Origin of the sequence: Mycoplana rhizolycopersici (assembly GCF_013378445.1) — a bacterium.
GTDB lineage: Bacteria > Pseudomonadota > Alphaproteobacteria > Rhizobiales > Rhizobiaceae > Mycoplana > Mycoplana rhizolycopersici.
On record NZ_JABXYK010000021.1, the window covers coordinates 1 to 57671 of the forward strand.

The 57671-nt window shown below is 63.5% G+C and carries 50 protein-coding genes and 1 tRNA gene; 40 read left to right on the forward strand and 11 right to left on the reverse strand.

The genetic code is table 11. The features are described from left to right. Positions 1-463 precede the first annotated feature (463 nt). The gene (locus HV823_RS23155; RefSeq protein ID WP_176952043.1) at positions 464-769 is read right to left on the reverse strand and encodes a hypothetical protein; all 306 of its coding nucleotides are present in this window, start codon (positions 767-769) and stop codon (positions 464-466) included. Between the two features lie 165 nt (positions 770-934). Between HV823_RS23155 and HV823_RS23160 the strand changes: the two genes are divergently transcribed. The 10 genes from HV823_RS23160 to HV823_RS23205 all read left to right on the forward strand — a co-directional run bounded on the left by HV823_RS23160 (position 935) and on the right by HV823_RS23205 (position 8757). After that, positions 935-1009 (forward strand) — tRNA-Asn (locus HV823_RS23160). A 175-nt stretch (positions 1010-1184) separates the two neighbouring features. Then, positions 1185-1490, forward strand: a complete 306-nt coding sequence (locus HV823_RS23165; protein WP_176952044.1) for a helix-turn-helix domain-containing protein — start codon at positions 1185-1187, stop codon at positions 1488-1490. Further along, complete coding sequence (locus HV823_RS23170; RefSeq protein WP_246301897.1) at positions 1487-2968, forward strand: cryptochrome/photolyase family protein; 1482 nt, start codon at positions 1487-1489, stop codon at positions 2966-2968. Before HV823_RS23165 ends, HV823_RS23170 begins: the two co-directional genes overlap by 4 nt. Before the next feature lie 130 nt (positions 2969-3098). Further along, positions 3099-4139: a cysteine synthase A gene (locus HV823_RS23175; RefSeq protein ID WP_176952045.1), complete on the forward strand. Its 1041-nt coding sequence runs from the start codon at positions 3099-3101 to the stop codon at positions 4137-4139. 3 nt (positions 4140-4142) lie between these two features. After that, entirely contained in the window at positions 4143-4886 is a 744-nt protein-coding gene (locus HV823_RS23180) for an alanyl-tRNA editing protein (protein WP_176952046.1), read from the forward strand. Positions 4887-4897: 11 nt separating this feature from the next. Beyond that, a complete protein-coding gene (gene sseA / locus HV823_RS23185) occupies positions 4898-5752 on the forward strand; it encodes a 3-mercaptopyruvate sulfurtransferase (protein WP_176952047.1) in 855 nt (284 codons plus the stop codon). 4 nt (positions 5753-5756) lie between these two features. Further along, entirely contained in the window at positions 5757-6323 is a 567-nt protein-coding gene (locus tag HV823_RS23190; RefSeq protein ID WP_176952048.1) for a GNAT family N-acetyltransferase, read from the forward strand. A 112-nt stretch (positions 6324-6435) separates the two neighbouring features. Continuing rightward, the gene (locus tag HV823_RS23195; RefSeq protein ID WP_176952049.1) at positions 6436-6987 is read left to right on the forward strand and encodes an OmpA family protein; all 552 of its coding nucleotides are present in this window, start codon (positions 6436-6438) and stop codon (positions 6985-6987) included. Between the two features lie 183 nt (positions 6988-7170). Continuing rightward, positions 7171-8226: a phosphotransferase gene (locus HV823_RS23200; RefSeq protein WP_176952050.1), complete on the forward strand. Its 1056-nt coding sequence runs from the start codon at positions 7171-7173 to the stop codon at positions 8224-8226. A gap of 63 nt (positions 8227-8289) precedes the next feature. Further along, positions 8290-8757 (forward strand): DUF1203 domain-containing protein, encoded by a 468-nt coding sequence (locus tag HV823_RS23205; RefSeq protein ID WP_176952051.1) that lies wholly within the window; start codon positions 8290-8292, stop codon positions 8755-8757. 123 nt (positions 8758-8880) lie between these two features. Here HV823_RS23205 and HV823_RS23210 read toward each other — a convergent pair whose 3' ends face one another. Further along, complete coding sequence (locus HV823_RS23210; protein ID WP_176952052.1) at positions 8881-9045, reverse strand: hypothetical protein; 165 nt, start codon at positions 9043-9045, stop codon at positions 8881-8883. 236 nt (positions 9046-9281) lie between these two features. Here HV823_RS23210 and HV823_RS27120 point away from each other — a divergent pair, with 236 nt between their 5' ends. After that, the gene (locus HV823_RS27120; RefSeq protein WP_343052015.1) at positions 9282-10154 is read left to right on the forward strand and encodes a calcium-binding protein; all 873 of its coding nucleotides are present in this window, start codon (positions 9282-9284) and stop codon (positions 10152-10154) included. 117 nt (positions 10155-10271) lie between these two features. Here the strand turns inward: HV823_RS27120 and exbD are convergent, their stop codons facing one another. Together exbD and exbB are read right to left on the reverse strand one after the other, a co-directional pair. After that, on the reverse strand, positions 10272-10697 hold the full coding sequence (gene exbD / locus HV823_RS23220; RefSeq protein WP_176952053.1) for a TonB system transport protein ExbD: 426 nt from the start codon (positions 10695-10697) through the stop codon (positions 10272-10274). A gap of 3 nt (positions 10698-10700) precedes the next feature. Continuing rightward, a complete protein-coding gene (gene exbB, locus HV823_RS23225; RefSeq protein ID WP_246301898.1) occupies positions 10701-11762 on the reverse strand; it encodes a tonB-system energizer ExbB in 1062 nt (353 codons plus the stop codon). A 288-nt stretch (positions 11763-12050) separates the two neighbouring features. Here exbB and HV823_RS23230 point away from each other — a divergent pair, with 288 nt between their 5' ends. The 6 genes from HV823_RS23230 to exoR all read left to right on the forward strand — a co-directional run bounded on the left by HV823_RS23230 (position 12051) and on the right by exoR (position 21333). Beyond that, positions 12051-12701, forward strand: coding sequence for a protein-L-isoaspartate O-methyltransferase family protein (locus tag HV823_RS23230; RefSeq protein WP_176952055.1), 651 nt, complete (start codon positions 12051-12053; stop codon positions 12699-12701). Between the two features lie 336 nt (positions 12702-13037). Then, positions 13038-14435, forward strand: a complete 1398-nt coding sequence (locus tag HV823_RS23235; RefSeq protein ID WP_176952056.1) for a TolC family outer membrane protein — start codon at positions 13038-13040, stop codon at positions 14433-14435. A 179-nt stretch (positions 14436-14614) separates the two neighbouring features. Then, positions 14615-15439 carry a PopZ family protein gene (locus HV823_RS23240; protein ID WP_176952057.1) on the forward strand — a complete coding sequence of 275 codons (825 nt, stop codon included), beginning with the start codon at positions 14615-14617 and terminating at the stop codon, positions 15437-15439. Positions 15440-15565: 126 nt separating this feature from the next. Continuing rightward, positions 15566-18406 carry a valine--tRNA ligase gene (locus HV823_RS23245; protein WP_176952058.1) on the forward strand — a complete coding sequence of 947 codons (2841 nt, stop codon included), beginning with the start codon at positions 15566-15568 and terminating at the stop codon, positions 18404-18406. A gap of 360 nt (positions 18407-18766) precedes the next feature. Further along, positions 18767-20083, forward strand: coding sequence for an OmpP1/FadL family transporter (locus HV823_RS23250; RefSeq protein ID WP_176952059.1), 1317 nt, complete (start codon positions 18767-18769; stop codon positions 20081-20083). A gap of 446 nt (positions 20084-20529) precedes the next feature. Then, a complete protein-coding gene (exoR, locus tag HV823_RS23255; protein ID WP_176952060.1) occupies positions 20530-21333 on the forward strand; it encodes an exopolysaccharide production regulator ExoR in 804 nt (267 codons plus the stop codon). Between the two features lie 61 nt (positions 21334-21394). On the opposite strand, the gene xth is transcribed toward exoR, so the two are convergent. Beyond that, positions 21395-22177: an exodeoxyribonuclease III gene (gene xth, locus HV823_RS23260; RefSeq protein WP_176952061.1), complete on the reverse strand. Its 783-nt coding sequence runs from the start codon at positions 22175-22177 to the stop codon at positions 21395-21397. 197 nt (positions 22178-22374) lie between these two features. On the opposite strand from xth, the gene HV823_RS23265 reads away from it, so the two are divergent. Then, positions 22375-23868 (forward strand): nucleobase:cation symporter-2 family protein, encoded by a 1494-nt coding sequence (locus HV823_RS23265; RefSeq protein WP_176952062.1) that lies wholly within the window; start codon positions 22375-22377, stop codon positions 23866-23868. Positions 23869-23929: 61 nt separating this feature from the next. Here the strand turns inward: HV823_RS23265 and HV823_RS23270 are convergent, their stop codons facing one another. Then, on the reverse strand, positions 23930-24265 hold the full coding sequence (locus HV823_RS23270; protein WP_176952063.1) for a HesB/IscA family protein: 336 nt from the start codon (positions 24263-24265) through the stop codon (positions 23930-23932). Between the two features lie 212 nt (positions 24266-24477). On the opposite strand from HV823_RS23270, the gene HV823_RS23275 reads away from it, so the two are divergent. The 15 genes from HV823_RS23275 (at position 24478) to HV823_RS23345 (ending at position 42278) form a co-directional block, all read left to right on the forward strand. After that, a complete protein-coding gene (locus HV823_RS23275) occupies positions 24478-25695 on the forward strand; it encodes a deoxyguanosinetriphosphate triphosphohydrolase (RefSeq protein WP_176952064.1) in 1218 nt (405 codons plus the stop codon). A gap of 67 nt (positions 25696-25762) precedes the next feature. Next, positions 25763-27523 (forward strand): arginine--tRNA ligase, encoded by a 1761-nt coding sequence (argS, locus tag HV823_RS23280; protein WP_176952065.1) that lies wholly within the window; start codon positions 25763-25765, stop codon positions 27521-27523. Between the two features lie 60 nt (positions 27524-27583). Continuing rightward, entirely contained in the window at positions 27584-31045 is a 3462-nt protein-coding gene (locus HV823_RS23285; protein ID WP_176952066.1) for an SPOR domain-containing protein, read from the forward strand. A gap of 122 nt (positions 31046-31167) precedes the next feature. Further along, the gene (gene nagZ / locus HV823_RS23290; RefSeq protein ID WP_176952067.1) at positions 31168-32187 is read left to right on the forward strand and encodes a beta-N-acetylhexosaminidase; all 1020 of its coding nucleotides are present in this window, start codon (positions 31168-31170) and stop codon (positions 32185-32187) included. Positions 32188-32279: 92 nt separating this feature from the next. Continuing rightward, the gene (locus HV823_RS23295; protein ID WP_176952100.1) at positions 32280-33086 is read left to right on the forward strand and encodes a segregation and condensation protein A; all 807 of its coding nucleotides are present in this window, start codon (positions 32280-32282) and stop codon (positions 33084-33086) included. A 1-nt stretch (position 33087) separates the two neighbouring features. Then, a complete protein-coding gene (scpB, locus tag HV823_RS23300) occupies positions 33088-33795 on the forward strand; it encodes an SMC-Scp complex subunit ScpB (protein WP_343052023.1) in 708 nt (235 codons plus the stop codon). A gap of 103 nt (positions 33796-33898) precedes the next feature. Further along, complete coding sequence (locus HV823_RS23305; RefSeq protein WP_176952068.1) at positions 33899-35002, forward strand: ABC transporter ATP-binding protein; 1104 nt, start codon at positions 33899-33901, stop codon at positions 35000-35002. Positions 35003-35045: 43 nt separating this feature from the next. After that, positions 35046-35243 carry a twin-arginine translocase TatA/TatE family subunit gene (locus HV823_RS23310; protein ID WP_097138162.1) on the forward strand — a complete coding sequence of 66 codons (198 nt, stop codon included), beginning with the start codon at positions 35046-35048 and terminating at the stop codon, positions 35241-35243. A gap of 48 nt (positions 35244-35291) precedes the next feature. Next, entirely contained in the window at positions 35292-35999 is a 708-nt protein-coding gene (tatB, locus tag HV823_RS23315; protein ID WP_176952069.1) for a Sec-independent protein translocase protein TatB, read from the forward strand. Further along, positions 35996-36844: a twin-arginine translocase subunit TatC gene (gene tatC / locus HV823_RS23320; RefSeq protein ID WP_176952070.1), complete on the forward strand. Its 849-nt coding sequence runs from the start codon at positions 35996-35998 to the stop codon at positions 36842-36844. Before tatB ends, tatC begins: the two co-directional genes overlap by 4 nt. A 71-nt stretch (positions 36845-36915) precedes the next feature. Further along, a complete protein-coding gene (serS, locus tag HV823_RS23325) occupies positions 36916-38199 on the forward strand; it encodes a serine--tRNA ligase (protein ID WP_176952071.1) in 1284 nt (427 codons plus the stop codon). A gap of 15 nt (positions 38200-38214) precedes the next feature. After that, positions 38215-38970, forward strand: a complete 756-nt coding sequence (gene surE / locus HV823_RS23330; protein ID WP_176952072.1) for a 5'/3'-nucleotidase SurE — start codon at positions 38215-38217, stop codon at positions 38968-38970. 13 nt (positions 38971-38983) lie between these two features. Then, positions 38984-39640 (forward strand): protein-L-isoaspartate(D-aspartate) O-methyltransferase, encoded by a 657-nt coding sequence (locus HV823_RS23335; protein WP_176952073.1) that lies wholly within the window; start codon positions 38984-38986, stop codon positions 39638-39640. A 271-nt stretch (positions 39641-39911) separates the two neighbouring features. Then, the gene (locus HV823_RS23340) at positions 39912-40532 is read left to right on the forward strand and encodes a biotin biosynthesis protein BioC (protein WP_176952074.1); all 621 of its coding nucleotides are present in this window, start codon (positions 39912-39914) and stop codon (positions 40530-40532) included. Positions 40533-40769: 237 nt separating this feature from the next. After that, a complete protein-coding gene (locus HV823_RS23345) occupies positions 40770-42278 on the forward strand; it encodes a peptidoglycan DD-metalloendopeptidase family protein (RefSeq protein ID WP_176952075.1) in 1509 nt (502 codons plus the stop codon). Positions 42279-42399: 121 nt separating this feature from the next. Here HV823_RS23345 and HV823_RS23350 read toward each other — a convergent pair whose 3' ends face one another. After that, positions 42400-43254, reverse strand: coding sequence for an ATP-binding protein (locus HV823_RS23350; protein ID WP_176952101.1), 855 nt, complete (start codon positions 43252-43254; stop codon positions 42400-42402). A gap of 209 nt (positions 43255-43463) precedes the next feature. On the opposite strand from HV823_RS23350, the gene yajC reads away from it, so the two are divergent. The 5 genes from yajC (at position 43464) to HV823_RS23375 (ending at position 48329) form a co-directional block, all read left to right on the forward strand. After that, positions 43464-43799, forward strand: a complete 336-nt coding sequence (gene yajC, locus HV823_RS23355; protein ID WP_176952076.1) for a preprotein translocase subunit YajC — start codon at positions 43464-43466, stop codon at positions 43797-43799. Positions 43800-43888: 89 nt separating this feature from the next. Further along, positions 43889-46390, forward strand: coding sequence for a protein translocase subunit SecD (gene secD / locus HV823_RS23360; protein ID WP_176952077.1), 2502 nt, complete (start codon positions 43889-43891; stop codon positions 46388-46390). A gap of 2 nt (positions 46391-46392) precedes the next feature. Next, positions 46393-46779 carry an Mth938-like domain-containing protein gene (locus tag HV823_RS23365; protein ID WP_176952078.1) on the forward strand — a complete coding sequence of 129 codons (387 nt, stop codon included), beginning with the start codon at positions 46393-46395 and terminating at the stop codon, positions 46777-46779. 33 nt (positions 46780-46812) lie between these two features. Beyond that, on the forward strand, positions 46813-47703 hold the full coding sequence (locus tag HV823_RS23370; protein WP_176952079.1) for a phytoene/squalene synthase family protein: 891 nt from the start codon (positions 46813-46815) through the stop codon (positions 47701-47703). Positions 47704-47870: 167 nt separating this feature from the next. Then, positions 47871-48329, forward strand: coding sequence for a hypothetical protein (locus tag HV823_RS23375; RefSeq protein WP_176952080.1), 459 nt, complete (start codon positions 47871-47873; stop codon positions 48327-48329). Between the two features lie 169 nt (positions 48330-48498). On the opposite strand, the gene HV823_RS23380 is transcribed toward HV823_RS23375, so the two are convergent. Genes HV823_RS23380 through uvrA form a run of 3 tightly spaced genes read right to left on the reverse strand, consistent with a single transcriptional unit; the run spans position 48499 to position 52900 of the window. After that, entirely contained in the window at positions 48499-49311 is an 813-nt protein-coding gene (locus HV823_RS23380) for a DUF72 domain-containing protein (RefSeq protein WP_176952081.1), read from the reverse strand. Positions 49312-49349: 38 nt separating this feature from the next. Continuing rightward, the gene (locus tag HV823_RS23385) at positions 49350-49976 is read right to left on the reverse strand and encodes a glutathione S-transferase family protein (RefSeq protein ID WP_176952082.1); all 627 of its coding nucleotides are present in this window, start codon (positions 49974-49976) and stop codon (positions 49350-49352) included. 5 nt (positions 49977-49981) lie between these two features. Then, a complete protein-coding gene (uvrA, locus tag HV823_RS23390) occupies positions 49982-52900 on the reverse strand; it encodes an excinuclease ABC subunit UvrA (RefSeq protein WP_176952083.1) in 2919 nt (972 codons plus the stop codon). Between the two features lie 307 nt (positions 52901-53207). Between uvrA and HV823_RS23395 the strand changes: the two genes are divergently transcribed. Further along, positions 53208-53732: a single-stranded DNA-binding protein gene (locus HV823_RS23395; protein ID WP_176952084.1), complete on the forward strand. Its 525-nt coding sequence runs from the start codon at positions 53208-53210 to the stop codon at positions 53730-53732. Positions 53733-53974: 242 nt separating this feature from the next. Here the strand turns inward: HV823_RS23395 and HV823_RS23400 are convergent, their stop codons facing one another. Continuing rightward, positions 53975-54604 (reverse strand): MarC family protein, encoded by a 630-nt coding sequence (locus HV823_RS23400; protein WP_176952085.1) that lies wholly within the window; start codon positions 54602-54604, stop codon positions 53975-53977. A gap of 216 nt (positions 54605-54820) precedes the next feature. Between HV823_RS23400 and gyrA the strand changes: the two genes are divergently transcribed. Next, positions 54821-57646 carry a DNA gyrase subunit A gene (gene gyrA, locus HV823_RS23405; RefSeq protein ID WP_176952086.1) on the forward strand — a complete coding sequence of 942 codons (2826 nt, stop codon included), beginning with the start codon at positions 54821-54823 and terminating at the stop codon, positions 57644-57646. Positions 57647-57671 lie beyond the last annotated feature (25 nt).

Sequence of the window (57671 nt, forward strand, 5' to 3'; positions counted from 1 at the left end):
CTTGAGACGATCGCCACAATGAGTGATGATCAGCTCATCAACTTGCCTGCTGCAAGTTGACCCGTTCCCGGCCCTGTCCGGAAAGCTCGAGGATCGCCCGAGCTACACCACTCCCTGGGACATCATCCGCACCGGGCATTGAGGGGGCGAAATGGCTGATAAGCGGCAACGGTCGATTGACCGTATACACAGTGCCTCGATGCCGCACGAGGCCATCGCTAAGCCGCCCCCTTGATGCATCCGATCGAAGATCGTGACCTACGGGCGGTCAAGCAAGTTGGTGTCAAATTCCTGACGGAGCGAGAGATTTGAGGTAGGGAGAGACTTCGCCGCCCCTCGACGGGCCCCGCACTCTCTCTCATCTTTTTTTAGGGGGGGGGCGGCTATTGGGCAGCTACTGCCGGCACTTGACGCGATAGCCATTGCATTAATGTCTTGTCCGAAACACCATCGGCTTGTGCAGCTACCGTCCCGACCCGCGTTTCACGCCGGCGCGGCGCTGCTTGCGTGTCGCCCACCAGATGGCGAGCTTGCGGCGCTGGCGGCGGATGAGCGGCGAATCGTGCGACAGCACCAGAAGGCCAAGCGGGATCATCCAGAAGCCGAGTACGGGCAGAAACCCCAGCATGCCGAAGAAAATCAGCACGAAGCCGATCACCATCCGCAGCGCGCGGGACTGCGGAAGCTTCCAGCGGAACGGCCCGATGACAATCTCATGCGTGCGATGATCGATGCCGAAATGGGTTTTTGACGTGTCTTTTGGTTTCATCCGCTCGCTTCGCAATTCAGGGATGCCGGATTTCCGGGCATTTGCGTGAGACATCTGGTTCCTTCTCCACAGTCAATCAAGGAGGAGGCGAATTTTTCTGAAAAAACCGCTTGGCAAATCGGTTCAGCGTTTGTATTACGCGCTCACTCCGCAGCGAGCGGATGATCCCTGGTAGCTCAGCGGTAGAGCATTCGACTGTTAATCGACAGGTCGCCGGTTCGAATCCGGCCCGGGGAGCCAGTTTCTGAAGGGCTGCGCCACAACGGCGCGGCCCTTTTTCATTTTCGCCCTATCATCGCGTCTGTGGAACTCTGGACGACCCGTGGGTATTTACAGGCCATCCGGGACCGGGGTGATGGCGTGAACACGTTGTACGCGGCCCGACCGTCCACGAAGCATCGACGCGAGGATCGTGATGGCCATTTCCCCCTCCCAATGCCGCGCTGCGCGGGCCCTGATCGAATGGACCGCGGAACGGCTTGCCAAGGCCGCCCGGCTGTCGGACCGCACGATCGTCGACTTCGAGCGTGGCGGCAAGGCGCCCCCGTCCGCCTCGCTGTCGGCGATCGAGAAGGCGCTTCTTGTGGCGGGCGTCGAAATGATCAGTGAAGACAGCGCCGGCCCGGGTGTGCGATTGAGGCAGGGCGGCAACGAGGAGCAGACGGAGGCATCGATGGAGACGGGCGGCAGGTCGAACAGGGCGGGCGAACGGATCAGATGAGGACGGGCAAGGCGTTGATGGGCGATGCGGCCCCCGTGATCATGTGGTTTCGCCGCGACCTCAGGCTGCACGACAACCATGCGCTGGCCGCCGCCGCATCAAGCGGTCGGCCGGTCGTGCCGCTTTTCATACTGGAGGACGGCAATGACGGCGCGATGCCCTATGGTGCGGCGCAGGCATGGTGGCTGCACCGATCTCTCGAAGGTCTTGCGGCACGTCTGGAGGCGATCGGCAGCCGGCTGATTCTGCGGCGGGGCAGCACGGCCGATATTATTTTCGCCATCGCGGCCGAGACCGGTGCCGCCGCCGTCTTCTGGAATCGGCGCCACGACGCCTGCGGGATAGAGATCGACAGTGCGCTGAAGGCGGATTTGCGTGCGCGGGACATAGATGCACAGAGCTTTGCCGGGCAACTCCTGCATGATCCTACGCGCCTGAAGACGAAGACCGGCGGATCCTACAAGGTCTTTACGCCGTTCTGGCGCGCGCTGCAGCAGGGCGGAGAGCCCGATACGCCGATAGACGCGCCGCAGTCGGTTCTCTCGCCGGCACGCTTCCCCGGCAGCGACCGTCTCGACGACTGGTCATTGCTGCCGACCAGGCCTGATTGGGCCAGCCGGTTTGGCGAGGTCTGGACACCGGGAGAAGACGGCGCGCAGGCGCGGCTTTCGGACTTCGTGGGCGATCGGATCGGCGACTATGGCCGTGCCCGCGATTTTCCCGCCATCGACGGAACCTCGCAGCTTTCGCCGCACCTGGCCTTCGGCGAGATATCGCCTGCTGTCCTGTGGCATTCCACCCGCCTCGATGACAGCAGCCGCGGGACGGAGGGTGTGGTCACCTTCCGCAAGGAGCTCGCCTGGCGCGATTTCTCCTATCACCTGCTCTATCATCACCGAAAACTCGACCGCGAAAACATAGACCGCCGTTTCGACGTCTTCGAATGGCGCGAGGATGAGGAGTATTTTGCAGCCTGGACGAAGGGGCTGACGGGGTACCCGATCGTCGATGCCGGCATGCGCCAGCTCTGGAAGCACGGCTACATGCACAACCGCGTGCGCATGATCGCCGCCTCTTTCCTGATCAAGGACCTGCTGATCGACTGGCGGCGGGGCGAACAGTGGTTTCGCGACACGCTTCTGGATGCCGATCCGGCTTCCAATGCGGCGAGCTGGCAATGGGTGGCCGGGTGCGGCGCGGACGCTGCCCCGTTCTTCCGCATCTTCAATCCCGTCCTGCAGGGGGAAAAATTCGATCCCGATGGCGCTTACGTGAAGACCTTCGTGCCGGAACTGGCGGAGATGCCGGCAAAGTACGTTCACCGGCCGTTCGAGGCACCGGCACCGATCCTCAAGCAAGCCGGCGTCGCTCTCGGGACCGACTATCCGCAGCCTCTCGTCGACCATCGCGCCGCGCGCGACCGGGCGATGCAGGCGTTCGCCCGGATCAAGGGGGTGCATGCGGACGAGGGGGACTGAGGTCGGTCGAAAGACGCGAAATTATACCGGCGAAGGGTGGGCACAAGGAACGGAATTTCTTGCAAACCATTGCTTGCGGATCGAAAAGTCGCTCCCTAATCTATTGGAAAAATTGTGAGGCTCGCGAGCGATGGCTATTCTTACCTCGGTACTGGACGCGATTGGCAACACGCCGCTGATCCGGCTGAAAGGTGCGTCGGAGGCGACGGGCTGCACCATTCTCGGCAAGGCGGAGTTCCTCAATCCCGGTCAGTCGGTCAAGGATCGCGCGGCGCTGTCGATCATCCGTGCAGCGGAGAAGGCGGGTCAGCTGCGCCCGGGCGGTGTGATCGTAGAGGGAACGGCCGGCAATACCGGCATCGGCCTGGCGCTGGTCGCCCAGGCGCTCGGCTACCGCACGGTCATCGTCATTCCCGAGACGCAGAGCCAGGAGAAGAAGGACGCGCTTAAGTTGCTTGGTGCCGAGCTCGTCGAAGTTCCGGCGGTGCCCTACAAGAACCCGAACAACTATGTGAAGCTGTCCGGCAGGCTCGCCGAGCAACTCGCCAGAACCGAGCCGAATGGCGCGATCTGGGCCAACCAGTTCGACAATGTCGCAAACCGCGACGCCCATATGGAGACGACGGCACCCGAAATCTGGCGCGATACCGATGGCAAGGTAGACGGGTTCATCTGCGCGGTTGGGTCCGGCGGTACGCTGGCTGGCGTCGCCGCAGGCCTGCGTGCGAAGAATCCCCACATCAAGATCGGCCTTGCCGATCCCGAAGGCGCCGCGCTCTACAATTTCTATGCGCACGGCGAGATGAAGGCGACGGGAAGCTCGATCACCGAGGGGATCGGGCAGGGGCGTATCACGGCCAACCTCGAGGGCTTCACACCGGACTTCTCCTACCAGATCCCCGATTCGGAGGCGGTACCACACGTCTTCGACCTGATCGAGCATGAAGGCCTCTGCGTCGGCGGCTCTTCCGGCATCAACGTGGCCGGCGCCATCCGGCTGGCCAAGGATCTCGGGCCCGGCCATACGATCGTGACGATCCTCTGCGACTATGGTAACCGTTACCAGTCCAAACTCTTCAATCCGGACTTCCTCGCGTCGAAGGGCCTGCCTGCTCCGGCATGGCTGACGAAGACGTCGGGGATCAAGGTCCCCTACCAGGCCGTTGATTGATCGATGACAAAGCTCGTTGCCGCGCTCTTCCGCGACGATTTCTACCTGTCCACGACCGAAGCGGTGGTGACAGCGATCCATGAGGACGGCGGCATCGAGCTCGATCGCACCTGCTTCTATGCGACTTCAGGCGGTCAGCCCGGCGACACGGGCTTCCTCGAGCGTCTTGACGGCAGCAGGATAGCGCTCGGGCCGACGGTTCATGGCGCCGGCAAGGACGTCATCATCCACCGCCCTCTGGAAGCCGGCGTTCTGCCGGTCGTGGGCGAGACGCTGGTCGCCCATATCGACTGGCCGCGGCGCTACCGGCTGATGCGCATGCACACCGCCTGCCACCTTCTCTCCGTCGTCTGCCCGTTCCCGATCACCGGTGCCGCCGTCGGCGAGGACGAGAGCCGGGTCGATTTCGACATGAGCGAGACAATCGACCGGGACGAGGTGACGGCGCAGTTGATGAAGCTCGTCGAAGAAAACCATCCGATCTACGTCCAGTGGATCACCGACGAGGAACTTGCCGCCAATCCGAACATTGTGAAGTCGAAGAACGTTCGCCCGCCGATGGGCCTTGGCCGCGTCAGCCTCGTCTGCATTGGTGAGAATTCGTCCGTCGACAGCCAGCCATGCGGTGGAACGCATGTTTCTGAGACCCAGGAGGTCGGCGCGATCCACATTTCCAAGATCGAGAAGAAGGGCAAGGAGAATAGACGCTTCCGCATCCGCTTCGGAACGCCTTCGTCCGCCCCTTAAGGAGCAGATTTTTGACCGCCGCCAAAAGCAAGTTCGTCGTCAGCCCGGACTGGGTACAAAAGCAGCTGGGTGCACCGGCATTCCGTATTGTCGATGCCTCGTGGTATCTGCCCGCGCAGAACAGGAACGGTGCGGCGGAATATGCCGCCGGTCATCTTCCGGGCGCTGTCTTCTATGACCAGGACGCCATAGCCGACCACTCCACCGGCCTGCCGCATAGCGTTCTCGCACCCGAGGCGTTTGCGCAGGCCATGGAGAAGCTCGGCATCTCCGATACCGATACGATCGTCGTCTATGACGGGCCGGGCATTTTTACCGCGCCGCGCGTTTGGTGGCTGCTGCGCATCATGGGCGCGCGCAACGTCTTCGTCATGGACGGCGGTCTGGACGGCTGGAAGCGAGACGGACGGCCGCTTGAGACCGACCTGCCGGAGCCGGCCGTCGGCCATTTCCGGCCGCAGTTCAACGAAGCAGCGATCACCTCCTACGATCAGATGTTTGCCATCGTATCCCGCGGCGGTCGCCAGATTGCGGATGCGCGTAGCGCCGGTCGCTTTGCCGGAGAGGAGGCCGAGCCTCGTGCGGGGATGCGCTCCGGCCATATGCCCGGAGCCCGAAGCATGCCGTCGGGGTCCTTCTCGGTCGATGGCAGGCTGAAGGATCTGGACGGGTTGAAGGCCACCTTCGAGGCTGCCGGGATCGATCTGGCGGCACCGGTGGTGACGACCTGCGGTTCGGGTATCACGGCGGCGATCATCACGCTGGCGCTGCATTCCCTCGGTCACGAGGACAACACGCTCTACGACGGCTCGTGGTCGGAATGGGGCGCACGCTCGGACACTCCGGTCGTCACCGGGCGGGGTTGAGACGATGCCGTCGAAAAAGACGCCCGATGCGATATTGGCGCATATCACCGAACTGCGCATGACCGCGCCGCCGAAGCAGAGCCTGCCTGTGCCGGTCAACATCCAGACCGCCATCATGCGGGTGCCGGAAATTCCGCTGGCTTACTACCGCTTCCTCTATACCCAGGTCGGCCGACGCTGGCACTGGGTGGAGCGTCTGCGCATGGACGATGCAGCACTCGCGGCCATAGTGCATGACAAGCGCACGACGGTATCGGTCCTCTACGTGGATGGCGCACCGGCCGGATTCTTCGAGCTTTTCCAGGGGGATCCGGATACGACGGAACTCGTGCATTTCGGCCTGTTCGAACGCGCGCTCGGTCTCGGTCTCGGCAAGTGGTTCCTGCTGCAGGCACTCTATGCCGCCTGGGCAACGGCGCCGCAGGCGCTGACCGTCACCACCAACAATCTCGACCATCCCCGCGCCCTGCAGCTCTACCAGATGTTCGGCTTTTCGCCGGTCGGCATGCGCGACGTCGAAGTGCGGCCGCTGTCGGACGCCGAACTGCTGGACCTCGCCCGTCGCAGCTGAATGACCCGTTTTCGTTAAGGAAGATGAACGCCGGCCGAATGGCCGGTTCAGCGATGCTTCAAGCTGCATGCCTATCCTGGGTCGGCAATGAAACAGCTTGAGGAAACGTCCGATGGATCGCCGTTCATTCCTGATCGCCCTTGCCGCTGCAGCGGCAGCACCGACCATCGCCAGTGCGCAGGAGACCCCCTCCGAGGACATGATCCTGCGTCGGCTGGATGCCGCACCGTCACGTCGCATGCGCGGCGAGGAGCGAGTGACCGTGCAGGAGTTCAAGCGCCGCCCGGAACTTCGCCGTGCGGCGCCCTCGATCGACATCCAGTCGATCAACTTCGCCTTCGGCTCGGCAGACATTCCGCGTTCTGAATATGGCAAGGTCAGGCAGATCGCGCGTGCGATGGAAAAGCTTCTTCGCCGCCGCCGCGGTGCACGGTTCCTGATCGAGGGGCATACGGACGCCGTCGGTTCGCCCTATTCAAACCAGATATTATCCGAGCGCCGTGCCGAATCGTTGAAATGGGTGCTTGTGCGTGAGTACGGCATTCCCCAGCGCGTGCTGGAGACGGTTGGCTACGGCGAGCAATACCTGCTTGTGCCGACCGAACGCGAGGAGTGGCGCAACCGGCGCGTGACGCTGCGCCGGATCGACGAGTTCGTGCGCTGATCGTCGCTCCCGCCGCCGGAAAGCTCTTGCAAGCCGGCAGTGCGCATCGAAAGACGGGATGACGCACCGCGGCGGGCTGGAATCCGGCCACGGTTTGCGCCATAACGTGCCGGCTTCAATATCCGATGGCGTCTGCGGCGTTGGCATCGGGGCGCAGGGACGGATCAGGTACATCGGGCACGCATGAAGAGCGCCAATCCCAGCATAGGCGAATTGCTCGCCGGCCATGTTGATGTCGTCCACACGAAATGGCGCTTCAGCCTGCAAAAGCGCATCGTCGAGCTGAACGGGAGCAAATATGTGCTTTATCGTTTCCGCTCGAAGAAAATGATGCACAGGTTCGAGGACGCGCTCGCGCTTCTTTCCGGGGCAGGCGTTCCCGTGCAATCGGTCTGCGCGCGCACGTCCACGCTCGGTGAATATCTCAGGCACGGGCATTGGCTGGCCTTGTCCTATCTGTCCGGACATCCGCTGGGCAGAAGCCCGGGGCGGCTGCTGATGGCCGAGCTTGGCAAGGTCATGGCGAAGGTGAACGGCATATCGGGACCCCAAAGCCGGTCCCTGTTCAGCCGAAGGCGCCCTGAGCTGCCGCACCGCGCCTATCTCGAGATGGCGACAGGGCTGGACGAGAGGCAGCGCGAATGGATAGGCGCGAGCCTCGACAGGCTGCAACGACTGCAGGGCACGCAATTGACGCATGGCGATCTGTTCGTCGACAACATCATCGTGATGCCCGACAAAACGATCGGGCTGATCGACTACGAACTGATGGCCTATGATCATTCAGGCATCGAGCTGGCCGGCACGTTGCTGCGCTCGTTCTGCCGCAAGAACCACACGCGCCGGGCACTGGTCAGAGCCTACATGGCAGCCTGTCCGCCAAGATTGAAGACTGAGTGGAAGCAATATTGCAGGGACTTTGTGTTCGCGGCCGCGGCGCGGCTTGTGCTGGCGCGACAGGATCGGCTCCGGCACATCGCGAGAAAACAGCGTATTCTGGACTTGCGGAGCGCCCTGCCGTTCGGTCCGAAAACCGCCGAAGTTGCACGGCAGCGAAGGGCGTTTCAGGGCATCATCCGTTCGGCGAAGAAGAACGAGGAATACTATCTGCACGTCCTGAGCACGATGATCGACATTTGTATCAAGAATGAGGGAATCGGTGCGGTGGCATTGCTGGACAAATGCGACCGGAGTTATCGGCGGACGATCGCACGCCGTCAGGATGGCGTTAAGAGCTGAAATCGGGTGGCTCGGCTGTCCCGTGCGCGGCATGCTTCTCCAAGCTAAAATTGGAGACGGACCATGACGATCCGCTATCGCCCGATTGCCACGGAAGTTGCCGCTTCGCTATGGAGCGGCGCTTCCGATTCATACGGAATGCAGCCCGAACGACGAATCTCGGACGGTGACGGCGTGCCTTGCCGACATTGCCTTTCAGGCGTCAAGGAGGGTGAGGCCTACCTGATCCTAGCCTATCGGCCATTTCCATCCCTCCAGCCTTATGCGGAGACAGGCCCGATCTTCTTGCATGCGGATCCCTGTCGCGCCTTTGACGGCAACGATCTGCCTCCGATGCTCGACGGCGGCCCCGACTATATCGTCCGAGGCTATTCCAGCGAGGATCGCATCGTCTACGGCACAGGAGCGGTCACGCCACGCGTGGAGATCTCGGCCTATGCAGAGGCTCTGCTTTCGCGGCCCTGCATCGCTTATGTCCACGTCAGGTCAGCCCGCAACAACTGCTACCAGTGCCGCATCGAACGCCGTTGAGGTTTCGCACAGTCGATATCGCCAATGCATCCGGCTGAAGGCCGCAGAAAATGCGTCTGCCGCTGCATCTGTCGCAAGCGCCGCGCGTGTGCGACAGGCCGTCCGCGCGGACGAGGCCGTCGGTCAATACTGCGCGTTCAACGTCCCCGTGCGCATTCCATTGACTTCGGCATCGGGCGAGGGGCCTTGATATTGGGAGTAGGTCGTATTGTTTGCACCGCTTGTCGCGCAGCCCGCCAGCGTCGTGAGCGCCAGGGCGAGTGCGATGAACGAAGAACGAAAGGTCATGGCTTCAATCCTCTCTGCCCGTTGCGCAGAAGGCCAATCTACCGCTCGTTGTCGGCGGGGCGCAAGTGGAGTGGGCGCACGCGAGAGTAAAATTGTCCAAATTACGGCAAAATCCGACCGTTGCTTAACTGCCTGTTATCCCTGGCCCGAAGTGGAGCAATGCTGTGCAGTTTTGAGAATTGTGATACTGACGCATTCCGGGATATCGATAGCGCGACACAATCAGGAGAAACGGCGTGGCGACGTTCACATTCAAGGGATTTACTGCAACCACCGGTATGGATTTCGGCCTGCTGACGAGTGAAAGCCTGCAGACTATCCTGGATTATGATTCAGAGAAGTTCACTTCCACCCGGATCCTGTTCAAGGATGATGCAAAGAACTACATGCAGTTCACGGGAACGGGATTGAAGTACAAATATCAGGGCGGTGAGGTCTTCGGGATGACGGCCGGCAAGTTTACCGGCTTCAAGGTGGTCAGTGACGGCATCACCATCGCATCCGCCTCTGGGCTGTCGGTCACCGGCAAGCTTGTCAGCGATGCGATCGACAGCGGCAAGACGTCGAAGTTCCTCGACGCGCTCTTGTCCGGTAGCGATAGGATCACCGCGACCAAATACGCCGACAATTTTGCAGGCGGCGCCGGCAACGACAAGATCTACGGTCTCGGCGGCGCCGACACGTTGCACGGCAATGCCGGTAACGACCAGCTTTATGGCGATGCCGGTAACGACAAGCTCTACGGTGACGCTGGCAACGACAAGCTTTATGGAGGCAAGGGCAATGACCAGCTCTATGGCGGTGCCGGCAAGGATCTTCTCGACGGCGGTGTCGGCAAGGACACGCTGACCGGCGGCGGCGGCGTGGATACCTTCGTCTTCCGCAAAGGCTATGGCGTCGACACCGTCACCGACTTCAATGCGGTCGGCAAATCGCATGATATCCTCGACCTCACCGGCGTATCCGCGATCACCAGCTTTAAGGACCTCAAGGACAACCACCTCAGTGTTTCCGGCAACAAGGTGATCATCGATGCCACCGGCGGCGACAAGATCATCCTTGAGGGCGTCAAGCTCGCGGACCTCGACAAGGGCGATTTCCTGTTCTGATCGTCTTGGCAGGGCCACGCCGAATAGGCAGCGGCGAACAGGCAGCGGAACATAAGGAAAGCGGCGCGTTGAGCGCCGCTTTCTCGTTCAATCGTTATCGTTCGAAGCTTGCCCGGCTCAACCGGGAGCGCCCTCGAGGCCGACAAGCGCGATCTTCGGATAGCCGGCGGAACGCAGAAGGTTCATTACGTCCATGACGGCGCCGTAGTCGACGGCCTTGTCCGCGCGCAGCAGTATCCGTGTCTCCTTGTTGCCTTCCGTTATGGTGTCGAGCTCGGTTGCGAAGGTGTCGCGCGAGACCGTGCCGCTGCCGAGTGAAAGCGTAAGGTCCTGCTTGAGCGTCACGAAGACCGGCTTGTCCTCGCGGGGCACCGGTTTGGCGACGGAAGAGGGGAGGTCGACGTTGATGTCGACGGTTGCCAGCGGTGCTGCCACCATGAAGATGATCAGCAGCACGAGCATGACGTCGATGAACGGCGTCACGTTGATCTCGCTGTTGTCTTCCAGTTCGTCGCCGCCGCCTTCCTTGATCCTGCCGGCCATGGGTCACCCGATCCTGACGAGAGTGGAATCCTGCCGCGCGCCGCGCTGCGACGCCAGCCGGGCGCGGCGGACGTCGAGGTCGCGGCTGACCAGGCGCTCGATCGCCGCGGACGTGTCCGTCAGCGCCTGGCGGTAGCCGGTGATGGCGCGGGCGAGGAAGTTGTAGAAGACGACCGCCGGAATGGCCGCGACCAGGCCGATCGCCGTTGCCAGCAGCGCCTCGGCGATCCCCGGCGCCACAATGGCAAGGTTGGTCGTCTGCGCCTGCGAGATGCCGATGAACGAGTTCATGATGCCCCAGACCGTGCCGAACAGGCCGACGAACGGTGCCGTGGAGCCGATCGTGGCGAGAAGGCCGGTACCCTTGGCGATCTGCCGGCCCGCCTGCACCTCGGAACGCTGCAGGCGCGAGGCAACTCGTTCTTTCACGCCTCCGTCGGAGACGAAGTCCAGCACGGCGTCGGAATTGTCGACTTCCTGGCGCGCAGCCGCGACCATGCGGGCCGGCACGTTGCGCTTGCCCGAAAAAAGCTCCTCGGCGGCGGCAAGCCCCTTGGCCTCCGTCAGATGGCGGACGGCGCGGCTGGCGGCGCGCTGGGCGGCCCCCAGTTCGAAGATCTTGGCGATCAGCACGGTCCAGGTGGCGACGGAGGCAATTGCGAGACCGATCATCACGCCCTTCACCACCATGTCCGCCGCCATGAACATGCCCCACGGCGAAAGATCGTGCGGCAGGCTCGACTGGCGCTCCTCCAGCGCCTCGGCGAATTCGGTCTCTTCCGCAGGCGCGGTTGCATCGCCGGTCGCGGTCGAGCCTGCGGTCGCATCTGGCGCCGCAGCCGGCGTGTCCGTGGAGGTCGTTGGCGGAGCCTGCTCTGCCGTCGCGGGAGCCGGTGCCTGCGCGTCACCATTCGCAGCGGCATCGGCTTCCGGAGCGGCGACGGGACGCTCCTGCGTCTGCGTCGTCACCGCGGGCGTTGTCACGTCCTGCGCGTGGAGGAGGGAACTGGAGAAGAGAAGGCCAATTGCGGCGCAGGCCGCGGCCAGATGGGGCCGTTTCGACAAGGTCGGATCCTCTGGTAGTGTTGTCGCGGAGATGCGCCGCATGGCCGCGCCGCGCTCCGGTCGCGCTTGATGATGAGCGTCCCATACAACGAATAACTGTATCTGAGCAATGTTATCATGAGTATTTTTATCATGATAATTGGCGTGGATGCACGCTTCCCGACACATTTTTTACCCGGTGGCGGCGGCGATGCGTATGGACACCCGAGCCGAAAGCGCATTAAACAGGCTTGAATTATCCGCCTGCGCGCCGCACCGGCCGCGAGGTTCTGACACAAGGCAGCAATGATGGACTACACTGCAGCGCGCATCAAAATGGTCGACAACCAGATCCGCACGACGGATGTGACTTCGCACTCGGTGCTCGACGCGTTCCTCACCGTGCCGCGCGAGGCATTCGTTCCGGCGCAGCTGAAGCCGCTCGCCTATATCGACAACGATATCGAGGTGGCACCGGGGCGTTACCTGATGGAACCGTCGCCGCTGGCGAAGCTGATCCAGCTCGCCGTCGTCACGAAGGACGATGTCGTGCTCGAGGTCGGCTGCAACTCCGGCTATGCCTCGGCCATCCTGTCGAAGCTTGCCGGTTCCGTCGTGGCCCTCGAGGTGGACGAAGAGCTCGCTGCCCGCGCCAGCGAGACGCTAGCCGAGCTCGGCTATGACAATGTCGCCGTCGTGACCGGCGATCTAGAGAACGGCTATGCCGCCGAGGCGCCGTATGACGTGATTTTCGTCCACGGTGCGGTCGAGGTCGTGCCCGAGGCCCTGTTCGGCCAGTTGCGCGATGGCGGCCGCCTCGTCGTCGTAGAAGGCTATGGCAACGCCTCGCAGGCGCGTCTCTACATAAAGGAACGCGGTCTGGCTTCGGAGCGTAGCGCCTTCAACACGGCGGTAAAACCGTTGCCCGGTTTCCGCAAGGCTGCCGAATTCGTCTTCTGACGCGTGAACGTGCGAAATTCCGAGTCGATTTAAGCAAAGTTTTATGTGCAAACTCCCAGATGGCGACTTTGCCTCTATCGCTGCCAGGCGGCTGGATATCGGTCGATGTCGCATGTGACCGAGGCCCCGTGGGAGGGTTTCGGATCGCCGGTCGGTCATAATGGTGCCGCAGCAGTGATGCTGTTGACGGGGATAAGTCACAGGTGACAGCACAATGCGGGGCGCTGCGAATGGCATGTTCGCCGCTCCCGTGAGAAACATGCGACGTAGCGTCGGCGCGCCCAGCGCTGCGTCTCAAGCGTGACCGGTTTTCCCGGTCCAGTCTGGAGTTGGTACGTGTCAGTATTTCGCAAGACCGCACTCGCGGCGGCACTCGTTCCCTTTCTTCTGGCGACGACGCAGTCCGTGTTCGCCGAGACGGTGGCCGGGGCCATGGCAAAGGCCTATGCGAACAACCCCGATCTCAACGCCGCCCGCGCCGCCCTCAGGGCGATCGATGAGAACGTGACAATTGCCAAGGCCGCGATGCGCCCTCAGGTCACCGGCGTGGCGCAGGCCGACGCAACGCGGCGGATCTACGACAAGCCGACGTCATCTGGCTTGTTCGGTCCGCTGATAAAGCGAAACGACACCTTCACGTCGTCCTATGGCATCTCGATCACGCAGCAGATTTTCGATGGGTTTCAGACCCTCAACAACGTGAAGTCGGCCGAATCGAACGTTCTCGCCAACCGGGAAGCCCTGCGTGCGCAGGAAACAAACACGCTGCTGGCGGCGGTCGAAGCGTATTCCAACATCGCCCGCGACCAGGCGATCGTCGGCATCCGCAAGCAGAACCTCGCCTTTCTTCGAGAACAGTTGAACGCATCCCGTGCGCGTCTGGACGTGGGCGAGGGCACCCAGACCGACGTCAGTCTGTCCGAGGCTCAGCTTGCCGAGGCCCAGGCACTGCTGGTATCCGCCGAGGCACAGCTGAAGACGAGCGAGGCCGTCTATTATCAGATCGTCGGCGATCAGCCGAAGGACATCAGGCAGCCGCAGCCGGCAAGCCGCGGCATGCCGAAATCGCTCGACGAGGCGTTCGCCATCGCGATGCGCGAGCACCCATCGATTCTGTCTGCAGAGCGCAGCGTCGATGCCGCCGGCTACAACGTCAAGGCGGCCGAAGGGACGATGCTGCCCGGCGTATCCATCCAGGGCGACGTCTACAAGTCGGTGAACGACAGCGGCAGTACCAACGATAACGTCGAAGGCAGCATCTCCGCTCGCGTTACCATTCCGCTCTATCAGGGCGGTGCCGAGTACGGCCAGATCCGGCAGGCGAAGGAACGGCTCGGCCAGCAGCGCATTCTGGTCGATTCGGCGCGCATGGAGGTTCAGCAGACGCTGATCTCGGCGCAGACACAGCTCGACGCCGCCCGCGCGGCGATCAAGGCCAACCAGGCCGAGATCGCGGCGGCCGACATGGCGCTGCAGGGCGTCATCGAGGAGCGCAACGTCGGCCAGCGCACCACGCTCGACGTTCTGATCGCACAGCAGACCGTGCTGGACGCGCAGGAAAGTCTGGTGCTTTCGCAGCGCATCGCCGTCGTCGCCAGCTATTCCGTGCTGGCCTCGATGGGCCGTCTCACCGTACGGGGGCAGAACCTGCAGGTGGCCGAATACCGCGCGGCCGATCACTACGAGGCGGTGAAGGACAAATGGTTCGGCCTTCGCACCGTCGACGGCCGCTGAAACCCAGGGTGAAACCCTTCGTCATTGGCATCCCCCACAAATCTGTGCATCACTGTTAAGAGTTGATTCGCGACGATTTTTTTGCCCTCGCGAGTGGCCTATGGTCTGCACATCCGCAACGCGCGAACGCCTTTACGGTCGTGTTCGCAGGTCGGGCGGCGCAGTGAACGGGGATGAAAATGGCTCAGCCGAATGTAGCGCGTGAACCGTCGATGGACGAGATACTGGCGTCGATCCGCCGTATCATCGAAAGCAACGATCCGCCTGTCGGCGCGCCGCCGGTCCTGTCTGCCATCTCCGGCGACGCGGGCGTTGACGAGGACAGCTTCGATGACGAGATGATCGTTGCCGACTTCCACGCACAGGAGGCGCTTTCGGCTGCTGCGTCGGCCATGGTCCAGTCGCCTGCCTCCATGGATCATACCGCCGCCGATCGTGTCTCCACGGATTCCGCAGATGAGCCGCGTGTCCAACCGGCGATGTCGCTTGCCGACGTCGCAGCCCGCGTGCGCGCGGCTTCCGAACGTAACGGGATGATGCTCCGCGAGCAGCCCGGCCGCCCGCTGCCGGCGGAAGAGCCGGTTTCCGTGCGCGCCGAGCCCGTGTTCGAACCGCCTGTTCCGCCGGCCTCGAATGTGATGGCGATGGTTCCCCCAACGGTTGCGAAGCTGCCGCAACAGGAGCCGCCGGTGGAGCGCAGCGAGCCTGCCGCCGCACCGGCGTTTGCCGAAGAGCCCTATCGCCCGGAAGCGCCTGCTGCCCACGCTCCTCAGTCGTCCTCGCCCGCGGCCCTCGTCTCGGCCGCAGTCGGCGCACAGGTCGCAAGCTCCTTCGGTGCGCTGGCGGAGGCCGTCGAGGCCGGCCCACGCCGGTCGTTCGACGATATTGCCAAGGAAATGCTGCGGCCGATGCTGCAGGAGTGGCTGGACGACAACCTGCCGACACTGGTCGAACGCCTCGTCCGCGAAGAGATCGAGCGTGTCGCGCGCGGTCCGCGCCGCTAATACGCCTTGTTTTCCTGTTGCCATGAGCCGCGCCGACCCTGGCGCGGCTTTTATTTGTTGTTGTTGACTTCGATCTAGCCATCCGGTTTAGAACCGGGTGACAGAAACCATGGTGTGGCCAGTAAGATGCTTGAGAAAAACTATGATTCCGCGGCCGTAGAACCGAGAATTGCCAAGGTCTGGGAAGAGGCGGACGCCTTCCGTGCCGGCGCCGGTGCAAAGCCGGGCGCAGAGACCTTCTCGATCGTGATCCCTCCACCGAACGTGACCGGCTCGCTGCACATGGGGCATGCGCTCAACAACACGCTGCAGGACATCATGGTCCGCTTCGAGCGCATGCGCGGCAAGGACGTGCTCTGGCAGCCGGGCATGGACCATGCCGGCATCGCGACCCAGATGGTCGTCGAGCGCAAGCTGATGGAGACCCAGCAGCACCGCCGCGAGATGGGCCGGGAGGCTTTCGTCGAGAAGGTATGGGAGTGGAAGTCCGAATCCGGCGGGCTCATCTTCAATCAACTCCGTCGCCTCGGCGCCTCGGCCGACTGGTCGCGCGAGCGGTTCACCATGGATGAAGGGCTTTCGGAAGCCGTTCTTGAAGTCTTTGTAAGTCTTTACAAGGAAGGGCTCATCTACAAGGACAAGCGCCTTGTAAACTGGGACCCGAAGCTCCTGACCGCCATTTCCGACCTCGAAGTCGAGCAGGTGGAGGTCAGCGGCCACCTCTGGCATCTGCGCTATCCGCTCGAACCGGGCGTCACCTATCAGCATCCGGTCGCCTTTGACGAAGACGGCAAGGCCATCGAGTGGGAGACGCGCGACTATCTGGTGGTCGCCACGACGCGCCCGGAAACCATGCTTGGCGATACCGGTATAGCGGTTCATCCGAGCGACGAGCGCTATAAGGGCATCGTCGGCAAGCACGTCATCCTGCCGATCGTCGGCCGCCGCATCCCGATCGTCGCCGACGAGTATCCGGATCCGACCGCCGGTACCGGTGCGGTCAAGATGACCCCTGCGCACGACTTCAACGACTTCGACGTCGGCAAGCGCCAGGGCCTGCGCGCCATCAACATCCTGACGGTCGATGGCCGCGTTACGCTGAAGGACAACGAGGACTTCCTGGAAGGCCTCGACCATCCCGCAGCCCTTCACGGCGCCTGGGACCAGCTGGAAGGCAAGGATCGTTTCGAGGCGCGCAAGATCATCGTCGAGATCTTCGAAGATGCCGGGCTTCTCGACAAGATCGAGCCGCACAAGCACACCGTGCCCCATGGCGACCGCGGCGGCGTTCCGATCGAGCCGCGCCTGACGGAGCAGTGGTATGTCGATGCCAAGACGCTGGCACAGCCGGCGATCGCTTCCGTGCGCGAAGGCCGCACCAAGTTCGTGCCGAAGAACTGGGAGAAGACCTACTTCGAGTGGATGGAGAACATCCAGCCCTGGTGCGTCTCCCGCCAGCTCTGGTGGGGCCACCAGATCCCGGCATGGTACGGCCCGGACGGGCAGGTCTTCGTGGAGAAGACCGAGGAGGAGGCGCTGCACGCCGCCATCCAGCACTACATCTCCCACGAAGGCCCGTGGAAGGCCTGGGTCGAGGAGAAGCTTGAGAATTTCCAGCCGGGCGAGATCCTGATCCGCGACGAGGACGTGCTCGACACCTGGTTCTCCTCTGCGCTCTGGCCGTTCTCCACGCTCGGCTGGCCGAAAGAGACGCCCGAGCTCGACCGCTATTATCAGACCGACGTGCTGGTGACCGGCTTCGACATCATCTTCTTCTGGGTCGCCCGGATGATGATGATGGGCCTGCATTTCATGAGGGACGACCTCGGCAATCCGATCGAGCCGTTCCACACCGTCTATGTCCACGCGCTGGTGCGCGACAAGAACGGACAGAAGATGTCGAAGTCGAAGGGCAACGTCATCGACCCGCTCAGCCTGATCGATGAGTACGGCGCCGACGCGTTGCGCTTCACCCTCGCCATCATGGCGGCGCAGGGTCGCGACGTGAAGCTCGATACCTCGCGCGTCGCCGGCTACCGCAACTTCGGCACCAAGCTGTGGAACGCCACCCGCTTTGCCGAGATGAACGGCGTCAAGCTTGATCCGCAGTTCGTTCCCGAGGCCGCCTCGCTGACGATCAATCGCTGGATCCTCACCGAACTCGCCCGCACCGCTCGCGACGTGACCGAGGCTATCGAGACCTACCGCTTCAACGACGCGGCCAGCGCGCTCTACCGCTTCGTCTGGAACCAGTTCTGCGACTGGTATCTGGAACTGCTGAAGCCGGTGTTCAGCGGCGAGGATGCCGGTGCCAAGGCCGAATCGCAGGCCTGCGCCGCCTACGTGCTGGAGGAAACCTACAAGCTCCTGCATCCCTTCATGCCCTTCATGACGGAGGAGCTTTGGGCGCATACGGCCGGCGAGGGCAAGGAGCGGCTGGGGCTGATCTGCCATGCCGAATGGCCGTCTCCGGCCTATGCGGACGAAGCGGCGGCCGACGAGATCAACTGGCTCGTCGAACTCGTGACCGGAATTCGTTCGGTTCGCGCGGAGATGAACGTTCCGCCGGCGGCCATCGCACCGCTCGTCATCGTCGGCGCCAACGTGCAGACGCGTGCCCGTCTTGAACGCCACGAGGCTGCCATCCGCAGGCTGGCGCGCGTCGACGAGATCACGCTCGGCGACGTCGCCCCGAAGGGAGCGGCACAGATCGTCGTCGGCGAGGCGACCGCGTGCCTGCCGCTTGGCGCGCTCATCGACCTGGCGGCAGAAGCCGGACGCCTCGAAAAGGCGATGGCCAAGGCGACGACCGAAGCCGAACGCATCCGTGGCAAACTGGGTAACGAAAAGTTTGTCGCCAACGCCAAGCCCGAGGTCGTCGAGGCCGAGCGCGAGCGGCTTTCGGAGCTCGAACAGCAGCTTTCGAGCCTCGGCACGGCGCTTTCGCGGGTTCTGGAAGCCCGCTGAGTCGCATTGAACCGGATTTCCACGATCGTCAGACCGCGCCGCTTCTGCGGCGCGGTTTCGTTTTGCGCACACCTTGTCGCTGACCATTTCCGTTCATGTGGTCGAAATGTGACACAGTGTTAGGTGGATGGAATAAAATACTATAAATTTTAGGGGTTTTCGTAATCTGAGGGAAAATTGAACTAAGGTATAGGGCTTTGGAGCGGGTCGAATTATCTCTTACGTAAGTCAGCGGACGTGACGGCGGCGCCCGTCGTGGAATCTGGCATTTGCAAAGCGTGTAGCAGTCTTTGATAGTTCTCCGACTGCGGCGCTGCTGCGGGGACAGAAGCGCTGCAAGGAAATGCCAGGGGGGATTTGATGATGAAACTGAAACTGACGCCGGGTGTCACGGGGCTCGTGGCCCTTGCCGTTTCCACATCGGCAATGGCCGGCGGACTCGAGCGCCATGGCTACGACGTCGATCTTCTGTTCGGGAACTCGCCGTTCTATTTCGACGGGTCGGTCACTTATGTAATGCCGAACCGCAAGATCAAGAATGCGAAGGACGAAAGCGTCCCGGAATCCGATCCGACCAATCTGAACTCGCTCGGATACTCCACTACGGCGGAGGAATACGAGAACTATGCCGATCCCTATCTCGGCGGAAAGGCCGCGATAGGCGATTCGATCGATTGCATGGTCGACTACTCCGAGCCGTGGGGCGCCAATTCCAATCCCGGTCGTCACTGGGCGGGCGCCAAGGACATGACCGAGATCGAGGTGTTCAGCCGGAACTACGGCGGTAGCTGCTCTTACAAGTTCGATGCCGGTCCTGGACAGTTCCGCATCATCGGCGGTGGCTTCTACCAGGAGATCGGCGGCCACAAGGAAGCGGTTGTATTCGCGCCGGAAATCCTGCCGGGTATGGGCGCGCTGATCGGGCAGGATTTCTCCGGATACAGCGGCCTTGGCCGTCTGGACGGCATGAAGGACAGCAGCGGTGGCTGGCGCCTCGGCATCGGCTACGAAATTCCCGAATACGCCATGCGCGCCAGCCTCGTCTATAACAGTCGCGTGAAATACGACAGCATCGACGGCACGCTGGACATGACGGGGGTTCCCGCAGCTGCCGCCCTTTTGGAACTCGATCCCATGAAGCGGGCGCTCTATTCGCGCATCTTTGGGGTCAACACGCCGGTAACAGGCTCTGCCACGCTGCCGGATTCGCTGGAACTCAAGCTGCAGTCGGGTATCGCGCCGGACTGGCTGGCTTTCGGTTCGGTCAAGTGGACGAACTGGAGCCTGCTGCAGACGGTGGAATTCACCTGCGCGGGCAGCGCCTCGTTCTGCGGCACGGCCGACGGTGTGGCCCTGACTTCGCTCGACCTGTACTACCGCGACGGCTGGACGGTGACGGGCGGCGTCGGCCACAAGTTCAACGATGAGTGGAGCGGCGGCGTCAGCCTGACCTGGGACCGCGGAACGAGCACGGTCACCGGCTCGCAGTCCGACAGTTGGACGGTGGGTCTGGGTGCTGCCTATACGCCAACGGAGAACGTCGAGCTTCGCGTCGCCGGTGCCCTCGGCGTCCTCACCAGCGGCCAGTCCAATCCCGTCCACATGACGACGACAAGCTACGACTTCGGCACGGACTACGTGTCGGCACTATCGGGCGAGTTGAGGGTTAAATTCTGATTTACCAGAGTTTCCATTGAAGTAGGCCCGGGTCATATCCGGGCCTTTTTTATGGTCGATCATGTATCGTCGCTGGATGAACCGGCGGGCTTATGGTTGACGAGTACTCTTCTCCTTTTGCGGATGTGCCGATTTGGCAACACATTCTTTGCGATAGTCTGCTAGAGAGGAATGAGGAGCTGTCTTGTCCATTTCCCGCCACAAACAGGGAGCAGCGATGGGGCTCTAGAGCGCGCTTGCGGACGAGCGCCAGAGGAACAGATGAACCGAGTGACGCCATTGATCGCTGGACTGTCTGACGGACACCTGAAGGGTGTTTCGGCGGGGGTCGGGATTGTTGCCATGGCGCACGACCGGAACACGGCTGACCTTGTTCAAGTCCTTGTTCCTGTTGCCGAAAGCCGCATTCCGCTTGTTGCGGACAGCTGCGGAAGATTGCTGTAGCCATGTACAAGTCTGAGTTTCTTTCGTTGAAATGTGTGGCCCTTGGCCTTTGTCTTTCCTTAAGTCAGGGGATGCTGGCGACGCGCGCGCTTGCCTTTGATCCCTCGGCTGGCGTGAACAAGGAAAGCCGCCCGTTCGATCTCTTCAAGTTTGGCTTTTTCTCCTACAAGGAAGGGCGCAAGGACGACGCGATCGAGGCCTATCGCTATGCCGCTGAAAAGGGGCACACGGGCTCGCGCTGGGCGCTTGCCAACATGTATGCCGATGGCGATGGCGTGCCGGAGAACGATCTCGAGGCGTTCAAGATCTACAGCGAGATTGCGAGCCAAGGCATCGAACCGGGATCGGAAGATACGGGCTTCTTCGCCAATGCCCTGATCGCCCTGGCCGGCTACTACACCCGCGGTATCCCCGACAGCCCCGTTAGCGTCGATCTCTCGCAGGCCCGCCAGCTCTATTTCCAGGCCGCATCCACCTTCGGCATTCCGCAGGCCCAGTTCGAGCTCGCCCGCATGATGCTGTCGGGCGAGGGCGGTGCGTCCAACGTCCACCAGGCCAAGAAGTGGCTGAACCGGGCGCAGAAGAACGGTCACGCCGCGGCCATGGGGCTTCTCGGCAACATAATTTTCCAGGAAGGCCAGTCCGCGCGCGGGCTGGCGATGATGACGGCCGCACTCGACACCTGTTCGCCCAAGGACAAGCCCTGGCTGCAGGAGATGCAGGAACAGGCCTTCTCGCTTGCCAGCGAAAAGGACCGCCGCTCAGCGGTTTCCATGACCGAAAAGATGAAGCGCGGCGTCAACTGACTACGCGTACGATTTTTCACCGGCAATTCTGACCGCTGTTCGTAACGCAGGCGCCGCCGGCTCAGGCGAGATGCGCCACGACAGGCACGTGGTCGGACGGCTTTTCCCAGTTGCGGACATGCTTTTCCACGTCGGCGCTGAGAAGGCGGTCCGAAGCCTCCGGCGACAGCATCAGATGATCGATGCGGATGCCGTTGTTCTTCGGCCAGCAACCGGCCTGATAGTCCCAGAAGGTGTAGAGCGGTGTTGCGTCGGTCGAAGCGCGCACGGCATCGACGAAGCCGAGGTTTGCCAGCCGCCGGAACGCCTGTCGCGTCGGCGGCAGGTAGAGGGCGTCGTTCTGCCAGACCTTCACGTCCCAGCAGTCGTGCGGCTCGGGAATGACGTTGTAGTCGCCCGCAAGAACGAGCGGTTCCTCCAGCCGTAGCCGGTCTTGCGCAAACGTAGCAAGCCGCTCCATCCAGGAAAGCTTGTAGGGATACTTGACCGGGTCCTGCGGCGGGTTGCCGTTGGGCAGGTAGATCGAGCAGACCCGGATGGCTCCGCTTCCTAAGGTAAACACGCCCTCGATGAAGCGCGACTGCTCGTCTCCTTCGCCCCCCGGCAGGCCGCGATTGATTTCATCCGGCCGGAACTTCGAGAGCAGCGCCACGCCGTTGAAGCCCTTCTGGCCATGTGTCTCGACGTGGTAGCCGAGCGCTTCCACCTCGAGGCGCGGGAAGGCGTCGTCCTGGCACTTGATTTCCTGCAGGGCGACGATGTCTGGCTGCGATTCCTTCAGCCAGGCCAGCAGATTGTCGATGCGCGCGCGCACGCCGTTGATGTTCCAGGTCGCGATCTTCATCGGCAGTCTCCATTGCAGCAGGACCCGTGCGGGTCGCGGCCCTTTCTAGCCGCTCCGATTTCCTTTGACAAACCGCTTCGTTGCCCCATGCTGACGATGCAACCCTGAGGGAGGGCAGGGCGGCGGCCATGCCACACAGATCGCGTCGGCCCGCACCATTCCGCGCGCCCAAGCGCGACGGAAAACAGGGGAACCCGATGTCATCAACAGATACCACGCATCCCGTCGATACAGTCCTGCCGACGGGACGGCTAGCCACGCTGGGCCTCCAGCACGTCCTTGTCATGTATGCCGGTGCGGTCGCCGTGCCGCTGATCATCGGCCGCGCGCTGAAGTTGCCGCCCGAAGACGTCGCCTTCCTGATCTCGGCCGATCTTTTTGCCTGCGGCATTGTCACGCTGATCCAGTCGTTCGGCCTCACCCAATGGTACGGCATCCGCCTGCCGGTTATGATGGGTGTCACCTTCGCCGCCGTCGGCCCTATGCTGTCCATGGCGGCCGTCACCAGCGGCACCGAGGGCGCGCGCGTGATCTTCGGCTCGATCATCGGCGCCGGGATCATCTCCATGTTGATCGCGCCTCTGGTCAGCCGGCTCCTGCGCTTCTTCCCGCCGGTCGTCACCGGTACGATCATCCTCGTCATCGGCGTGTCGCTGATGCGCATCGGCATCAACTGGATCTTCGGCAATCCGGTTGGGCCAACCGCGCCGAGCCTGGTCGATCCGGCGCACAGCGCCTGGCTCGACGGCGTGAAGGCGATCGCAGGCGAGGGCGCAACGGTCGCCGCGGTGCCGGAAAAGCTGGCGCTGGCGGCCACCGTGCCGAACCCGGCCTATGCGCCCCTGCAGGGCATGGCGCTTTCCGCCGTTGTCCTGCTGTCGATCCTGCTGATCGCCCGCTTCGGACGCGGCTTCGTCGCGAACATCGCCGTGCTGCTCGGCATCATCATCGGCGCCGTCGTTGCCAGCGCCACCGGCCTGATGGGCTTCGCCAAGGTCGGGGAGGCTGCCTGGTTCGCCCCGATCATGCCGTTTCATTTCGGTGCGCCGATTTTCGATCCGCTGCTGATCTTCACCATGTGCATCGTCATGATCGTCGTCATGATCGAATCGACCGGCATGTTCCTGGCGCTGGGCGAGATGACCGACAAACCGGTCACGCGGCCGATGCTGTCGGCAGGCCTGCGCACCGACGGGCTTGGCACGCTGATCGGCGGCATCTTCAATACCTTCCCCTACACGAGCTTCTCTCAGAATGTCGGCCTCGTCGGGGTGACGGGCGTCAAGTCGCGCTTCGTTTGCGTGGCCGGCGGCATCATCCTGGTGCTGCTCGGACTGCTGCCGAAGGTGGCGGCCCTGGTGGAATCGCTGCCAACCGCCGTGCTCGGCGGCGCCGGGCTCGTCATGTTCGGCATGGTTGCCGCAACCGGGATCCGCATCCTTGCTACCGTCGATTTCAAGACCAGCCGCAACAATCTGTTCGTGGTGGCGGTCTCGCTCGGTTTCGGGATGATCCCGCTGATCGCGCCGAACTTCAAGCAATGGATCGCCCACGGCCTGCATCCGCTGATCGATTCGGGCATCCTGCTCGCCTCGCTGGCGGCCGTGCTGCTGAACATGTTCTTCAATGGCGCGAGCTATGACGAACGCAGCACGAAGGTCGCCGCGATGGCGGCGGATGGCGGCCACTGAGAAAACGTGCGATGGGCGGCTGGCTCCGGGCCGCCCATCGCACCTGTGTCGAGGCTAAAAGCTAGATGGAGAAGCTCGTGCCACAGCCGCAGCTTGCGACTGCGTTCGGGTTCCTGATCTGGAACGACTGGCCCATCAGGTTGTCGATGAAATCGATCTCCGAGCCATCCATGTAAACGAGCGAAAGCTGGTCGATGAGAACACGGGCGTTTCCCTTCTCCAGCACGATGTCGTCGTCGGCCGCTGCCGTGTCGACGAGGTCGAACTTGTAGGAGAATCCGGAACAGCCGCCGCCCTCGACGGAAACGCGCATGGCGCTCTTGTCGGGATCGGCGCCCAGAATGGTCGCGATGCGTTTTGCAGCCGCATCGGACAGGGTTACGGTCTTGTCGCTCATCAACACCTCCGGGCGGGTTCAAGGTCCGCCGAGAATCGATTCTGTGCCGCGGCCGGCGGCCGTGGCTCCTCACGTCGTTGAAGCGCTTTCCGCAAGTTCATGAATCGAAATGCATATTCGCATCACGCTTGCAGTGCGCTTTCACGCTGTGCACACTATAGGTATGAAGGCATCGGGGCCGCGTCAATGGGCGGCCCGAATGCGGGTGAGCTATGACACTGGACAGACATGCCCTCGGTTTCGGCGCAGGCCAAAGGGCAATCTTTGCGGCCGATCCCTGGTCGAGCCGCGGACGGCTTTTCGATGAGGTCACGAGCCCGACGCGCTCGGATTTCCAGCGTGACCGCGACCGGATCGTCCATACCACGGCCTTTCGCCGCCTCAAGCACAAGACCCAGGTCTTCATCGCCGCGGACGGCGACCACTATCGCACGCGCCTGACGCATACCATTGAGGTCGCGCAGATCGCCCGCGCGCTCGCCCGCGCTCTGAGGCTGGACGAGGACCTCGCCGAGGGGGTGGCGCTGGTGCACGACTTTGGCCACACGCCCTTTGGTCACACCGGCGAGGACGCGCTGCATGAGGCGCTGCTGCCCTATGGCGGCTTCGACCACAATGCCCAATCGTTGCGCATTGTCACCAAGCTGGAGCGGCGCTATGCCGAATTCGACGGGCTGAACCTCACCTGGGAGACGCTGGAAGGGCTCGTCAAGCACAACGGGCCGCTGCTGACGCCGGACGGCGAGGGCATGCGCGGTCCCGTCCCTCAACCGATTCTCGACTACTGCGCCCTGCACGACCTGGAACTGGCAAGCTTTGCGAGCCTCGAGGCGCAGGTGGCGGCGATCGCCGACGACATCGCCTACAACACCCATGACATCGACGATGGCCTGCGGTCCGGTTACCTCTCCTTCGACATGCTGGAGGAAATCCCCTTCCTTGCCGGGCTTATGGCCGAGGTGCGCGGCCTTTATCCCGGGCTGGAGCCAGCGCGTTTCACCCATGAGATCATGCGCCGCCAGATTACCGCCATGGTCGAGGACGTGATCGGCTATGCGCAGGATTCCCTGCGCGCCGTTCAGCCGCAAAGCGCGGCCGACGTCCGTGCCGCAGGCCGCGTGATGGCGACGTTCTCGCAGGACATGGCGGTGACCGACAAGCAGATCAAGAAGATGCTGTTTTCCCGCATCTATCGCCATCCCGAAGTAATGCGCGTGCGCGCGAATGCGGCGTCCATCGTCACGGATCTGTTCAACGCCTATATGAACGATCCTGCGCTGATGCAGGGGCACTACTGGGTCGATTGCATGGCTGGCATGCCGGAGGCCGCCAAGGCCCGCCATGTCGGCGACTATCTCGCCGGAATGACCGACAACTACGCGATCAATACCCACAGGCGTCTGTTTGACCATACCCCGGAATTGCGATAGTCACCGGGCCCACTGGAAATTCAGCGCTTTGAGCGCATTGGCGCCTTCTGGCGTGCGGATGGATGACATGAACCTCTTTACCGATTTCGAATGCAGAATCAAAAGCGTGCTGGAGGAACTTGAGATCGTGCGCGAGAAGCGCGCCGATGTCGATTTCACCCGCGTCGGCGTCGAGCCGCCGCGCGATTCCAGCCATGGGGACGTCGCCACCAATGCCGCCATGGTGCTTGCCAAGCCGCTCGGCACCAATCCGCGGGCGCTGGCCGAACTGATCGTCGAGAAGCTGCGCCAGGACCCGGAAGTGGCCGAGGTCACGGTTGCCGGACCCGGCTTCATCAATGTGCGCCTGTCGGTCGGTTACTGGCAGAAGATCCTGGCCGACATGATCCGCAAGGCAACCGCCTTCGGTCGCAGCGAACTCGGCGCCGGCCGCAAGGTCAACGTGGAATACGTCTCGGCCAATCCGACCGGGCCGATGCACGTCGGCCATTGCCGTGGCGCGGTCGTCGGCGACGCCTTGGCGAACCTGCTCGCCTTCACCGGCTGCGAGGTCACGAAGGAATACTACATCAATGACGCCGGCTCCCAGGTGGACGTGCTCGCCCGTTCCGCCTTCCTGCGCTATCGCGAGGCGCTGGGGGAAAACGTCGGCGAGATCCCGCCCGGCCTTTATCCCGGCGATTATCTCGTGCCGGTCGGCAAGGCGCTGGCGAATGAATACGGCTCCAGCCTCCGCCTGATGCCGGAGGAGAAGTGGCTGCCGATCGTGAAAGACATCACCATCGACGCCATGATGGCGATGATCCGTGCCGATCTCGACGCGCTGAACGTCCATCACGACGTCTTCTTCTCCGAACGGACCCTGCACGCCAATGGCGGGGCGCCGATCCGCACGGCGATCAACGACCTCACCTTCAAGGGGCATGTCTACAAGGGCGTTCTGCCGCCGCCGAAGGGCCAGTTGCCGGAAGACTGGGAGGACCGCGAGCAGACGCTGTTCCGCTCCACCGAGGTCGGCGACGACATCGACCGGCCGCTGATCAAGTCCGACGGCAGCTATACGTATTTCGCCGCCGACGTCGCCTACTTCAAGGACAAGTTCGACCGCGGATTCAGCGAGATGATCTATATCCTCGGCGCCGATCACGGCGGCTACGTCAAGCGGCTGGAGGCGGTCTGCCGGGCGATCTCGGACGGCGACGCCAAGCTGACCGTGCTGCTCTGCCAGCTCGTCAAGCTGTTCCGCAACGGTGAACCGGTGAAGATGTCCAAGCGTTCCGGCGACTTCGTCACCCTGCGCGAGGTGGTGGACGAGGTCGGCCGCGATCCGGTCCGTTTCATGATGCTGTACCGCAAGAGTTCCGAGCCGCTCGATTTCGATTTCGCCAAGGTGACGGAACAGTCGAAGGACAATCCGGTCTTCTACGTCCAGTATGCGCATGCGCGCTGCATGTCCGTCTTCCGGCAGGCCGGCGAAGCCTTTCCGGGCCTTGAAATCGACAAGCTGGATTTGGCGTCCGCCATCGAAGGCAAAATTTCTGACCCGAATGAACTGCAGTTGCTTGCCAAGCTCGCAGAGTATCCGCGGATTGTGGAGGCGGCTGCACTCGCGCATGAGCCGCACCGCATCGCGTTTTACCTTTACGATCTCGCCAGCGCCTTCCATGCGCACTGGAACAAGGGTAAGGACCAGCCGGACTTACGTTTTGTTAATGATAAAGACAGAGAATTGAGTATAGCCAGACTCGGGCTGGTGTTTGCTGTTGCATCTGTTCTCAAGTCGGGACTCGCCATTACCGGTACGGCGGCGCCCGACGAGATGCGATAGCGTCACCATTTGCCCACAATAAGCTGGCAGACGCGATTTGTAGCTTGTGAGTGGAGCAGTATGGCAGACAAGAACCTTGCGAGAAGCGGAGCCGCTGACATCGACCTTCTGTCGGACGATGATCCTTTGGCGGAACTGGCACGCATTGTCGGCTACGAGCCACGCAATGTGCCGACGGCGGCGCGTCCCGTGCCGCCAGAGCCCCTTCAGGAGCCTGCCTTCGATCTCGAGGGTGAGTTGCTGCGCGAGTTCGCGCGCTACGACGCCCCGTCGCTCGATCCCGCAGGCGATCTTGACGAGCAGGCCGAACCGGTCGCGGTCAACCAGAATGCCCGTACCGTCGCAGACGTCGTTCCGGCCGTCGAGCACGTCGATGACGTCGATCCGGCAGCTGCAGTCCTTCCGGAGCCCTTCGACCAGCCGTCGCTGACGGCGCCACACGACTTCGCAGTCGAGCCTGAGTTGATAGCTCCTGTTGCGCTTGAATTGCCGGATGTCGGGCAGGGTGGTTATGAAACCATTCAGCCTGAGGCATCTGCGCCGTCGGTCGAGGCGGGAGAGGCTGTCGTTCAGCAGCCTGTGTTCCTGGGCCTCCAGCCCGTCGAAGCTCCCGCGGCGTCCATGGCGGTGGAGCCGCCGCTGTCGCTTGACCTCGATCAGGAACTGGAGCTTTCGCTGGGCGAGGCGTTCGCCGAGCAGCCGGAACCCGCCCACGTGGACGTCGCGGCAGCGTCATTTGTCGAGCGTCAGGACGAGCAGGCTTGGACCTCAATGCAGGGGCAGCCACAGTCGGAGCCCATCGAGCCGCAGCAGCAGCCAGCCGAGTTGACGCCGCACGCCGAGGTTCATGCCTATGATCCCGCCGCGTCCGGATATGCCGACGTTGATACCGGCACGGCGCATGCGGGCGTGTTGCAGGATTCGCTGGTCGAATCCCTGCCTGTCACGGAGCCATTCGACGTCCATGCTGGGGAAGGCGCGGCCGCCTATGCCGAGCCGCTGCCGGTGACGCCGGCAATCGGCGAGGGTGCGCACTTCGAAATGGAAGAAATCCCCGTCGAGATCGCCGCCGTCGATTTCGTTCCCGAGTGGACACCCGAACCGCACGCGGAGACCGCTCTCGTCGGCGCCGAAGACCTGCTTTCCGCCAATGTCCCGCACGACACCGCAGCGGAAGCCTACGCCGCAGCCGAGCCGAGCTATGCCGTGGCACCGCCGGTTCCTGCCACAGTCAGCCTTGATCTCGATGAGCTTCTGGCTGAGGTGGAGCGGTTCCCCGTTCCCGAAAGCCGGCCGCCCGTAATCGCGCCCGAGCCAGTCCGCCCGCGTCCGGGTACGCTCGAAGGCTTCTCGAACGTCAAGTTCAGCCGCGCGACCCCCGTCGCCCCGAGCCGCCAGCAGCAGGTTGAACCTGCATTCCCGCAGCCGGCCCCTGCAGCGGCGGCACCCGCGCCTGCCACGCCAGTGGCGCCCACCGTTGCTGAACCGCTGGCCGCAGTGCCCGCAGCCGAGCCCGTCATCGCACAGGCTCCCGCTTTGGAGCCGATCCCGGTCGACGTTGCTCCTGAGCCTGTCGCCGATTTGTCTTCGGCCGATCTGAGCGATCCTTTCGCAAACTTCGAACTTGATCTGTCGGACATCGAGTTCGACATGGATACGCCCGACCTTGGTCCGGCCCCGGAGGCTGCGGTGGCTCCCGTCTTGGCTCCGGTCTTGGCTCCCGAGCCGATCGTGGCCGCGGCAGCTGTCGCACCGGTTGCCGTAGCCGCCGCCCGCGCCGCGGCGCCGGCGCCTTTCATTCCCACGCCAACGCGTGCACCGGTTCCAGTCGCAACGGCCCCGGTCGCTGCCGACCCGGTTGTGCCGCGTTTCGAGCCGGCTCCTGTGCGGCCGGCACCCGAGCCGGTCCGCGCCGTGGAACGCCAGGATTTCGATTCGGTTCTGCCCTTCGATCCGTCGCTGATTGCCGAAACCGACGTCAGCGTCGGTCAGGTCGGCGATCTCAACGTGCCGCAGCTTCCGGTCGTCGAGAAGGAACGCCCGCCGGTCCACCAGCCGGACTACGATCTCGATATCGATGCCGAGATGGCGCAGCTCTTTGCTCCCGATCCGGCTGCCCCCGGCAATGGCCAGGGCTTCGATCGCGGCACCGCGGCGCCGGCGCCGGTTTCTGCCAAGGCGTCGCCGGGCCAGGCCGACGAGTTCGACAGGGCGCTGGAGGAAGACCTGCGCCGTTCGCTCTCGCAGCCCGAACGCCATGCCATCCCGCTGGATGCGCAGCAGGTGGACGATGACTATGTCGGAGACGGTTACGACGAGCCGGCTCGCCGGGGTCGCGGCCTGTTGATCGCCGCAGTTGCTGCGACCGTGGTCGTTCTCGGTGGCGGCGGCGTCTACGCCTATCTCTCGAGCGCCGGTGTCGTCGGCAGCGGCTCGGGCGAACCGCGCGTCATCATGGCCGACAAGGAGCCGGTCAAGATCGTGCCGGAAGAGCGCGGCGGCAAGAGCGTCCCGAATCAGGACAAGGCGGTCTACGACCGCGTCGCCGGCAAGCAGGACGCCGGTCCGCGCCAGGAGCAGCTCGTCACCACCACCGAAGAACCGATCGATGTGGTCCAGCGTACGCTGACGCCCGAATCCCTGCCGAACGATGGCCCGATCGAGGATCTGTCTGGAGACGTCACGGCCAACGCTGCTGCAGAGGACGATCGTCTGCTGCCGGGCGTGGATGATCAAGCCGACGTCGCCTCCGAACAGGAGGCCAAGGCCCCCGTCGTTTCCCCGCGCAAGGTGCGCACGATGATCGTGAAGCCCGACGGCACGCTGGTCGCACGGGAAGAGCCCGTGGCGGAGCCGGAAAACGCTCCGGCGCTGGCTGAAAGTACGCAGCCGGCCGAAACCAGCGGCAGCGCAGTCGCCAATGCCGGCGCATCCGCTGCCGCGGGGGCTGATACCGGCCTGCGCGCCGTTGCGTCCGACAATGCGGCGGCTGAGCCGAATGGCGACGATCGTGCACTGCAGGAAGTGGCTGGTGCTTCGGTTGACGGAACCGCTCCGGTCCGCCAGGTCAAGACGACGACAATCGGCGCCGCACCGGCAGGCGAGGCTGCCGTCGGTGCTCCGGTGCCGGAAACTCGTCCAACCGAGCAGCCGGTGGAGGTTGTCGGGACCGTGACGGAACGCGGCCGCGTGACCGACACCCGTCCGACCGAGACTGCCGCGCTTGCGAACGCTCCGGCCGAGCAGCCGGCAGCGACTGCAGCTGCCGCCCCGGCAAATCCGGGCGGGTACGTCATCCAGATCGCGTCGTTGCCTTCGGAAGCCGACGCGCAGAAGTCCTATAACAACCTGTCTGCCAAGTTTGGCGTGATCGCCGGCCGCGGAGTCGACATCAAGCGCGCGGACATTACCGGCAAGGGCACCTACTACCGGGTCCGCATTCCGGCCGGTTCGCGCGAAGAGGCCAATGCGCTTTGCGCCAAGTACAAGGCCGCGGGCGGAAGCTGCCTGGTCACCCGCTGAGCTGGGAGTAATCGTGAAATCGCAAATGGCGCGCCCTCGGGGCGCGCCATTTGCTTTTGGGCCGTTTGGAAAAGACGCCTGCATGCTCTCGCCTTTCGCTGCAAGGAGCTTATGATTCGGGCATGAGCGAATCGAAATCTTTCCTTTCCGGCTGCAAAGGCCTCGTGCTGACCGAAGATGAGAAGGCCTTCTTCAGGGACGAGCGTCCCTGGGGCTTCATCCTTTTCGGCCGTAACATCGGCGAACCGTCGCAGGTCGCGGACCTGACAGCGGCAATGCGTGAAACGGTCGGTGGCGATCCCGCCATCCCGGTCCTCATCGATCAGGAGGGCGGGCGCGTCCAGCGCATCAAGCCGCCACACGTGCCGCAATATCCCAACGCGGCAGCCCTCGGCGCCATTTACCGGCAGGATGAGGAAAAGGGCCTGCGCGCCGCCTGGCTGATGTCGCGCCTGTTCGCCTTCGATCTGTCGCGCCTCGGCGTCAACGTCGATTGCCTGCCGGTGCTCGACGTCGCCGTGCCTGGTGTCCACGACGTGATCGGCAACCGTGCCTACGGGCAGGAGCCTGGCATCGTCGCGGCGATGGGCAAGGCGGCATCCGACGGCCTGAAGGCCGGCGGTCTCCTGCCCGTCATGAAGCATATGCCGGGCCATGGCCGCACCATGGTCGATTCGCACCACGATCTGCCGGTCGTTACAGCGACCATCGCCGAGCTGGAGGCCGTCGATTTCGTGCCTTTCCAGCGGATGCGCGACGAACTGATGGCAATGTCGGCCCACATCGTCTTTACCGAAATCGATGCCGATAATCCGGCGACGACGTCGGCGAAGGTCGTCCGCGACATCATTCGCGGCCATATCGGCTTCGACGGCCTTCTGATGTCGGACGACGTCTCGATGAACGCGCTGCGCGGCGACATTGCAACCCGTACGCGCGGGATCGTCGCGGCTGGTCTCGATTTGGTCTTGCATTGCCACGGCATCATGGAAGAAATGATCGCGGTTGCCGAGAACGTGCCGGCGCTGGTAGGAGAAAGCCGCCGGCGCGCTGATGCGGTGACGGCTGGTTTCCCAAAGGCCGATGGTGCGGACGAGCAGGCCTTGCGGGAGGAATTCAACGCGCTGATCGCGGTTTCCTGAGGGTGTCATCCCTTGGGCAGTCCGCGCTGGGAGCCTAGGTGAACGGATCGCGGTTCAAGTCGCAGAAGGGGCGAACATCGGACAATGCGCCGATGGAGGAGCTGTGGCAGGACAACGACAGCCGCGGCCTGCACGAGGAAGGGCTTGTCGTCGACATTGCCGGCTTCGAAGGCCCGCTGGATCTGCTGCTTCATCTTGCCCGCACGCAGAAGGTTGATCTTGCGCGGATTTCGGTCCTGGCCCTTGCCGAGCAGTATATCGCCTTCATTGACCGGGCGCAGCGCATCCGCATAGAGCTTGCCGCCGATTATCTGGTGATGGCGGCATGGCTGGCCTATCTCAAATCGCGCCTGCTCATTCCGCAGCAGCCCAAGGACGGCGGCCCGTCCGGCGAGGAGATGGCTGCGACCTTGGCCTTCCGCCTGAAGCGCCTGGAGGCGATGCGGGATGCCGCGACGCGGCTCATCAACCGCAATCGGCTGGGCCGGGACTTTTTCGCCCGCGGCGCACCGGAGCACATTCCCATCGAGCGCCGGTCGGCGTTCGATGCCTCCCTCTATGACCTTCTGAGCGCCTACGCTTCGCTGCGGCAGCGCAGCGCGGTGACACAGGTCACGATCGAGAAGCGAAACGTCTGGTCGCTGGTGGAGGCACGCGAGGTGCTTTACCGGATGATTGGCGAGGTGGAGGACTGGACGGCGCTGGACCATTACCTGCTGCGCTATCTGACGGATCCGCAGGAACGCAAGACGGCGATGGCCAGCGCATTCGCGGCGTCGCTGGAAATGGTGCGGGAGGGCCGTCTGGAGATCCGCCAGGAAGGCGTATTCCAGCCGATCTACCTGCGCCGCGGCGGGCAGGCGGCTGCATCCGCAGAAGAGGACGGCGATCGTGTCTGAGGTGGGCGAAGACGAGGACTTTGCGGTCGGAGAGGGTGCCACCGTCGTCGATCCGCGACGCCTGCACGAGGCGGCCCGGATTGCCGAGGCGCTGGTTTTCGCGTCCGCCGGTCCCGTGCCCGAGGGCTACATCGCCGACCGCCTGCCGGCGGGCGTCGACGTCAGCCACGTCATGCGGCAGTTGAAGGCGCTCTATGCCGGACGCGGCGTCACTCTCGTCCAGGTCGGCGATCATTGGGCATTTCGCACAGCGCCCGATCTTTCCTTCGTCGTCAGAGGCGACGAGGCCGAGACACGCAAATTGTCGCGTGCGGCGCTCGAGGTCCTCTCCATCATCGCCTATCACCAGCCCGTTACCCGCGCGGAGATCGAGGATATTCGTGGCGTCCAGACCTCCAAGGGCACGCTCGACGTTCTGCTCGAAGCCGGCTGGGTCCGTTTCCGCGGCCGTCGTCGCACGCCGGGCCGCCCCGTCACGTTCGGGACGACAAAGGATTTTCTGGATCACTTCGGCCTCGAGGAGCTGCGAGATCTGCCGGGGCTGGAGGAGTTGAAAGGGGCTGGTCTGCTGTCCGGGCGGATACCGTCGAACTTCCAGATCCCGCTTCCGCTGGGCGAGGATGAAGTCGCCGAAGACGAGGATCCGATCACGTCCATGGATCTGGAAGAGCTTGGGCTCTTGACACCGGGTGGAAAAGAAGACGAATAGCAGAAGGTTATCGTCGCCCTGAATTGCCACCGCTTTTCTCGGCGGATCGGCATAAGCGCCATGGGTATCTTCGGTCCATGGGCGCAGGCAGGGATTGGCAGGCATGGCGTCGGGGTCGTCGAATCTGAACGGGATCGAACCGCGGACAGCCTCCGCCGTCACGTTCGCGGCCAAGTTGTCTTTCGAGGACATTCACCACAGCTATCACGGCAGGGAAACGATACGCGGCATTTCCATGTCGGCACAGCCAGGCGAGGTGCTCTGCCTGCTCGGCCCCTCCGGATCGGGGAAGACAACGCTCCTGCGGATCGCCGCGGGCATCGAGGCGCAGGGCGGCGGCCGGGTTCTTCTCAACGACCAGGAGATCGCCGGCCCGAACGTCTTCCTGCCGCCGGAGCGGCGGGGCGTCGGGCTGATGTTCCAGGATTTCGCGCTGTTTCCGCATATGTCGGTGCTCGATAACGTCCGATTCGGCCTGACCGCGCTTCCGAAGTCCGAAGCGACGAAGGAGGCACGGTTCGCGCTGGAGCGCGTCGGGCTTGCGCATTATGCCGACAAGTTTCCCCATGCGTTATCCGGCGGCGAGCAGCAGCGTGTCGCGCTGGCGCGTGCATTGGCGCCGCGCCCGTCGGTTCTTCTGATGGATGAGCCGTTCTCCGGGCTCGATTCGCGCCTGAAGGATTCCATCCGCGCCGACACGCTCGCCATTCTGCGCCACAGTCGCGCCACCGCGATCGTTGTCACCCACGATGCCGAAGAGGCGATGCGGATGGCCGATCGCATTGCACTTTTACGTGATGGGCGGCTGGTGCAGGTGGGAACGGCGGAGGAACTCTATCTCAAGCCGGCCGACATCTTCGCGGCCGGTTTCTTTTCCGAAATCAACATCTTCCCGGGCTTTGTTAAATCGGGACGGGTCGAGACGCCGCTGGGAAATGTGCCGGCCGGCCCGCTCGCAGATGGCGCCAACGTCCGTATTGCCATACGGCTTTCCGGCGTTGCGGTATCGCAGGCGGGTGGTACGATTCCCGCGCGCGTGCTGTCGCGCCGGTTCCTCGGGGTGGTCGAACTGCTGGAACTCGCCGTGCCGGGCACGGATCAACTGGTCCGCGCACGGATAAGGGCCGGTCAACTTCCTAGTGGATTGCGCGAAGTCACCGTATCGGCTAACGAACGCGATATACTAGTGTTTGAAAAAGACGCTTGAACATCCTACATCGGTTGGGATTTCCTAGAGGGAGCAAAAAGAAATGGGTTCTTTCAGCATCTGGCATTGGCTGATCGTTCTGGCGGTGGTGCTGCTGCTTTTCGGCCGCGGCAAAATCCCCGAACTGATGGGCGACGTGGCGAAGGGTATCAAGAACTTCAAGAAGGGCATGACCGACGACGAGACGGCTTCGGCCGATCCGGCGAAGACCGTCGATCACAAGGCCGACGAAACCAAGTGACCGGTTTCGGTCGCGGCGGTTTGGTGCGGTTTCTGAGGACAGTGCCTGATGCTTGATATCGGCTGGACTGAATTGCTGGTCATCGCTGTCGTTCTTATCCTCGTGGTGGGTCCGAAGGACCTGCCGCCGATGCTGAGGGCGTTTGGCCGAATTGTCACCAAGATGCGTGCGATGGCCGGGGACTTCCGCCAGCAGTTCGATGAAGCGCTGCGCGAGGCCGATCTGGACGACGTTCGCAAGACGATCGACGACGCGCAGAGGCTCAATCCGATGAACACCATCCGCGAGGCGGTCAATCCGTTGCGGCAGATGGGGGAGGACATCAAGTCGGATATCACCCGTTCCGTCAGCAGCACGCCGTCCAGCCCGGCGGCGGCTACGGAGTTCGCAGAGGATGACGCAGAACCTGCGGCCTTGGCCACGGCCGGATCCGTTCCGTCTGCTCTTGCCGAGCCCGCACCGGCAACGGCGCCGCCTGCTGCAACGCCGGCTTCGCCTCTGCCCGCCGCACCGGTGCAGGCAGTGAAGTCCGCACCGATCGCCGCTCCCACGGCGGCCGAGGCTCCGCCGGCACTGCGCAAGGCCACGCGCCGCAAAGCGGGGGCGGAGGCTGGCGACGCCGAGCCCAAGGCACCCGCCCGCAAGCCGGCCGCCGCCCGAGCTGCTTCCGCCAAGGCCGCTCCGAAGGCCTCCACGAAGGCTGCAGCCGATACGACGAAAAAGACCACGCGCAAGTCGAAGAAGGACGAGGCATGAGCGGCGAATACGAGGACAAGCCCCAGCCGCTGATCGAACATCTGATCGAATTGCGTAGCCGGCTCATGTGGGCCGTCGGTGCGTTCTTCGTGGCATTTCTGGTGTGCTTCTATTTTGCCAAGGAGCTGTTCAACATCCTCGTGCTGCCGTTCAAGTGGGCGGTGTCGTGGGCGGGAATTTCCCATCGCAACGTCGAACTGATCTATACGGCACCGCAGGAGTTCTTCTTCACCCAGATCAAGGTGGCGATGTTCGGTGCGCTGGTGATCGCCTTTCCGGTGATTGCCCAGCAGATCTACAAATTCGTTGCTCCCGGCCTTTACAAGAACGAGCGTGCCGCTTTCCTGCCGTTCCTGGTCGCGTCTCCGATCCTGTTCTTGATTGGTGCTGCACTGGTCTACTTCTTCTTTACACCGATGGTGATGTGGTTCTTCCTCGCCATGGAGCAGGGCGGCGGCGAAGGGCAGGTCTCGATCCAGCTTTTGCCGAAGGTTTCCGAATATCTGGGCCTCATCATGTCGCTGATCTTCGCCTTCGGCCTGGTCTTCCAGCTTCCGGTGATCTCGTCGCTGCTTGTGCGCGCCGGCTTCATCACCGCGCAGACGCTGGTCGAGAAGCGCAAGTATGCAATCGTGATCGCCTTCGTCGCGGCTGCCATCCTGACGCCGCCGGATCCGATCTCCCAGATCGGCCTTGCGCTGCCGACCATCCTTCTCTACGAGATTGCCATCTATACGGCCCGACTCATTGAACGGCAGCGGGCGGGCGCCACCGAGAAATCGGACTCCGATGAGGAGGATGTGGCGCAGGCGCCGCCATCGCAGGAAGCCGACAACAAGGCTTGAACCGATGACAGGCGCAGGCGGACGCTGTCGGGCGAACAGGGCATCACCCCTTAAATACGCCTGGAGCGAAAATGCTTGACATAAAATGGATCCGCGAAAACGCCGATGCACTGGACGCCGCCCTCGCAAAGCGGGGCGCGGATCCGCTTTCGGCAAGCCTGATCGCGCTTGACGAGATGCGCCGCGCCCTTATCCAGAAGGCGCAGGACATGCAGTCGCGCCGCAATGCCGCCTCCAAGGAGATCGGCGCGGCGATGGCGCAGAAGGACACCGCACTTGCCGAAAGGCTCAAGGCCGAGGTGGCCGAGATCAAGACGCAGCTTCCCGCCGCCGAGGACGAGGAGCGCAAGGTCACAGCCGAGCTCAACGACGCTCTGTCGCGCATTCCCAACATCCCGCTCGAAGACGTTCCCGTCGGCGCCGATGAGAGCGACAACGTCGAGAAGCACAAGTGGGGCACAAAGCCCGCCTGGAACCACAAGCCGCTGGAGCACTACGAGATCGGCGAAGCGCTCGGCTGGATGGATTTCGAGGGCGCGGCCCGCATTTCGGGCTCGCGCTTCACGATCCTGAAGGGCCAGCTTGCCCGGCTCGAACGCGCGCTCGGCCAGTTCATGCTCGACACGCACACCCAGGAGCACGGTTACATCGAAGTGCAACCGCCGCTGCTCGTGCGCGACGATGCCATGTTCGGCACGGGCCAGCTGCCGAAATTCGCCGAAGACCTGTTCCGGACGACGGACGGGCGCTGGTTGATCCCGACCGCCGAGGTGCCGCTGACCAACCTCGTGCGCGAGGAGATCCTGAGCCAGGAGAAGCTGCCGCTGCGCTTTACGGCGCTGACGCCGTGCTTCCGCTCGGAAGCCGGATCGGCCGGCCGTGATACCCGCGGCATGCTGCGCCAGCACCAGTTCATGAAGTGCGAACTCGTCTCGATCACCGATGCCGAAAGCTCGATTGCGGAACACGAGCGCATGACCACCTGCGCCGAGGAGATCCTCAAGCGTCTCGGCCTGCATTACCGCGTTGTCACGCTGTGCACCGGGGATATGGGGTTCGGTGCGCGCAAGACCTATGACATCGAGGTCTGGCTGCCGGGGCAGGACAGCTATCGCGAGATATCGTCGTGCTCGGTCTGTGGCGATTTCCAGGGCCGTCGCATGAATGCCCGCTACCGCGGCAAGGACGACAAGAACCCGAAGTTCGTCCACACGCTGAACGGCTCGGGCACCGCCGTCGGTCGCGCGCTGATCGCCGTCCTCGAGAACTATCTCAACGAGGACGGATCGGTGACCGTCCCCGATGTGCTCTTGCCCTACATGGGCGGCCTGAAGAAGATCGAGAAGGCGGACTGAGGAGCGACGGTAGCGATGCGCATCCTGCTGACTAACGACGACGGCGTCCATGCCGAAGGCCTCGCGGCTCTGGAACGGATTGCCCGGAGCCTGTCCGACGACGTGTGGATCGTTGCCCCGGAAACCGACCAGAGCGGACTTGCCCATTCCCTGACGCTGTCCGAGCCGCTCAGGCTGCGCAAGGTCGACGACCGGCGCTTCGCGCTTCGCGGCACGCCGACCGATTGCGTCATCATGGCTGTTCGCGAGGTCCTGCCCGGCAAGCCGGACCTGGTGCTCTCCGGCGTCAACGCCGGAGCCAACATGGCCGATGACGTCACCTATTCCGGCACGATCGCCGGCGCGATTGAGGGCACCCTCCAGGGCATCCGCTCGATGGCGCTCAGCCAGGCCTTTCGCCATGTGGATGGCCGCATGGTTCCCTGGGAGGTCGTGGAGCGCCATGCGCCCGACCTGATCCGGCGGCTGATGGATGTCGAACTGCCGGACGGCACCTTCTTCAACCTGAACTTCCCCAACTGTGCTGTCGATGCGGTCACCGGCGTCGAGGTGACGTCGCAGGGCAAGCTCGATTTCGGCATCACGATCGAGGAGCGCAAGGACGGCCGCGGCTTCCCCTATTTTTGGCTTCGCTTCGGCGATCGTCATGGCGATTTCCGCCAGGGCACGGACATCCAGGCGGTTCGGGACAATGCGATATCCGTCACGCCGCTGAAGCTCGACCTGACGGACTACGCGGTACTCGACAGGGTTCAGCGGGCGCTGGGCTGAGGGAGGCTTTCGATTGAGCACGGCACGGGTTGTTGAAAAGGAAGGCTTCGCCGCACTCGCTCTTCGGCTGCGCGGCCAGGGTATCAACGACATCGACCTTCTGACCGCCGTCGAGCAGACGCCGCGCACGCTTTTCGTCCCGCCGCAATTTGCCGGCGATGCCTATTCCAGCCGGCTGCTGCCGATCGAATGCGGTTCGTTCGTCGAGGGCGTGGACCTTGCGGTCCGCCTCCTGCACGTTCTCAATCTCAAGGCCGGACAACGCGTGCTCGAGGTCGGCACGGGCAGTGGCTTTACCGCAGCCGTCATGGGGCGGCTGACGGAGCGCGTACTCACCGTCGATCGCTATCGCACGCTCGTGACCGGTGCGCAGCAGTGCATCGAGAAGGCCGGCATCCGCAACGTCATCGTCCGCCAGGCCGACGGCAGCAACGGCATGCCGGGCGAGGGGACCTTCGACCGCATCTTCGTGACCGCCGCCTTCCCGGCGATGCCGCGGCTCTTTGCCGAGCAGCTCGTTTCCGGCGGCATGCTGCTGGCGCCGGTCATGGTCAGCGACACGGAGTGCCGGATGTTGAAACTCGTCAAGACCGGCAGCCGTTTCGATCGCGAAGACCTCTTCCAGGTTCCCTATCTGCCGATGGTGCCCCACCTGGCACAGGCGCTCTGATCAACGCCGACGTTCCAAGCAATATGCCGGAACGGTTCATGCGCTGCGTCGTCAGGCGCCGTGTCTGCAATCGGCTTTGTGGTCGAAGAAACGTTGCCGCGTGACCGCTCGCATTGGGTCATCTCCAGAAATGGTGCGTTAATGACTTGTTAACTTCCGTAAGCTTCGCGCAAGCTTCGCGTCTTATGCCGGTAGTCGGGACGCATTCCGCGTCGCAGCACGGCGGCTTCTTTCGGGACTATCGCGCCGCACCGTGCCGATGGAGATGCCTATGCAAATCTCGAACAGGATCGCCGGCACGGCGACGCAGGACAGCCTGGCAAATCTTGCCGCGCGCGCTGCCGGTAAGGCCGGTGACGAGACCGCTGAAGCCGGTCGCCAGAATCCCTTCAAGGCAGGTTCCCACGACCCTTCCGAACAGGTGTCGCTTTCGGTCGATGCGTTGTTCGTCCTCACCGCCTCGCGCGACGACCAGCGCCTCCCGGCCTTGACCGAGGACGAGCGCAACAACATCGTCTCGCCGGCGCTCGAAGAGCGGGAATATGTATCGTTCCGGCACTATCGCGACGAAGGCGACATGAAGAGCTACTATCGCGCCTACATCGCCTATTTCGACAATCTCCAGCCGCAGGACCAGACGAGCGCCCGCTATTCCGGCAGCCGCCATATCGCCGTTTCGGCGCTGCGTTCGCTTGCCTATGCGGAGAATGCGATGGATGACGACGTGGGCAGCGAGGCGCCAGCGGTCATCGACACGATTCTCGCCAGCGGCAATACGATTCGCCGCGACGTCCCGCAACTGGCCTCGTTCAGTGCCGCCGCTCACGGTGGAGAGGGCGTCCGCGTCTCCTCGATTTCGCAAGCCACCTCGATGTATCTCGGTAGCTTTTGATCCGGAAAACCGTTTCTGACATTCTGCCGAACGGCCGGCATTTGAGAGGTCGCGCTCCACTTCAGCCTTGCCACCAGCGACCGCTGTGCGACGTCTGCAACGTCCCGGACTGGCGGCGCATGGTTATCAACTTCTCAAGAAAATAGGCCGATCCGCGGCGTTTTAACCGGGCGGTAACTCTAACGCGCTTTAATCATTACACGACAGTTGGTTGTGTATCGATCGGGTAAGTTAGACATGCGTAACAGAGTATCGCCGAGTTTTGCCAGGACCGCCCCCCGGATGCTCGTGGCGGTGTTGCTGGCCGGGGTGGCAACCGGCTGCAGTTCCGATGCGACCCGCTTTGGCGGTTTGTTTTCCTCCTCCGATGATATGACGACCGGCTCGATCCCGCGCCGTACGATCTTTGGTGGCGGCGCTGTTCCGCGCGGAGACGTCAACGGATATGGCCAGGCCTCGAATCAAGGCTATTCCACGCAGGTGGCTTCCGCTCTGCCCGTTTCCGACGGCGGTTCGAGCGTCAGGGCAGCCAGTACGCCGATGAGCGTCCAGCGGACGTCGCTGGCCGATCCGGCAGGCAACCCCGAGCCGGTCCCGCAGGAAGTGGCGATGGCGCAACCGATGCCGGCGCCGCAAAAGGCGCCCTCGCTCTCCGATGCCGTCGAGCCTTCTGCTCGTCCAGCGACTGCACCTGCGAAAAGCGCTAGCGGCTGGTCGACGGCCAATGCGCCGGTGGTCATGCTTCGTCCTGGCGAAAGCGTAAAGACCTTGTCCAGCCGCTACGGTGTGCCGGAGAAGGAAATCCTGAAGGCCAATGGCATGGCGAGCGCGTCCGACGCCGAGCCGGGCCAGAAGATCACGATCCCCGTTTTCGGCACGGCGCAAAGCGCTGCCAAGGCCTCGATCGATACCGCGCTGAATACCGACCGTAAGCAGCCGCTTCCGCAGAACAGCTCGGGCGATGAAGTCGCCATTCTGCCGAACTCTGCCAAGGGGCGCGACAAGGCCGCTGGCGACAACGGCAAGGACAAGGTTGCAGCCGGCGGCGAAGGCAAGCCGGAAGGTGGCTATGAGGTCCAGCCCGGTGATTCTCTCGCCAGGATCGCTGCGAAGAACGGTGTTTCGGTCGATGCGTTGAAGAAGGCGAATGGCATCGCAAGCGCCTCCATCCGCGTCGGTCAGAAGCTGACCATCCCGGCCGCTTCCGAGGCCGCACCCGACCGGACCATGACGGCCTCGCTTCCGGCGAAGAAGGCTGCAGAGACTGCCGAGAAAAAGGTCGAGGCCTACGCACCCGTCGAAAAGAAGCAGACCCTGGCCGAAATCGAGCGGAAGACGGATGTCACCGACGATGCGCCCGAATCGACCGGTATCGGCAAATATCGCTGGCCGGTTCGCGGTGCGGTCATCGCCGGCTACGGAGCGAACGTCGAAGGCAGCCGCAACGAAGGCATCGACATCTCCGTGCCGGAGGGAACGCCGATCAAGGCGGCCGAAAACGGCGTGGTCATTTACTCGGGAAGCAGCCTGAAGGAACTCGGCAACGCCGTGCTGGTCCGCCACGACGACGGCACCGTCACCGTCTACGGCCATGCCTCGAGCCTCAATGTCCAGCGCGGCCAGAAGGTGCAGCGCGGCCAGACGCTGGCTGCTTCGGGCATGAGCGGAAGCGCCAGCCGCCCGAAGCTCCACTTCGAGGTCCGCAAGAACGCATCGGCGGTCAACCCGATGACGTTCCTCGAATAGCCGGCGGCATCAGCCGTTCAGGCATGAAAGACAGGCAGGCGCGTCCGTCCGGACCGCCTGCCTTTCGCGTTGTGGGTTACTCTTGGCAGAGGCTTATGGAGCCGCTGTTCAGCTCCGGTATTTACTTCGCGAGTGCGTTTCCCTGCCGTCCGGCAAGATCCTGGATGAACTGCCAGGCGACGCGGCCGGAGCGGGAACCGCGCGTCGTCGCCCATTCGAGCGCTTCTGCGTGAATGGTGGCGCGGTCGCCTTTCAGGCCGAAATGTTCGGTGTAGCTGTCGATCATGTCCAGGTACTCGGCCTGGCTGCACTTGTAGAAGCCCAGCCAGAGGCCGAAACGGTCGGACAACGACACCTTTTCCTCGACCGCCTCGGACGGGTTGATGGCGGTGGACTGCTCGTTCTCCATCATGTCGCGCGGCAGCAGATGGCGACGGTTGGAGGTGGCATAGAGGATGACATTGTCCGGCCGGCCTTCGACGCCGCCGTCGAGGGCAGCTTTCAACGACTTGTAGGAGGTGTCGTCGTGATCGAACGACAGGTCGTCGCAGAAGACGATTACCGGGGCCGGAGCCACCTTGAGGATCTCCATCAGCGTCGGCAGTGTGGAGATGTCCTCGCGGTGGACCTCGACGAGTTTGAGCGGAATACCCGTTTCCCGCGCCGTATCCGCATGCACCGCCTTTACCAGCGAAGATTTCCCCATCCCGCGGGCGCCCCACAGGAGCACGTTGTTGGCGGGGAGGCCTTTGGCGAAGCGTAGAGTGTTGTCGGCAAGAATGTCGCGAACGTGATCGACGCCCCGGATGAGCTGCAGTTCCACCCGGTTCGGACGCGGGACGGGCTGCAGGTGCCGGCGCGCCGGCGCCCAGACGAAGCAGTCGGCCGCCTCCCAGTCGTTTTCGGCCGGCGGCGGACCTGCGAGCCGTTCCAGGGCGGTGCGAAGTCCGCTGATTTCGCGCAACAGCGCCTGCATCTGTTCGTCTTGGGTCTTGTCCACGTCGATCTCTCCCTTATGCGTTCCCGCGCGGTAGCACGCGACAAGCAGGTGGAAAAGAGAGAAATCCCTGAATTTCCGGTAGGATCGGGGCTGTGTTGTTGCATTCAGATCGCTCTTGCCTATAGTCGCGCGCACTGCACCGGGGGCATTTCGCCCCGGTGCGTCCCGTTTTCGAGGAGTTTTGAATGTTCATTACCGAGGCTTTCGCCCAGACGGCGCCGGCTGCTGCAGCAGGGGGTGCGGATCTTCTGATGTCCGTGCTGCCGTTCCTTCTGATTTTCGTCGTGATGTATTTTCTCATCATTCGCCCGCAGCGCGCTGCAATGAAGCGCCGCGAGGAGCTGTTGAAGAACATCCGCCGCGGCGATCAGGTCGTGACCGGCGGCGGCATCGTCGGCAAGGTGACCAAGGTCATCGACGACAAGGAACTGGAAGTCGAGATCGGCGAAGGCATCAAGGTCCGTGTCGTGCGCAGCGGCGTCACCGAGGTTCGCGTCAAGGGCGAGCCCGTCAAGGAATGATGTGATCATCTCCGTCCGGCGGCGGTTGCCGCCGGACGGGTGTCATCAGGCTTCCCGCCGGCAGGACCGCCGGGCATTTCGAGAGTGTGATGCTGCAACCTGCCCGCTGGAAAACGCTTGCTGCCTGGCTCGCCGTCGTCGCGAGCCTTGTCGTTCTTTTGCCTAGCGTTTTGCCGCCCGGCGCGCGTGACGGGCTGCCGGAATGGCTGTCTGCAAAGAGGCTGCAGCCCGGTCTGGACCTCAGCGGCGGCGCCGGCCTGACGCTGAAGATCGAGCGCTCGGATATTGAGGACGACCGGCTTCTGGCCGTCGTCAACGCCGCCGGCCAGTCGCTCAGAAGCGCAAAGATCCCCTATGCCGACCTTGCTGGTTCCGGTCGCGAAATCACCCTGCGCATCAATGATGCAGCCCGGGTGGAGGAGGCGCGAACTGCACTTTCCGTGATCTCGGGGACGACCGTGACTGCCGCCGGTGACGGTACCGTCAAACTGGTCGTTTCGGCAGAATCTATCGATGTTGCCGAGGACGAGGCAGCCCAGACCACTTTGGACGTGGTGCGTGAAAGGGTCAGCCAGGTCGGCGGCGTCAATGCCGATCTGCGTCTTTCCGGTCGCGACCGCGTCGTTCTCCAGGTCCCCGGCTACTCGGATCCGCAGCGCCTGAAGGACATCCTGGCCCAGCGCGGTGCATTCTCCGCGCGGCTTGCAGAATCCGGTGTCTCCGTCCAGCAGGCTCTGGAGGAGGGACCGCCGCCCGGGACCGAAGTTGTCTACACGATGGGCGAGCCCCCGGTCGGCTACCTCGTTCGCCGCTCCGCCATCTTCACGTCGCGAGATGTCGTATCCGCCGAGATGGTGCTGGGAACGGACGGCGAGGGCGCTTCCGTCGTCTACCAGCTCAGCCCGGATGCCAGCCGGCGGCTTGCCGAGGCCACAGCCGCCAATGTCGGACGCACGCTGGCGCTGCTTTTGGATGACCAGATCCTGGCCGCGTTCGAGATCGCGGCCCCCGTCGTGGATGGCCGCGGCGAGATTAGCGGCGATTTCGACGCGGAGGGTGCGGCGAACCTGGCTGTCGTGTTGCGCAGTGGCTCTCTGCCGGCCTCCCTGACGGTCGTGGAGGAGCGTTCGATCGAGCCGGCCTTCGGCGGCGCATCGGCGCGCGCGGCACTCTTTGCCGTGGGCGCGGCCGGACTTGCCGTCGCCCTGTTCATGATCGTCTGGTACGGCGCCTTTGGCGCCATCGCCGTCCTCGCTCTTCTATTCAATCTCTTGCTCGTCCTGGCGCTGATAGCCCTTTCCGGCACGCCGCTGACGCTGCCGGGAATTGCCGGGATGGTCCTGACGATCGGCATCGCCGTTGACGCCAGCGTGCTGATCTATGAACGCATGCGCGAGGAAACGGCCAACGGCCGTCCCCTGGCCGACGCTCTCGCAACGGCATTCTCGCGTACGTTTTCTACGATGCTCGATTCGGGCATCACCACGCTGATTGCCGCGCTGGTGCTTTTCTTCATGGGTGCCGGTCCGATGCGCGGCTTCGCCGTCACTGTCGGCATCGGCATTTTCACGACGCTCTTCGTGACGTTCACACTGTCGCGCTGGCTCGTCTGGCGCTGGGTTTCGCTGCGCCGCCTCACGCATCTGCCGCGCAGCGTCCGCACAGGCCTCTTCGCCAGCCTGCATCTGCGCTTCATGGCCATCCGCAATTATACCTTCGCCGCATCCGCTGTCGCTGCCCTTGCGGTGGCGCTGCTGGTCGGCGTCGGTGGCATCAATCTCGGCATCGATTTTACCGGCGGTTCGCTGCTGGAGGTGCGGGCCAGGCAAGGCGCAGCCGATGCCGCCGACATCGTCGGCCGGCTCGACGAGGCCAATCTCGGCGACGCGACGGTGCGGGTCGGTCTGGATCGCGCGGCTGCGATGGTCCGAATCCCGCCGCAGGGCGGCGGGGAGAATGCCGAGCAGACCTCTGCGCTTGTCGCACGCGGTGAACTCGAGGCTGCGGGCTACGATATCCGTCGGGTCGAGGTCGTCGGGCCTTCGATCTCCGGTGACCTGATTTCGGCTGCGACGATCGGCATGGCGATCGCGCTCGCAGCCTTGATCGCCTATATCTGGGTGCGTTTCGAATGGCAGTTCGCCATCGGTGCGATCGTTTCCGTCGCGCACGATCTTCTCCTGACCATGGGCCTGTTCGCGCTGACGCGCATGGAGTTCAACATCGGCTCCATTGCCGCCCTTCTGACCATCGTCGGCTATTCGCTGAACGACACCCTTGTCGTCTATGACCGCATCCGCGAAAACCTGCGGCATTTCCGGCAGATGCCGCTGCCGCTGCTGATCGATGCATCGATCAGCCAGACGCTGTCGCGCACGGTGCTGACGGCAGCAACCACGCTGATCGCGCTGGCCGCGCTTGCAATCTTCGGCGGCGAGATCATCCGTGCTTTCGCGTTCACCATGCTGTTCGGCATTGCCGTCGGCACCTTCTCTTCTATCTATATAGCCGGACCGGTATTGATCCTGTTCCGGCTGCGGCCGGATCGCTATCGCTTGGGCGGCAGCGGCAACCCGGCGGCAAAGGCATGAGCATGGCAAAAGGCATAGAAATCCGGCAGGCGCATTTTCCCGGCAGGGCTCCGATCGACGCCTATGGCAATGGCGGCTTTCGCTTTGCCGACATGTCGCATCGCGGCTCCGTACTCTGCCTGCCTTCGGGCATCTACGGCTGGAGCAGGACCGACGCAGTGGGGCTTTCTCCGGCCGATCTGCAGCGGGTGCTGGACGAGGCCGACCAGATCGAGGTGCTGCTGGTCGGCACCGGGACGGAGATCCGGCCGCTTTCGGAAGAGCTGCGCGCAGCCCTTCGTGAACGCCGCATCAGGTCCGATCCGATGTCGACGGGGGCTGCGGTGCGGACGTTCAATGTGATGCTGGCTGAATCGCGCGCGGTCGCCGCCGCGCTGATTGCGGTCTGAACGGCGGTTTGCCGGAACTTTCGGAAAATGCACATGCAAGGAAAATCAGCCGCTCCGGCGGAGCGCGACGAGAAGGCCGCAGCAGCGGCCGACTACGCCCACTGCCTGGCGGTGCTGCGCGACACCGACCGTGATCGCTATCTGGCCTGTCTGCTGGCTCCACAGGAAAAGCGTGGGCCGCTGGCCGCCCTCTATGCCTTCAACGCGGAGATCGCCCGTGTTCGCGATGTGGTGCGCGAGCCTTTGCCGGGTGAAATCCGCCTGCAGTGGTGGCGCGATACGCTGGAGGGCACCGGCGAGGGTGATGCGGCCGCAAATCCTCTTGCCGCCGGCATTCTCCGCTGCATTTCGGAGCATCGGCTTCCCGTGGCCGTGCTGACGGATATGATCGAGGCACGGATCTTCGATCTCTATGACGACCCCATGCCCGACCGCGCAGCGCTCGAGGGATATGCCGGCGAGACCGCTTCTGCGCTGATCCAGCTTGCGAGCCTCGTCCTTGATCCGGAGAAGGCCCCGCAGTCGGCCGACGTCGCGGGGCATGCCGGCGTGGCACAGGCGATCGCCGGCATCCTGCTGCTGCTGCCGCTCCACCGCCGACGCGGTCAGGTCTATATCCCGGCCGATTTGCTGGAGGCGACCGGGCTGGGCGCGGACGGGCTGCTGGCCGGTACGGATCGCGCGCGCGCCGCCCGCACGGTCGAGGCGTTTGCCGGCCTTGGCCGCGAGCATTTGAAGAAGGCTGCCGCCGCAGGAAAGGTGGCTTCGGAGAACCGCGCCGCATTTCTCCCGGTGGCAATGGCGCGGCATGTGTTCGAATGGGCCGAAAAGGCCGGCGCCGACGCGTTGGAACACGCCGTCCTGCCGCCGCAATGGCGCCGCCAATGGTGGATGTGGCGGCTGATGCGTACCGGCCGCTTCTGATGCGGGATCTCGAACTTCGTCTCGGCGGCACGCTATCCCGCTGAAAGACAGCTAATCGCCAGAGAACGGCCGGGGGAACAACGGCCAACGCGCACCGGACGCAAAACTGGCGCAAGCTCCGTTCGATAGACAGGGTGGGTTCAATGCGACCCGCGGAAGGACGCGAAATGATCTGGACTGTCGTCATTGCCTGCCTGACGCTTGCCGTCTTCGTCTACATGCGCGCCCAGCGGCGCGACGAGCAGCCGCAATCGGCAGCCACCGATACCGGCCTTGCGATCGTCGAGTTCGGTCGGGCCTTTCCCAACGAGGCCATCCGCGAGGTTCTCGGCACCGCAGACGGAAATAACGTTTTCCTGCGCCTCCATGATGGCAAGGTTGGCTGCATGCGCGCGCACCGCCAGCACTATGCCAGCCATCTGATCGAGCCCGGCAGCGTAACCGTCCACAACAGCCCGTCGGGCAAGGGTCTGGTGATCGATTTCCAGGACAAGACGCAGGACAGCGGCAGCTTCGAATTCCGCAGCAGCGTCGAAGCTGCGGAAGTTTCGCTGTGGTTGCTCGGCAGCCTTCTGCCGACAGCTGGCATCGACGAATCACCCCGCGCCATTCAGGGCGACAGCTGAACCGTCAGCGCATCGCGCGCAAAGTGCGGTATTGTGGAGCAAGTGCCACAATGGGCCGTCTTTGCCTTTGTTTCGATCTCCGCGTTCGCAATGCGCAATCCGATCGGCCGGGAGGCCCATGATCGTTTCGCATCTCGTCTTGCCAGCTTATATTGGCCGGCGACGCGCCTCACATGCGCGGCTGCGTCCGCATCTGCAACTCGCGCGCGCCGTTCGGCGCGTTGACCTTCCCCGAGGTGATGAAGAAGGCGAAGACGTCGCGCGGCTCCCTGGCTGCTGGATGTTCCGCATCGATTGTAGGCAGATCCGCCGGCTGCCCGCCTTCCGCCCAGCTTTTCAGGCGCTCCGCCCACGCGTCGAGGTCCGTGGGGGGATAGCAGCTTGCAACCTCGTCCGATCCGCGCTGCAGGCGGGCGTAGACGAAGTCGCCGGTCACGTCGGCGATTTCGGGATAGTCGTCGTGATGGGCGTAGACGATTGCCGCCTTGTGCTTGCGCGCCAGCGCCACGAACTCGGGAACCATGAAGGACGGATTGCGCACCTCCAGCGCATGCCGCAGCGGCAGGCTGTCCTGCTTTGAAGGCAGAAGCTTCAGGAAAGCATCGAAGTCGTCCGGCTCGAACTTTTTCGTCGGGGCGAACTGCCACAGGATCGGGCCGAGATGCGGACCGAGTTCGGTCAGGCCCTGCGTCAGGAAGCGCTCGATCGATTCGCCGGCTTCCGCCAGAACCTTGCGATTGGTGGTGAAGCGGCTGGCCTTGAGCGAGAAGACAAAGCCGTCAGGAACCTCCGAGGCCCATTTTGCGAATGTCTCGGGCTTCTGCGAACCGTAATAGGTGCCGTTGACCTCTATCGCCGTCAGTTCGCGACTGGCGAACTCCAACTGCCGTTTCTTGGCCAGCTTCTCGGGATAGAACGTCCCCTCCCAGGGATCGAAGGTCCAGCCGCCGATGCCGGTGCGGATGGTGCCGGATTTGTTCATGGAGTCTCTCCCGAATGCGAATGTTGCAGAGCTGCCGGTCAGGCCGGGGCGATGAAGGGCTGTGAGATTTCCTTGAAAGCGGGCAGGGCCTCCATCGCTCCGCAGTGCGCGGCAAGCGCCGGGCGTTGATCCGGCCGGATCAAGGCAGGATGAGCCTCGCTCATGTGCCTGATGGCACAGGCAACCGCGATATCCGCGTGGCTGATGCGCTCGCCCAGCCAGAAGGCACCCGTCGCACGCGCACGATCGGATTCGAGCGCATCGAGCGTCGCTGCGATCTGAACCCGGCAGCGTTCCACCCACAGGACAGAAGGCTCCTTGTGTATCCGCTCCTCGTAGAAGAGGCTCACGCCCTTGTCGGCAAGGCCGGTGGCGAGTGCCATGACCTTCAGCGCGTGCCGGCGGCCCACGCCGTCGACCGGAATGAGACGCTTTTCCGGCGCAACGAGCCCATCGATGTGATCGATGATCGACGGGCTGTCGACGAGAACGTCGCCGTCGTCCAGCACCATGGTCGGGACCCGCATCAGAGGATTTGCGGCGCGGATCTTGTCGCCGTCGCCGAAAACCGACCAGGGGCGGTGCTCGAATGGCAGATCGTAATGCCTAAGCGCGATCGCGACGCGGCGGACGAAGGACGAATCGTACTGGCCGATCAGGATCATCTGCGCTACTCCGCCGCCGCCTTCTTCGCCGGCCGCCGCTCCAGCAGCTCCTTCAGGAACTGACCGGTGTAGGAACGATCGACCTTCACGATATCCTCCGGCGTGCCCTTGGCGATCACCTCGCCGCCGCCGTCGCCGCCCTCTGGGCCGAAGTCGATCACCCAGTCGGCCGTCTTGATGACCTCGAGATTGTGCTCGATCACCACCACGGAATTGCCCTGGTTGACCAGTTCGTGCAGCACCTCGAGCAGCTTGGCCACGTCGTGGAAGTGCAGGCCTGTGGTCGGCTCGTCGAGGATGTAGAGCGTGCGGCCGGTCGAGCGCTTGGAGAGTTCCTTTGCGAGCTTGACACGCTGCGCCTCGCCGCCGGAAAGCGTGTTGGCCTGCTGGCCGACCTTGATGTAGCCGAGTCCCACCTCGTTCAGCGTCTTGAGCTTGTCTCGCACGGCGGGTACGGCGGCGAAGAACTCCACGCCTTCCTCCACCGTCATGTCGAGCACGTCGGCGATCGACTTGCCCTTGAAGGTAACGTCCAGCGTCTCGCGGTTGTAGCGCTTGCCGTGGCAGACGTCGCAGGTGACGTAGACGTCGGGCAGGAAGTGCATCTCGATCTTGATGACGCCATCGCCCTGGCAGGCCTCGCAGCGCCCACCCTTGACGTTGAAGGAGAAGCGGCCCGGCTGGTAGCCGCGCGCCTTCGCCTCCGGCAGACCCGCGAACCAGTCGCGGATCGGGGTGAAGGCGCCGGTGTAGGTCGCCGGGTTGGAGCGCGGCGTGCGGCCGATCGGCGACTGGTCGATGTCGATCACCTTGTCGATGAACTCGAAGCCGTCGATGCGGTCGTGCTCGGCCGGGATCTCGCGCGCGCCCATGACGCGGCGGGCAGCGGACTTGTAGAGCGTCTCGATCAGGAAGGTCGACTTGCCGCCGCCTGAAACCCCGGTCACCGCGGTGAAGACGCCGAGCGGGATCGAGGCGGTGACGTTCTTCAGGTTGTTGGCCCGGGCGCCGACAACGGTGATTTCCTTCTTCTTTTTCGGCTTGCGGCGCTCGGCGGGAACGGCGACGGCGAGTTCACCGGAAAGATACTTGCCCGTCAGCGACTTCGGGCTGGCCATCACCTCTTCTGGCGTCCCCTGCGCGATCACTTCGCCGCCGTGAATGCCGGCCGCAGGCCCGATGTCGACGACATAGTCCGCCGTCAGGATCGCGTCCTCGTCGTGCTCCACGACGATCACGGTGTTGCCGATGTCGCGCAGGTGGCGCAGCGTGTCGAGCAGGCGGGCGTTGTCGCGCTGGTGCAGGCCGATCGACGGCTCGTCGAGCACGTAGAGAACGCCGGTCAGGCCCGAGCCGATCTGTGAGGCAAGCCGGATGCGCTGGCTTTCGCCGCCCGACAGCGTTCCCGAGTTGCGCGACAGGCTCAAATATTCGAGACCGACGTCGTTGAGGAAGCGCAGCCGCTCGCGGATCTCTTTGAGGATGCGCACGGCGATCTCGTTCTGCTTGGCGTTCATGTGCTCGGGCAGGGTCTCGAACCAGTCGCGGGCGATGCGGATCGACATCTGCGTGACCTGGCCGATGTGCAGCCCGTGGATCTTGACCGCCAGCGCTTCCGGTTTCAGGCGGAAGCCGTTGCAGGCCGGGCAGGGGGCGGCCGACATGTAGCGCTCGATCTCCTCGCGCGCCCAGGCGGAATCCGTCTCCTTCCAGCGGCGCTCGAGGTTCGGCACGATGCCCTCGAAGGTCTTCGTCGTCTTGTAGGAGCGCGCGCCGTCCTGGTAGTGGAACTCGATCTTCTCCTCGGTGCCGTAGAGGATCGCCTTCTGGCCGTCTTCCGGAAGATCCGACCAGCGGCTGGAGAGCTTGAAGCCGTAGGCAACCCCCAGCGCCTCCAGTGTCTGGTTGTAGTAGGGCGAAGACGACTTGGCCCAGGGCGCGACGGCGCCGTCGCGCAGCGTGCGCTGCGGCTCCGGCACGATCAGGTCCGGGTCGATCTTCTGCTGGCTGCCGAGGCCGTCGCAGGTCGGGCAGGCGCCGAAGGGATTGTTGAAGGAGAACAGCCGCGGCTCGACCTCCGGAATGGTGAAGCCGGAGACGGGGCAGGCGAATTTTTCCGAGAACATCACCCGCTCATGCGTCTCGTTCAGCGACTTGTTGGCTGATCCGCCCGCCGATGTCTCCTCCGGCGGCAGCGGCTTGTCGGCGAACTCGGCGATCGCCAGCCCGTCGGCCAGTTTCAGGCAGGCCTCGAGACTGTCGGCGAGGCGGGCAGCGAGGTCAGGGCGGACGACGACGCGGTCGACCACCACGTCGATATCGTGCTTGTACTTCTTGTCGAGTGCGGGAACGTCGGCGATCTCGTAGAACTGGCCGTCGACCTTGACGCGCTGGAAGCCCTTCTTCATCAGCTCGGCGAGTTCCTTCTTGTACTCGCCCTTCCGGCCGCGCACGATCGGTGCCAGGATGTAAAGGCGCGTACCCTCGCCGAAATCGATCACCCGGTCGACCATCTGGCTGACGGTCTGGCTCTCGATCGGCAGGCCTGTCGCGGGTGAATAGGGAACGCCGACGCGGGCGAAGAGCAGGCGCATGTAGTCGTAGATCTCGGTGACCGTGCCGACTGTGGAGCGGGGGTTCTTCGATGTGGTCTTCTGCTCGATCGAGATCGCCGGCGAAAGGCCGTCGATTTGGTCGACGTCCGGCTTCTGCATCATCTCCAGGAACTGGCGCGCATAGGCCGAAAGGCTCTCGACGTAGCGCCGCTGCCCCTCCGCATAGATCGTGTCGAAGGCGAGCGACGACTTGCCAGAACCGGACAGCCCGGTCATGACGATCAGCTTGTTGCGCGGCAGGTCGAGGTCAATGCCCTTGAGATTGTGCTCGCGCGCGCCGCGAATAGAAATGGTCTTGAGTTCGCTCATGTGTCCAGCGCCAGATGTCGTCTGTGAGTGTCAGGTCTCGGATGAAGGTGGCTTTCGATAGCGCATCCTATGTAGGGACTGGAACGTCCCTGTCCATGCGCATCGCGACGAAACCGTGCCTCTTTCCGATTCGGTTGACAAGATGTTACGGATTTACTAGAACAAAAAAAGAACGAAATATATCGGAATTTCATCTGTGGATTAACCGGGCTCCGGGGCGGCGCACGGCGGCCTTGATCGTTAAGATAGGCGGATTGAAATTTCGGCAGCCGGGCGCTCGCCCGGCGCGGCAACAGGGACTAAGCGGATGGCAGGCAGCGTCAACAAGGTAATCCTGATCGGGAACGTCGGCGCGGATCCGGAGATCCGTCGCACCCAGGACGGTCGTCCGATCGCAAACCTGCGCATCGCGACGTCGGAAACCTGGCGCGATCGCAATTCCGGCGAGCGCCGCGAAAAGACCGAATGGCACAATGTCGTCGTGTTCAACGAAGGCCTGTGCAAGGTGGTCGAGCAATATGTGAAGAAGGGCGCCAAGCTTTATATCGAAGGCGCGCTGCAGACCCGCAAGTGGCAGGACCAAACCGGCAACGACCGTTATTCGACGGAAGTGGTGCTGCAGGGCTTCGGCTCGACTCTGACCATGCTTGACGGGCGCGGCGAGGGCGGCGGCGACCGGCGCGGCGGCTCCGACTTTGGCGGCGCGGGCAATTACGGCAGCGGTAGCGGCGGCGGCCAGACTTACGACGACTACGGCTCGCAGCCGTCTTCATCCTCTTCCAACCGCGGCGGCTCGCTGTCGCGCGACATGGACGACGACATTCCGTTCTGAGACATGGCCTCAAGGTCGGGAAGCGTAGGCATCATGGTGCCTGGTTCTCGGAAGTGCGTTCTCAAGGCGCCGCGCTAACGCGACGCTTACGGCCGCGACAGGCCTGCGCCAGCGGTTCGGAACATGGAAGCGGGTCGCGTCCGTGATGCGCCCGCACCGTTCTTACTCTACGCAGCATCCTCTCTCCGAAGCGCTTTTGGTCGCGGCGGGAACGCGGCTTTCTTGCCCGGTGAATTCTTTCGTCAGATCACGAAGGCGGCACGTATGCCGTCGACCACGAACTGGACGGCGAGGGCTGCCAGGATGACGCCGAGCAGGCGGGTGAGGATGGCGCGACCGGTTGCGCCCAGATAACGATCGACTCGCTCGGCGATGTAGAGCGTCAGGTAGACGATGGCGACGCACAGCGCGATGACCGCGAGCAGTGCCGCGCGGCCCACGGGGGAGGAAAGCGAGCCCGATAGAAGGATCGTCGCCGAGATCGCGCCCGGCCCGGCGATCAGCGGCAGGGCGAGCGGGAAGACCGCGATATTGCGGATGTGGTCCTTGGTGATCGCCGCCTCGGTCGCCTTTTCCTTGCGCTCCTGACGGCGCTCGAAGACCATTTCGAAGGCGATGAAGAAGAGCAGCAGGCCGCCGGCAATGCGGAAGGCGCCGATGGAGATGCCGAGCAGGCCCAGAATGCCGGCGCCGAAAATGGCGAAGGCGGCGAGGATGGCAAACGCGATGATGGAGCCGCGTAGCGCGACCTGCTGGCGTTCGGCGCGGTTCATGCCGACCGTCAGGCCGAGGAAAATCGGCGCGAGCCCCGGCGGGTCAAGCGTCACAAGCATGGTCGTGAACGCATTGACGATGAGATTCCAGTCGTACATGCGGCCGTTCCCTTCGCCGAATTTTTTCCTATTGTTAGGCGAGTGCCGACGCCAAGGGAAGGGGCGCGCCGGGTTGGGTGCCGATACCGCCATGAAATTGCAATAATTGGCGGATTTCTGGCAAAAGGCTGTTCAAAACCTCCGGCAAAATTGGCGCAGTTCAAGCCGTTAGGCTATAGATTCCCGACTGATTCTGAACAAAGATCGTGATCGAAATTGACAGAGCAAACGACCCCCGGCGGTAAAAACCCTCCCGGCATCGAGCCGATTTCCATCATCGAGGAAATGCAGCGGTCTTATCTCGACTACGCGATGAGCGTGATCGTGAGCCGCGCGCTGCCTGATGTGCGCGACGGCATGAAGCCAGTCCACCGGCGCATCCTCTTCAGCATGGGCGAGATGGGGATCGACTGGAACAAGAAGTACGTCAAGTGCGCGCGCGTCACCGGCGACGTGATGGGTAAGTATCACCCGCACGGCGACAGCGCGATCTACGACGCGCTCGCCCGCCTGGCCCAGGACTGGTCGTTGCGGCTGCCGCTGATCGACGGCCAGGGCAACTTCGGCTCGGTCGATGGCGATCCGCCGGCGGCTCAGCGCTATACCGAGTGCCGCCTGGAGAAGGCCGCGCATTCGCTGCTGGACGATCTGGACAAGGAAACGGTCAACTTCCGCGACAACTACGACGGCACCATGCAGGAGCCGACGGTTCTGCCGGCGAAGTTTCCGAACCTGCTGGTCAACGGCGCGGGCGGCATTGCCGTTGGCATGGCGACGAACATCCCGCCGCACAACCTCTCCGAAGTCATCGATGGTTGCGTGGCGCTGATCGACAATCCGGCGATCGAACTGCCGGACCTGATGCAGATCATTCCTGGGCCGGACTTTCCGACCGGTGCCATGATCCTCGGCCGCGCCGGCATCCGGCAGGCCTACGAGACCGGCCGCGGTTCGGTGATCATGCGCGGCGTGGCCCGCGTCGAGCCGATGCGCGGCGACCGCGAACAGATCATCATCACCGAGATTCCCTATCAGGTGAACAAGGCGACGATGATCGAGAAGATGGCCGAACTGGTGCGCGAGAAGCGCATCGAGGGCATCTCCGACCTGCGTGACGAGTCCGACCGCGAAGGCTACCGCGTCGTCGTCGAACTCAAGCGCGACGCCGTCGCCGACGTCGTGCTGAACCAGCTCTACCGCTACACGCCGCTGCAGACCTCGTTCGGCTGCAACATGGTGGCGCTGAACGGCGGCAAGCCGGAACAGCTGGCGCTGCTCGACATGCTGCGCGCCTTCGTCTCCTTCCGCGAGGAAGTCGTCAGCCGCCGCACCAAGTACCTGCTGCGCAAGGCGCGTGACCGCGCGCATGTGCTGGTCGGGCTTGCGATCGCGGTCGCCAACATCGACGAGGTGATCAGCCTGATCCGCCGCGCGCCTGATCCGCAGACGGCACGTGAACAGCTGATGGAACGCCGCTGGCCGGCGAAGGACGTCGATTCGCTGATCCGCCTGATCGACGATCCGCGCCACCGCATCAACGAGGACGGCACCTACAACCTCTCCGAAGAGCAGGCACGCGCCATCCTCGAACTGCGTCTGGCCCGCCTGACCGCCCTTGGCCGCGACGAGATCGACGAGGAACTGAACAAGATCGGCGAGGAAATCCGCGACTATCTCGATATTCTCGGCTCGCGCCTGCGCATCCAGGCGATCGTCAAGGACGAGATGATCGCGATCCGCGACGAGTTCGGCACGCCGCGCCGCACCGAGATCGTCGATTTCGGCCCCGACATGGACGACGAGGACCTCATCGCCCGAGAGGACATGGTGGTCACCGTCTCGCATGCCGGCTACGTCAAGCGCGTACCGCTTGCGACCTACCGCGCCCAGCGCCGCGGCGGCAAGGGCCGTTCGGGCATGGCGACGCGCGACGAGGATTTCGTCACGCGCCTGTTCGTCGCCAACACGCATACGCCGGTGCTGTTCTTCTCCTCGCGCGGCATTGTCTACAAGGAAAAGGTCTGGCGCCTGCCGATCGGTACGCCGCAGTCCAAGGGCAAGGCGCTGATCAACATGCTGCCGATCGAGCCCGGCGAGCGGATCACCACCATCATGCCGCTGCCCGAGGACGAGAGCACCTGGGAGAACCTCGACGTGATGTTCTCGACCACGCGCGGCACGGTGCGGCGCAACAAGCTGTCCGACTTCGTCCAGGTCAACCGCAACGGCAAGATCGCGATGAAGCTCGAGGAGGAGGGCGACGAGATCCTCTCGGTCGAGACCTGCACGGTCAGCGACGACGTGCTGCTGACGACGGCGCTCGGCCAGTGCATCCGTTTCCCGGTCGATGACGTACGCGTCTTTGCCGGCCGCAATTCGGTCGGCGTGCGCGGCATCTCGATGGGGCAGGGCGACCGCATCATCTCGATGACGATCGTCAATCACGTCGATGCCGAGCCATGGGAGCGCGCTGCCTATCTGAAGCGCTCCGCGGCCGAACGCCGTGCTGCCGGCGGTGAAGTCGAGGATATAGCGCTCGTGGGCGAGGAAGTCGCCGAAGAAGGTCAGCTGACGGACGAGCGTTACGAGGAGTTGAAGGCGCGCGAGCAGTTCGTGCTGACGGTTTCCGAAAAGGGATTCGGGAAGCGCTCATCCTCGTATGACTTCCGTACCTCCGGTCGCGGCGGCAAAGGCATCCGCGCCACCGATACCTCCAAGACCGCCGAAATCGGCGAGCTCGTGGCGGCCTTCCCGGTCGATGATGGCGACCAGTTGATGCTGGTTTCGGACGGTGGCCAGCTTATCCGCGTGCCGGTCAACGGCATCCGGATCGCCAGCCGCGCCACCAAGGGCGTGACCATCTTCTCGACCGCCAAGGACGAGAAGGTCGTCTCCGTCGAGCGCATCAACGAGCCGGATGGCGAGGACGAGGAGAACGGCGAGGAGGCAAACGGCGCCGAACTTTCCGCTCCGGATGCCGGTGCTCCGGATACAGGCGATGGAGCATCTCCGCCGGCGGGCGAGGGGGAATCCTCGGAATAACCGGCGGATCTCTCCAGCATTCCAA

What these genes read in the sequence shown, in the direction of transcription:
- exbD (WP_176952053.1), bottom strand. Translation starts at nt 10,697, where the DNA reads ATGGCCGGCAGGATCAAGGAAGGCGGCGGCGACGAACTGGAAGACAAC.
- HV823_RS23175 (WP_176952045.1), top strand. Translation starts at nt 3,099, where the DNA reads ATGGCTATTCTTACCTCGGTACTGGACGCGATTGGCAACACGCCGCTG.
- HV823_RS23230 (WP_176952055.1), top strand. Translation starts at nt 12,051, where the DNA reads ATGGACTACACTGCAGCGCGCATCAAAATGGTCGACAACCAGATCCGC.
- nagZ (WP_176952067.1), top strand. Translation starts at nt 31,168, where the DNA reads ATGAGCGAATCGAAATCTTTCCTTTCCGGCTGCAAAGGCCTCGTGCTG.
- exoR (WP_176952060.1), top strand. Translation starts at nt 20,530, where the DNA reads ATGTACAAGTCTGAGTTTCTTTCGTTGAAATGTGTGGCCCTTGGCCTT.
- HV823_RS23370 (WP_176952079.1), top strand. Translation starts at nt 46,813, where the DNA reads ATGCAAGGAAAATCAGCCGCTCCGGCGGAGCGCGACGAGAAGGCCGCA.
- HV823_RS23285 (WP_176952066.1), top strand. Translation starts at nt 27,584, where the DNA reads ATGGCAGACAAGAACCTTGCGAGAAGCGGAGCCGCTGACATCGACCTT.
- yajC (WP_176952076.1), top strand. Translation starts at nt 43,464, where the DNA reads ATGTTCATTACCGAGGCTTTCGCCCAGACGGCGCCGGCTGCTGCAGCA.
- argS (WP_176952065.1), top strand. Translation starts at nt 25,763, where the DNA reads ATGAACCTCTTTACCGATTTCGAATGCAGAATCAAAAGCGTGCTGGAG.
- HV823_RS23400 (WP_176952085.1), bottom strand. Translation starts at nt 54,604, where the DNA reads ATGTACGACTGGAATCTCATCGTCAATGCGTTCACGACCATGCTTGTG.
- surE (WP_176952072.1), top strand. Translation starts at nt 38,215, where the DNA reads ATGCGCATCCTGCTGACTAACGACGACGGCGTCCATGCCGAAGGCCTC.
- HV823_RS23375 (WP_176952080.1), top strand. Translation starts at nt 47,871, where the DNA reads ATGATCTGGACTGTCGTCATTGCCTGCCTGACGCTTGCCGTCTTCGTC.
- HV823_RS23205 (WP_176952051.1), top strand. Translation starts at nt 8,290, where the DNA reads ATGACGATCCGCTATCGCCCGATTGCCACGGAAGTTGCCGCTTCGCTA.
- HV823_RS23165 (WP_176952044.1), top strand. Translation starts at nt 1,185, where the DNA reads ATGGCCATTTCCCCCTCCCAATGCCGCGCTGCGCGGGCCCTGATCGAA.
- HV823_RS23385 (WP_176952082.1), bottom strand. Translation starts at nt 49,976, where the DNA reads ATGATCCTGATCGGCCAGTACGATTCGTCCTTCGTCCGCCGCGTCGCG.
- HV823_RS23180 (WP_176952046.1), top strand. Translation starts at nt 4,143, where the DNA reads ATGACAAAGCTCGTTGCCGCGCTCTTCCGCGACGATTTCTACCTGTCC.
- HV823_RS23265 (WP_176952062.1), top strand. Translation starts at nt 22,375, where the DNA reads ATGTCATCAACAGATACCACGCATCCCGTCGATACAGTCCTGCCGACG.
- serS (WP_176952071.1), top strand. Translation starts at nt 36,916, where the DNA reads ATGCTTGACATAAAATGGATCCGCGAAAACGCCGATGCACTGGACGCC.
- HV823_RS23275 (WP_176952064.1), top strand. Translation starts at nt 24,478, where the DNA reads ATGACACTGGACAGACATGCCCTCGGTTTCGGCGCAGGCCAAAGGGCA.
- tatB (WP_176952069.1), top strand. Translation starts at nt 35,292, where the DNA reads ATGCTTGATATCGGCTGGACTGAATTGCTGGTCATCGCTGTCGTTCTT.
- HV823_RS23340 (WP_176952074.1), top strand. Translation starts at nt 39,912, where the DNA reads ATGCAAATCTCGAACAGGATCGCCGGCACGGCGACGCAGGACAGCCTG.
- HV823_RS23365 (WP_176952078.1), top strand. Translation starts at nt 46,393, where the DNA reads ATGGCAAAAGGCATAGAAATCCGGCAGGCGCATTTTCCCGGCAGGGCT.
- HV823_RS23305 (WP_176952068.1), top strand. Translation starts at nt 33,899, where the DNA reads ATGGCGTCGGGGTCGTCGAATCTGAACGGGATCGAACCGCGGACAGCC.
- uvrA (WP_176952083.1), bottom strand. Translation starts at nt 52,900, where the DNA reads ATGAGCGAACTCAAGACCATTTCTATTCGCGGCGCGCGCGAGCACAAT.
- HV823_RS23190 (WP_176952048.1), top strand. Translation starts at nt 5,757, where the DNA reads ATGCCGTCGAAAAAGACGCCCGATGCGATATTGGCGCATATCACCGAA.
- HV823_RS23245 (WP_176952058.1), top strand. Translation starts at nt 15,566, where the DNA reads ATGCTTGAGAAAAACTATGATTCCGCGGCCGTAGAACCGAGAATTGCC.
- HV823_RS23250 (WP_176952059.1), top strand. Translation starts at nt 18,767, where the DNA reads ATGATGAAACTGAAACTGACGCCGGGTGTCACGGGGCTCGTGGCCCTT.
- HV823_RS23380 (WP_176952081.1), bottom strand. Translation starts at nt 49,311, where the DNA reads ATGAACAAATCCGGCACCATCCGCACCGGCATCGGCGGCTGGACCTTC.
- HV823_RS23195 (WP_176952049.1), top strand. Translation starts at nt 6,436, where the DNA reads ATGGATCGCCGTTCATTCCTGATCGCCCTTGCCGCTGCAGCGGCAGCA.
- HV823_RS23155 (WP_176952043.1), bottom strand. Translation starts at nt 769, where the DNA reads ATGAAACCAAAAGACACGTCAAAAACCCATTTCGGCATCGATCATCGC.
- HV823_RS23170 (WP_246301897.1), top strand. Translation starts at nt 1,487, where the DNA reads ATGAGGACGGGCAAGGCGTTGATGGGCGATGCGGCCCCCGTGATCATG.
- secD (WP_176952077.1), top strand. Translation starts at nt 43,889, where the DNA reads ATGCTGCAACCTGCCCGCTGGAAAACGCTTGCTGCCTGGCTCGCCGTC.
- HV823_RS23310 (WP_097138162.1), top strand. Translation starts at nt 35,046, where the DNA reads ATGGGTTCTTTCAGCATCTGGCATTGGCTGATCGTTCTGGCGGTGGTG.
- HV823_RS23240 (WP_176952057.1), top strand. Translation starts at nt 14,615, where the DNA reads ATGGCTCAGCCGAATGTAGCGCGTGAACCGTCGATGGACGAGATACTG.
- xth (WP_176952061.1), bottom strand. Translation starts at nt 22,177, where the DNA reads ATGAAGATCGCGACCTGGAACATCAACGGCGTGCGCGCGCGCATCGAC.
- HV823_RS23210 (WP_176952052.1), bottom strand. Translation starts at nt 9,045, where the DNA reads ATGACCTTTCGTTCTTCGTTCATCGCACTCGCCCTGGCGCTCACGACG.
- HV823_RS23350 (WP_176952101.1), bottom strand. Translation starts at nt 43,254, where the DNA reads ATGCAGGCGCTGTTGCGCGAAATCAGCGGACTTCGCACCGCCCTGGAA.
- HV823_RS23295 (WP_176952100.1), top strand. Translation starts at nt 32,280, where the DNA reads ATGGAGGAGCTGTGGCAGGACAACGACAGCCGCGGCCTGCACGAGGAA.
- tatC (WP_176952070.1), top strand. Translation starts at nt 35,996, where the DNA reads ATGAGCGGCGAATACGAGGACAAGCCCCAGCCGCTGATCGAACATCTG.
- HV823_RS23345 (WP_176952075.1), top strand. Translation starts at nt 40,770, where the DNA reads ATGCGTAACAGAGTATCGCCGAGTTTTGCCAGGACCGCCCCCCGGATG.
- HV823_RS23200 (WP_176952050.1), top strand. Translation starts at nt 7,171, where the DNA reads ATGAAGAGCGCCAATCCCAGCATAGGCGAATTGCTCGCCGGCCATGTT.
- HV823_RS23270 (WP_176952063.1), bottom strand. Translation starts at nt 24,265, where the DNA reads ATGAGCGACAAGACCGTAACCCTGTCCGATGCGGCTGCAAAACGCATC.
- HV823_RS23395 (WP_176952084.1), top strand. Translation starts at nt 53,208, where the DNA reads ATGGCAGGCAGCGTCAACAAGGTAATCCTGATCGGGAACGTCGGCGCG.